Here is a 56,302-nt window from a genome sequence, read left to right on the forward strand (position 1 = left end):
GAGGATTTAAAACAGCGCAAGCGCTTTTTTAAAAAAACTTTAAAAAAAAGACCGTTCGATGAATAAAGCAACAAAAAGACTAAAAAGAGGGCATTTTTGCCCTCTTTGACTGATTTACTACGATTTATACATTAGATAAAAGCGTACGCATCTGCGAACATTCGTTCTCTACTCGCATGTTTCTTCTGCGTAAATAGTTCACGTGCTGCGCCCGCCATTTCAAAACGGCCCGCGATATAAATATCGAAATCTGCCAGTGAATCGAAATCTTGGTCAATCGCCTGAAGTACATTCCCCACTTTACCTGTCCAGCGCTCACTGGCATTTTCTACTACGGGAATAAAGTGGATATTCTCATTTTGGGCAGAAATAGCCTCCAACTCTGCTTTTGCATACAGTTGGTCTTCATCACGTCCACCCCAGTAGAGATAAATAGCATGAGGCATCTGTTGAGCCACGCAATGATCCAAAATTGAGCGGACATAACTGAAGCCCGTCCCACCAGCAATCAATAATAACGAACGTTCGCTGTCTTCTTGCACCCATGCATCACCATGCGGTGCATCGATGATGATATTACTGCCCTGCTCGAGCGCTTGGCGCATAGCCTGTACCACTTCCAGTGCGTAAGCGTTGTGTTCCGCCGCGCCGATGTGCAGCTCCAACTCGCCTTCATGGCGACATGGGCTGCTGGCAATGGAAAAAGGACGTTTATCTTTTTCGCCCATTACGACCATCAGATACTGACCGGCTTTAAAGGCAACCGGCTGTTCCGGGTGCAGCAGGATCTGAAATGTATTGCTGGCTAATGGCTGAATGGACTTTACTTTACAATTAATGGTCATGAGCTTCCTTCTTACTTACTCTTCAAAAGTAAGTACTAAATGACTTTCTGCGAAGGCTTGGCAGGGAAAGATCCATCCTTGAGCTTGCTCTTTCTCTGTGAGCATAGGTTCAAGCTGGTAACTGACCTTACCTTCGACTTTGCGGCACAGGCACGCGGCACACGCACCGACTTGGCAACGATGAGGAAATGAAATCTGCTGGTTGAGCGCAGCATCCAGCACCGTTTGCCCTTCTTCGACTTCAAACTGAATATTGCTCGGAAGCAAACGTACAGTGTAAATCATAGAATACTTAACTCGTCCCAAATCGCATCGATTTTCGCGACCAGTTGAGGATCTTTCTTAATCGGCGTCCCCCACTCTCGTTGGACTTCACTTTCAAGCTTGTTGGTGGCATCCAGAACAAGTTTTGACACTCGTCCGTTTTGAGCAGGTATACGCACAGTATCACGGGCCGGATCCATTCGGGTAGTGATGGCCCAGATAATGTCATGCCAGTCGCGGATATTGACATCACCGTCACACAGCACCACAAATTTCACATCAGCATACGGCTCAAGGAAGGCCAATACTGACGCCATCACCGCTTGCGTTTCACCAACTTGTGTTTTGTTTATGTCAATCAATGCAAAACGGTTATTCGCGGCACAAGGTAGATACACCTCACGCACCAGTGGTTGCTGCAATTTAAACGCGTCAATCTCAGCGCCAGTGATCGCGACATGCGCGCGCTGTTGTTCAGCATCCGACATCGCCAGCTCTGCTGGCCATTTGCGGGTTGCATCCATGCCCATTTTTGAGCCCAGCCCAGCCACTGGCGAAGCGAAGTCCAGCGAATCTATGGGCGTATGTTCAATCATCAAGGTATCACGCATCGGCTCCATATGCTCCGTCATGGCCGCAATAACACTGTTCCAATCGCGAGCATTGACGGATTCATCGCACACAATCACGTATTTGGTGTACATGAACTGACGCAAGAACGACCACACGCCCATCATGACGCGCTTCGCGTGCCCGGGGTATTGTTTCTTCATGGTCACAACCGCCATTCGATAGGAACACCCCTCGGGTGGCAGATAGAAATCAGTAATTTCAGGAAATTGTTTTTGTAGAATCGGGACAAAGACTTCGTTGAGTGCCACACCGAGCACCGCCGGTTCATCAGGCGGACGCCCAGTATATGTGCTGTGATAAATCGGTTGATTGCGCATCGTCACATGCGTCACGGTAAACACATGATGGCGTTCGACTTCATTGTAGTAGCCGGTGTGATCGCCATACGGCCCTTCGTCTGCGTACTCGTTCGGGTCGATGTACCCTTCCAACACAATTTCAGCACTGGCGGGGACTTCCAAATCATTGCTGATGGACTTCACCACTTCGGTTTTACTGCCACGCAGCAACCCAGCAAAAGCGTATTCTGACAACGTGTCCGGCACCGGCGTCACCGCCCCCAAAATGGTGGCTGGATCAGCGCCAAACGCAACAGAAACTGGGAAAGGTTCGCCCGGATGCGTTTCCATCCAGTCACGGAAATCAAGTGCACCACCACGATGCGCCAACCAACGCATGATGATTTTATTCTTGCCAATTTTTTGCTGGCGGTAGATCCCTAAGTTTTGGCGTTTCTTATTGGGGCCACGCGTCACGGTCAATCCCCAAGTTAATAGTGGGGCGACATCGTCCGGCCAGCAGCTCATCACAGGCACTTTATCGAGATCGACTGCGTCGCCTTGCCACACGATATCTTGGCACGGCGCGCGGCGTAGTCGCTTCGCCGGCATATTGAGAACTTGCTTAAATACCGGCAGTTTGTCGAGCGCATCTTTAAAACCGCGCGGTGGCTCGGGCTCTTTCAGGTAAGCCAATAATTTGCCGACCTCACGCAAGTCTTGCACCTGTTCACGCCCCATGCCCATGGCGACACGTTCAGGTGTACCAAACAAGTTAGTCAATACCGGAATCTCAGATCCAATCGGATTTTCAAACAACAAAGCAGGGCCGCCCGCGCGTAACGTACGGTCGCTAATCTCCGTCATTTCATAATGTGGGTCGATCGGGTGAGTAATGCGTTTCAGCTGACCATGCTTGTCCAGATGATCAAGAAAATCGCGTAAATCCTTAAAACTCATAGGGCTTCTGCTCATTGATTAATCTGCGCGCAGTATAACAAAAAGAGGAACTCTCGGTTCCTCTTTTACGGTTTTGCTTGAGTGATGCGCGCTTATTGTGTGAGGACCTGCAAAATGGCATGGCTTTTCACTTGTCGATTGTTGAGCAGAATTTCTTTCAACCACGACTGATACCCCTGATCGGCCAGCGCTTGGGCGACTATCGGTGCCTCGTCCGAATTTCCGAGTCGATCGACCAGAAACGTTTTCACCTCATCAGTCATCGGTTTGGTGCGCGTCAGTTCTTTGAGCGCTTTCGTTTTCAAACGAGGGTTATCGACGGCCGCCATGATTTGTTGCAAGGCAAACGTATCACCCTGCTTTGCCAGACGATCCAACTCTTGTTCGACATGGAAGTCGGCGCGCATGAGCCACAACAACTTATACACTTGAGGATCTTCACTGACTTGCGCCATGCGTACCATCACCGCCGAAGAAGGCAACCAACTGGTGACTGCAGCCTGCGTCAGTTGATCGGTTAACGCTTTGACGGCCTCTGGAGAGAGGCTGTTGAATTCGCGCATCAATAGCGCTTCTCGCGCTTGCACTTGATGTTCATTGCCCGACAACCATTGGCGCAAGTTCAGTTCGTAGCGCTCGGCTTTCAACACAAAGTCGAGCACGCTCTGATCTTGATTCCAGCGTTTAATCAAGCGATTCGCAATCCCCGGATAATCAAACGCCGGGACAGAAAATTCATAGCCTTCGCCTTTTTCCAGCACTTGATACACCGGTGCGACATGGCGCTGAGCGTCGACGAAATTCACCATCCGGGGGGACAAAATCAGTCGACTTTGCTCGAGATGTTGCAGCAACAGATAGCGCACGGCTTCTTGCTGTGGCAAAGCCAGCCGTTGCAAGGCAAAGCTTAACGCATCGGTATCGTCTTTCACGGCCATTTCGACCAGTTCCGCCACTTTTTGTTGCAACTGATGATCGTGCAACAATTGTTGACGCGCTGTCGGCACCATTTCTACCGCCGACACGGGCACCACCCAGAGTGAAAGAGAGAGGAGAAGTGTAAACAACATTCCGTGTTGCATATTAACCTCCTGTTAACATTCTTAGCCATTGTGGGCGGTTCGTGGCGAGAATGCAAACAAAAACACCACCCAATGGGTGGTGTTTTTTTATTCGTTGAACTCTTACTGACGACGCATGGCGTCAAAGAATTCGTCGTTGGTTTTGGTCATCGCCAATTTATCGATGAGGAATTCCATCGCGTCGGTCTCGCCCATTGGGTGAACGATCTTACGCAGAATCCACATCTTCTGAAGCTCGTCGGTCTTCGTCAACAACTCTTCACGACGCGTACCACTGCGGTTGAAATCGATCGCAGGGAAAACACGTTTTTCAGCAATCTTACGGTTCAAGTGCAGTTCCATGTTACCTGTACCTTTGAACTCTTCGTAGATCACTTCGTCCATCTTCGAACCGGTATCCACCAGCGCAGTAGCGATGATGGTTAGGCTACCGCCTTCCTCAACATTACGCGCCGCACCGAAGAAACGTTTTGGACGATGCAATGCGTTTGCATCCACACCACCGGTCAATACTTTACCTGATGAAGGCACAACGGTGTTGTATGCACGCGCCAAACGGGTGATCGAATCCAGCAGAATCACAACGTCTTTCTTGTGTTCAACCAGACGTTTTGCTTTCTCAATCACCATTTCTGCCACTTGTACGTGACGTGATGCTGGCTCATCGAAAGTTGAAGCAACCACTTCACCTTTCACCAAACGTTGCATCTCGGTCACTTCTTCTGGACGTTCGTCGATCAGAAGAACCATCAGGACACATTCTGGATGATTGCTGGCAATGCTTTGGGCAATGTTTTGCAGCAGCATGGTTTTACCCGCTTTTGGCGGAGCAACGATCAGACCACGCTGACCTTTACCAATTGGTGCTGCCAGATCGAGAACTCGCGCTGTAATGTCTTCTGTCGAGCCATTACCACGTTCCATCACCATACGTTCGTTAGCATGTAGAGGCGTTAAGTTTTCGAAAAGGATTTTGTTGCGGGCGTTGTCAGGTTTGTCGTCGTTAACTGTGTTCACTTTTAACAGTGCAAAGTAACGTTCACCTTCTTTAGGCGGACGGATTTTCCCGGCAATCGAGTCACCCGTGCGCAGGTTAAAGCGACGAATTTGGCTCGGTGACACGTAGATGTCGTCAGGACCGGCCAAGTATGAACTGTCTGCACTGCGTAGGAAACCAAAACCGTCTTGAAGAATTTCCAAGACCCCGTCACCAAATATGTCTTCACCACTTTTCGCATGTGCTTTGAGGATGGAGAAGATAATGTCTTGTTTTCTCAGACGCGCAAGGTTTTCAAGGCCCAGGCTCTCACCAAGCTTCACAAGATCAGACACAGGTCTGTTCTTCAATTCTGTTAGATTCATTGTGGTGGATACTTGTTTAGTCAAAATAGGATCTGTTTTCTAGTTAAGATGGATTTGGTCGCAGGATTGACCAAGAAGTGAACATTTGTCTAATTAACGTGCGATAAACTAGCACTAAATATTAGCCTAGTCTAGAAAATGTTTTTTACCAAAAACAAAACCGCACATATTGCTATGTACGGTTTCAAGGCGTTCCCTTATAGGTTCGCGTCTAAGAATTCTTTCAGTTGAGTCTTAGATAGCGCACCAACTTTGGTTGCTGCAACGCTACCATCTTTAAACAGAAGAAGCGTTGGAATGCCACGAATACCAAACTTAGGCGGTGTTCCCGCATTGTGGTCGATATTCAGTTTACCGATAGTGAGTTTGCCTTCGTACTCGTCTGCGATTTCATCAAGAATTGGCGCAATCATTTTACAAGGACCACACCATTCTGCCCAAAAATCAACAAGAACTGGGCCTGCAGCTTTGATCACATCGTTCTCAAAACCTTCATCAGAAAGCTGCAAAATTTTATCACTCATCTTCCACTCCAATGTGTTTTTCTGAACTGGTTGCATACTAACCAGTAAATAGATGCTCTATTGGAATGTATTTACTTCCGTATTGCAAGCCTAAGCTGATATTCTATACCTATGAAAAAGACGCATATCACAGAGCAAAAGTTCGCCGACTTCGGTTTACATCCGCAAGTTGTTGAAGGATTGGAGAAAAAAGGGTTCGAATACTGCACCCCTATCCAAGCCTTGGCGTTGCCGGTACTGCTCACCGGCCAAGACATCGCAGGCCAGGCCCAAACGGGGACTGGTAAAACGCTCGCGTTTCTTACTGCTACTTTCCACCATTTATTGACTACGCCAGAAATTGAAGGTCGTCAGCCAACGCAACCTCGTGCGATCATTATGGCGCCGACCCGTGAATTGGCGATTCAGATCTATAACGATGCCGAACCTCTGATTGCCAGCACCGGTATTAAAGCAGCCCTTGCCTACGGCGGTGAAAGCTACGACAAACAGTTGGCAAAACTGCAAGACGGCGTGGATGTGCTGATCGGCACAACTGGGCGCATTATCGATTTCTACAAACAGCGCGTCTTTAACCTCAACAACATTCAAGCCGTGGTGCTGGATGAAGCCGACCGTATGTTCGATCTTGGCTTTATTAAAGACATCCGCTTCTTGTTCCGTCGTATGCCGGAGCCGAAAGACCGTCTCAACATGCTGTTCTCAGCAACGCTGTCTTACCGCGTGCAAGAGCTGGCGTTCGAACACATGCACAATCCTGAGCACGTGGTGGTCGAGCCAACCCAAAAAACCGGTCACCGTATTAAAGAAGAGCTGTTCTACCCATCGAACGAACACAAGATGGCATTGCTGCAAACGCTGCTTGAAGAAGAATGGCCGGATCGCGCGATCGTCTTTGCCAACACCAAGCACCGTTGTGAGCAAATCTGGGGCCACTTGGCTGCCGATGGTCACCGCGTGGGTCTGCTGAACGGTGACGTGCCGCAGAAAAAACGTGAACGCATTCTTGAGCAATTTACCAAAGGTGAGCTAGACGTATTGGTTGCCACCGACGTAGCCGCGCGCGGACTGCACATTCCTCAGGTCACGCACGTGTTTAACTACGATTTGCCAGACGATTGTGAAGACTACGTTCACCGTATCGGCCGAACCGGTCGTGCTGGTGCCAGCGGTCATTCGATCAGCTTTGCGTGTGAAGAGTACGCGATCAACCTGCCGGGCATCGAAGAGTACATCGAACATGCAATCCCGACATCTGAATATGACCCATCCGCTCTGCTGACGGATCTGCCAAAAGCGCTGACCATGCGTTCATCGCAACAACGCCGTACCAATACCGGCGGCCAACGCAACAACGGCAACCGTAAATCTCAACGCCGCCCGCGCGCACCTCGTCCGCGTCAGAACAAGGATTCGTAAGCCGTCTATGAGTCAAGCCGTTTCTTCACCGCTGTATGCTGCGATCGACCTGGGGTCGAACAGCTTTCACATGTTGGTTGTGCGCCATATTGATGGCAGCGTTCAAACCATGGCGAAAATCAAACGCAAAGTGCGTTTAGCTGCCGGTTTGGATGAACACAATGCGTTAAGTTTAGAAGCGATGCAACGAGGCTGGGATTGTCTCAGCCTGTTTGCCGAACGCCTGCAAGATATTCCTGATGAGAATATTCGTATTGTGGGCACCGCAACGCTGCGTACCGCCACGAATGTCGAGGTGTTTCTGGCCAAAGCCAACGCCATTCTCGGTCATCCCATTGAGGTGATCTCCGGCGAAGAAGAAGCGGCCACGATCTACAAAGGGGTCGCACACACGTCTGGTGGCATGGGGCGCCGACTGGTGGTGGATATCGGTGGTGCCAGTACCGAAATGATCATCGGAGAAGGGTTTGAAGCCAAAGCACTGACCAGCCTGAAAATGGGCTGCGTGACGTGGTTGGAGCGCCACTTTAAAGATCGTCAGTTGAACGCCACCAACTTCAACAATGCCATTCACGCCGCCAAGCAGATGCTGAATCCGATTTTGGAACAGTACACGCAATTGGGGTGGAATGTGTGTGTCGGTGCCAGCGGCACCGTGCAAGCGCTGCAAGAAATCATGTTGGCGCAAGGCATGGATGAAGTGATTACGCTGGCTAAACTCAAACGCCTGCAAAAGCAAGCGATGCTGGCTGATCACTTGGAAGAACTGGACATTGAAGGCTTAACGCTGGAACGTGCGCTGGTATTTCCAAGCGGCTTATCCATTTTGATCGCGATTTTCGAATCACTCGACATCGATGCGATGACACTGGCTGGCGGCGCCCTGCGCGAAGGCTTGGTGTACGAAATGGTTGAAGGTCTGCGTCAGGACGATATTCGTGCCCGCACCATCGCCAGCATTCAACATCGTTACCAAATTGACACCGCCTACGGGGAACAGGTGGCGACGTTAGCCAGTAAGTTGCTGATGCAATGCGGTGGCGAAGCGTGGATCACCGAACCACAAGCCGAAATGCTGCTACGCAGCGTGGCACAGTTGCACGAAATCGGGCTGTCGATCGATTATAAAAAAGGTGGCGAGCACAGCGCCTATCTACTTCATCACCTTGAATTACCGGGTTACACGCGCGCGCAAAAGCATTTTCTGGCAGAGCTGGCACGCCGCTACCGCGAGCAGTTGACCTCGCTGCCAGAGCAATATGCGCTCTCCGGCACCAGTGGCAAACGTGTGTTGCGCTTGTTCCGTCTTGCCGTACTGCTTAGCCATCGCCGCAATGTGGCGCTCGAGCCGCAAGTGACCTTGCACGCCGATGGCGACAAACTAACGGTCAATCTCGATGCAACGTGGCTGGCGCAAAATCCACTCACGCACGCAGAGCTCGAATTGGAAGCCAACCGCCAAACCGACATCGGCTGGCCACTGACGATTCAAACCCTGTAAAAAAACGCCCGTTCAAGGGCGTTTTTTATTGCCAACGGGGAATACCACTCACCCCACCCGATTGAGCATGGCGCGCAGTTTAATGGGCTTCACCGGTTTAGCAATAAAACCAAAACCATTAGATTTAATGCCATCGAGAATATCTGCGCTGCGATCCGCGCTGATGATGATACCTTCAAAACAGTCGCCCAAACGCAAGCGGCATTGCTGCAACACCTCTAACCCGGTACGGCCATTGTCGAGTCGATAGTCCGATAGAATCACATCCGGAATCCACTGATTGTCGAGCGCTTTCAAACTGCTCACGAGATCTGTTGCCGTTTTAACTTCACACCCCCAGCGTTCGAGCAGATCGCGCATGCCAACCAAAATGTCCTCTTCGTTGTCGACACATAGCACCCGCAAATAACTGAGGTCAGACACCGCCTCCGTCGTCACAATCGGTGCATCGTGCACCACCGGCTGTGCTTGTTCCAACGTCAGCGAAAACACGCTGCCGCGTCCCGGCCAAGAGCGCATGGCGATCTCATGTCCCAGCACATGCGCAATCCCTTTGGAGATCGCCAGTCCAAGTCCCAGACCTTGGTCAGAACGCACTTGTCCCCCACGGTTAAACTCTTCAAAAATTTCCTGCTGTTTATCTTCCTCAATGCCAATGCCATTGTCCCACACATCAATTCGCACTTTGCCTTGTAAGTGACGCACGCCAAGCAGCACTTTGCCTTTGGGATTGTAGCGAAACGCGTTGGTCAAAAAGTTCTGCACCACGCGGCGCAGCAATTTGGGATCTGAGCGGACAAATAATGACGACGGCACCATACTGAAATCCACCCCTTGCTGGCGCGCCAGCGCGCTGAATTCCGCATTGAGGTTGGTCAGAACATCTTTGATCGCAAAACTCTGCGGATGGATTTCAAGTTTGCCGGACTCCAAACGCGAGATATCCAGCAAATCACCAATTAAGTCTTCCGCCGCACTCAAGGCACTTTCGATATGGTGCGACAGGCGCTTGACTTCATCCTCTTGCGCCACTTCCGCCAAAGACGACGCAAACAGACGCGCGGCATTGAGCGGTTGCATCAAGTCATGGCTGACCGCGGCCAGAAAACGGGATTTAGATTGCGATTCACGTTCTGAACGCTGCGTGGCGGCAACCAACTGTTTGTTGAGTTTTTCCAGTTCACGAGTGCGCTCAAGGACGCGCTCTTCCAGATTCTCGTTGGCTTCTTTGAGCGTCTGCTCGGCATCGCGGAACACGGTGATGTCGGTAAAGCTCATCACAAACCCGCCGCCGGGCATCGGATTGCCCTGCACTTCAATCACGCGGCCATCCGGGCGAACCCGCGAAGACGTATGACGCGTTCCTTGTTCCAAGTGATACACGCGGCGGCGCACATGATCTTCCGGTTCACCGGGGCCACATAACCCTTGCTCGGCGTTGTGACGAATCACATCAGCAATCGGTCGCCCGACCTGAATCAAGCCCGGCGGAAAATCAAACAGCTCCAAATAGCGCTGGTTCCATGCCACCAGACGCAACTGCTTGTCCACCACAGCAATGCCTTGACCAATGTGTTCGATGGCACCTTGCAGCAGACCGCGACTAAAGTCGTATAGCTCCGAGGCTTCATCGACAATGGTCGCCACCTCTTCAAGCTGCATGTTGCGCCCTTGCAACGCCGAGGTCAGCACCAACTTGGCCGACGAGGCGCCAAACACCCCCGCCAGCACCCGCTCGGTGTGGCGAATTAAGGTCGATGGCGCTTGTTGGTTGGGCATCAACATTTCGCGTTGCTGGCCCCAATACTGCGTAAACGCTGCGCGTACTCGCGTGCGACCGACAAAGCGCGATGCCAACATCTCCAACTCACCCACTGTCACTCGGCTTTGATACAGGCTCATGTTTTCGTTTTCAGGCAGCGGCGTACCGACAAACGCGGCCGATTGCAACCGTTCGCTTAAACTTGAACGCGTCCCCCACGACACCAGCACATAACACAGCGCATTGAGTGACACGCTGAGGATCATGCCCCAGTCGGAATTTTTTAGCCCCCAGTTGGCCAGCACATCCGGCGGCGTGATGAGCCACAGCAAGACGTTGCTTTGCTCATCGCCAGCCAACATGTTGGTGGTAGTCATCAAGGTGATCAGCCACAGCGTAAACCCCACCGCGAGTCCCACATACACCCCTTTGCGGTTTCCTTCGCGCCAATACATGCCACCGATCAGCGCCGGAGCAAACTGTGTGATGGCCGAAAACGAGAGAAACCCAATCGCCGACAGCGACGGAATGGTATCAAGGGCGAGATAAAATCCCCACGCCCCCAGTAACAGCAACAAAATCAGCGTGCGGCGAATGATCACCAAAAGCCCAGAGAAATGACGATGGTTGCGCTGCGACAAACGCATACGGCGCAGCAGCAAGGGCATCACCAAGTCATTCGACACCATGATCGCCAGCGCAATGGTGGAGACAATCACCATGCCTGACGCGGCCGAGGTGCCACCAAGAAAAGCCAGCAACGCGATGTCTTCGGCGCCAACCGACATCGGCACACTGATGACAAACGTATCAGGCGATGTGCCACTCAGCAGGCTTTGCCCGACCCAAGCGATCGGCAGTACGAACAGCCCCATCAAAATCAGGTACATCGGGAACAGCCAACGCGCGGTATGCAGATCCTGCGCGCGTTCGTTCTCCACCACCATGGTATGAAACTGACGTGGCAGACAGATGATGGCAATCATCGTCAGCACCGTGTGTACAAACAGCGTCGGCCAATTAGGCGCCTCATAAGTGGCGCGAACAGTTTCCATCAGATTCACACTGTCGTGACTCAACGCGAGAAACAGAATAAACAGCCCGACCACCAAAAACGCCACCAGCTTGACGATGGACTCAAACGCAATCGCCATCATCATGCCGCGGTGATGTTCGGTGTTATCAATGTGCCGCGTACCAAACAGCATGGTAAACAGTGCCAACGCCAGCACCACAAACCACGACACGTGATCGTCCTGATAGCCGAACTGCTCACGCAGATCCGGCGCGACGATGTTCAGCCCCATGGTAATACCGCGTAGCTGCAAAGCGATGTAAGGCAGAATCCCCGCAACCGCGATCAGCGTGACCGCCACCGCCAAGCCTTGCGACTTGCCATAGCGCGCCCCGATAAAATCAGCAATCGATGTGATGTGTTCGCGTTTGGCGATGAGAATCAAACGCGCAAGGATGCGCCAGCCAAAGGCAAAGACCAGAATCGGCGCAATATAAATCGGTAGGAACGACCACGGGTTGGCACTCGCTTGTCCCACCGTGCCGTAAAAGGTCCACGACGTGCAATACACCGCAATCGACAAGCTGTAGATCCACGGTCGCCATTTCGCCAACCAACGCGTCTGCCGATCGCCATACCAAGCAATTAAAAACAATACGCCCAGATACACGAGCGACACCGGTATCACTAACCATCCTTGCATGACTTATCCTTGTGGCTGCTCCGCAGTAATAAAAAAGTCCCTTCCTCGCCTAAGGCGCCGTGAAGAGACTTTTATTAAACAGAGGATGAGCGGATTGCTCAATCAAGCAGCATTAAATCTGTGCTTCAGGCTCCGCTTTCGGCAGAGCCACGTTCGATTCGGGCTCATCCACTTTCACCAACAGCGCCAGTAGACCCATGGCGGCCATCGCCCAAAACACGTACGCGCCCCAATGTTCGTAGCCCCAACCGCTCAATGTGGTCATCAAAGCAATCACCGCGCCCAGTGGAATGGCGTTGTACAACGCCTGCAACGCCACCATCTTATTCTGCGGCGCATGCTGAATGTACTGAATTGCGGCAATGTGAGACATCGCAAAGGTCACGCCGTGCAGCAGTTGAATCGCCACCAACGCCACAATCGCAGTGGTCGATGCCGTCAATCCCCAACGCGCCATCACGCCCAGTGACGCGATGACAAACAGAGTGCGCAGGCTCCAACCGGAGAACAGACGTTTGCTCAGTGCAAACACCAGCACTTCAGCTACCACCCCCAAGCTCCACAAATAGCCGATCACATCTTCCGAGTGGCCGGATTCTTTCCAATAAATCGAGCTAAAGCTGTAGTACGCGGCATGGCTGCCCTGAATCAGTGCCATCAACAGCAGAAATTTCACCACTGGCCATTCACGCAGCAAGGCCGTCAGTTTCAAGCGTTCTGCCGCTTCATGGTGCTCAGTCACCGGCATCGGCTTGGTGTTTCGCAAGCTGATAAGCCAGCACACCAGCAGGCCAAACAGCGCGGTGTAGAGAATCATGCTCGCGCCGTACTGCGCGACAAGAAATCCCACCACGGTTGAGCCGCCAATGAAGGCGACCGAGCCCCACAAACGCGCACGACCATAATCAAGCATGTTGCGCTTGGCGTAATAGTTGGCCGTCGCATCTGACAGCGGAATGATGGGACCACAGCAGAGGTTAAATAGAATGGTCGCTAACGCCATCAGCCAGAAACTGCCGCCGGTAAAGAAGTGGAACGCAACAAACAGCAGCCCGGCGAGGGTCAGCCAGCGCAAGGCCGGCAACAGATGCTCGGCTTTGTGCACTCGTGGCGTAATCACGATATTGGCCACACAACGCGTGGCAAAACCAATGCCCACCAACAAACCAATGTCCGTTGCTGAGACGCCTTGATCCGCAAACCACAGCGACCAAAACGGCAAATACACACCGTAGGCAAAGAAGAAACCGATGAAATACTGGGAGATCCAGCCAAAAGGAGAAGGGTTTAGCATTTGTGATCCTACAATGAAACCGTCAAAAAAACGCGGGTATTATGCAATGAGTTCCTTGGTTTAAAAAGGGGGCTTTGCGCAACACAAAGTTTCCATATTCGCATGCATCCCGTTGAGCGCGCCGCCATTAGACCAAAGTCGTCTGGAGGCGCGAAAGAAATTTGTCACACTTACCTGAGGTCATTCCCTAAGGTGAGCTCGCGCCATGCCGGATAAATTCAACATGCAGTCCCCGCCGTTCGACCGTCTGACGGCCAGTCAACAACAGTCTCTACGCGCCGCGTTAGACGTGGCTTATTTTCGTGAACGTGAAGTGATTCTGCACAGCGGTCAACCCTGCACACATCTGCATGTGCTCATCAAAGGCACCGTGGAAGAGCGCGCGGCCGACGGCAAAGAGATTTACGCCCATTACGCCAATGATGACCTATTTGATGTTCGAGCCATCTTTGAAGGCAGCACCAAGCACCATTACGTGGCTTTGGAAGATACGCTGAGTTACCTGCTTCCCCAAAGTGTATTTATGACGCTGTACCATGAAAATGGTCAATTTGCGGCGTACTTCGATAATAACCTCGCGAAACGCCAAGCGCTGATTGAAGCGGCTCAGCAGCAAAAGAACATCGCCGAATTCATTCTGACCAAAGTTGACCATTCAATTTATCTCGCGCCGATGCTGCTGACACCCGAGCAGCCGCTGCAAGCGGTCACGCAACTGATGAAAGACCATGGAGTCGATGCCGCTTTGGTGCAACTCGACGCAAACGACCCGCGGCTGCAAGACAGCCCTGCCCATCCGTATGCCATCGTCACGCGCACCAACATGCTGCACGCGGTGATGCTCGACGGCGTGGCACTCGATGCCCCCGTCGGCGACATTGCCACCTTTCCCGTGCTGCACGTCGATGAAGGAGATTTTCTGTTCAATGCCATGGTGATGATGACTCGCCAGCGGGTCAAACGCCTGATGGTGTGCGAAGGCCATCAAGCGGTCGGTATGCTGGACATGATTCAAATCCTCAGTGCGTTTTCAACCCATTCACACGTGCTGACCTTGGCGATAGCCCGCGCGTCCAGCATCGAGGAGCTGGCGCTGGCCTCCAATAAACAGCGCCAACTGGTGGAAAGCCTGCTCAGCCGCGGCGTACGCACCCGCTTTGTGATGGAGCTGATTTCGGCAGTCAACGAACAAATCATCGAAAAAGCGTTTGAATTGGTGGTTCCGCCCGCGCTGCACGATCACTGCTGCCTCATTGTGCTGGGCTCGGAAGGGCGCGGCGAACAAATTCTCAAAACCGATCAGGACAATGCCTTGATCATCAAAGATGGGTTGGAGTGGCATCAATGCCAGCCCGTCATGAACCAGTTGTCGCATACGTTATTGCAGTTGGGTTATCCACTTTGCCCGGGCAAAGTGATGGTCAACAATCCGAAATGGGTCAAGTCGCAAACCGCTTGGAAACACACACTGACGGAATGGGTGAAAGCCGCCAGCCCCGAACGCGTGATGGATATTGCCATCATGGCCGACGCCCACGCGGTGGCGGGCAACACAGACCTGCTTGCCCCGGTGAAAGCGCACCTGCATCAATTGATGGCCGATCAGGAACTGATTTTGACCGAATTTACGCGACCTGCACTCAACTTCTCAGTACCGCTGACGCTATTGGGAAATGTCAAACACTCCAAATCCGGCCTCGATATCAAACAAGGGGGCATCTTCCCGCTGGTGCACGGCATTCGCGCCTTGAGCCTCGAACACCACATTGCCGTCAACAACACCTTTGAACGCATTGAAGCCTTGGTTAAACAGAAGGTGTTGGAGCAAGAGACCGGTGACAACCTGAGTGAAGCATTGAAGCAGTTCTTCAAATTGCGCCTCGCGCAGCAGCTCAGCAACCAGCACAGTGCCAACACGCTGGATTTAAAACAACTCGACCGAGCCGAACGCGATTTGCTGCGCCACAGCCTGCATGTGGTCAAAAAGTTCAAGCAATGGCTGGGCTACCATTATCAAATTCGGGACTAAGCCATGAATTGGATTACCCGCCGATACTGGCACTACAAGCTGCGCGGCTCCCGTTACCAAACGCTGTTTGAAGCACCGACCGAGCAAGAATTTGTCTCGCTGGATTGTGAAACCACCAGCTTGGATCCAAATCGGGCCGAGTTGGTGACCATCGCCGCGACGAAAATCATCGGCAACCGCATTCTGACCAGCCAGCCGTTTGAAGTGCGGCTACGTGCGCCACAATCGCTTGATTCCTGCTCGGTGCGCATTCATCGCATTCGCCATCAAGATTTAGTCGATGGCATCAGTGAACAAGACGCCTTAACGCGCTTGATTGCGTTTATCGGCAATCGCCCACTGGTCGGCTACCACATTCGCTACGACAAAAAGATTCTCGACATCGCGTGCCGTCGCCACTTGGGGTTTCCGCTGCCCAACAGCTTGATTGAAGTCAGTCATATCTATCACGACAAACTGGAAAAACATCTGCCCAACGCCTATTTCGACCTGAGCTTGGATGCGATCTGCCGTCATCTTGATTTGCCGCTGCAAGACAAACACGACGCCTTGCAAGATGCCATCACCGCGGCGTTGGTTTACGTGCGTTTAACCAAGGGGGAATTGCCCGCGTTTACTTCCTCGGCTCACCATTCCTCGTAACACGTGGGCAAACCTCACCGTGCACAAGCTTAGATCCACTTCTCAAAAACCGGCTTAACTGCCTATTTTCTCGAAACAAATCGACCATTCATCCTAAAGTCTAATTGTGTAAAAACCGCCGCTGACTAAGAGTTATAGGCATATCGAATTTCCGCCCGCGTGTTTGAAACGCTGTGTGAAAAGGAAATTTGCTGTATTCACAAGGAGAACATGCAATGAGTGAAGCCCACATTTATCCAGTCAAAGAAAACATCAAAGCGCACACCCATGCCGACGACGAAACCTATTTAGCGATGTACCAACAGTCGGTCTCCGATCCGGAAGGTTTCTGGAGCGAGCACGGGAAGATTGTGGATTGGATGAAGCCATTCACCCAAGTGAAGCACACCTCGTTTGATACTGGCCACGTGGATATCCGCTGGTTTGAAGATGGCACGCTCAACGTCTCCGCCAACTGCATTGACCGCCACTTGGCGGAACGCGGCGACGACGTGGCCATCATTTGGGAAGGCGATGATCCAGCCGATGATAAGACCCTAACATTTAACGAACTGCACCGCGACGTGTGCCGTTTCTCCAATGCATTGAAAGCCCAAGGCGTTCGTAAAGGCGACGTGGTGTGTTTGTACATGCCGATGGTGCCGGAAGCTGCCGTGGCGATGCTGGCGTGTACTCGCATTGGCGCGGTACACACCGTGGTATTTGGCGGCTTCTCTCCCGAAGCGCTGGCCGGACGCATTATCGATTCCGACTCCAAAGTCGTGATCACTGCCGATGAAGGCGTTCGAGGCGGCCGCGCTGTACCATTGAAGAAAAACGTCGATGAAGCGCTGACCAACCCAGAAGTGAAAACCATCAGCAAAGTGATCGTATTCAAACGCACTGGCGGTGAGGTTGCGTGGCACGAACACCGCGATGTGTGGTGGCACGATGCGGTCGCAGCGGCTTCCGATGTATGTCCGCCAGAAGAGATGAACGCAGAAGATCCACTATTCATTCTCTACACCTCAGGCTCAACCGGTAAACCCAAAGGCGTCCTGCACACCACAGGCGGTTACTTGGTTTACGCGACCATGACCTTCAAATACGTCTTTGATTACCAGCCGGGAGAAACGTTCTGGTGTACTGCTGATGTGGGCTGGATCACCGGCCACACCTATCTGATTTACGGGCCGCTGTCGAACGGCGCGAAAACCATTTTGTTTGAAGGCGTTCCTAACTACCCAAGCACCGCGCGCATGAGTGAAGTGGTCGACAAACACCAAGTCAACATTCTGTACACGGCCCCCACTGCGATTCGTGCTCTGATGGCGAAAGGCGATGAAGCGGTGAAAGGCACCTCGCGCAGTAGCCTGCGCATCATGGGCTCAGTGGGTGAACCAATTAACCCAGAAGCGTGGGAGTGGTACTACAAAACCATCGGCAATGAAAAATCGCCGATTGTTGATACTTGGTGGCAAACCGAAACGGGCGGTATTTTGATCACGCCACTGCCTGGCGCAACGGCACTGAAACCAGGTTCTGCGACCCGCCCATTCTTTGGCGTGCAACCGGCATTGGTCGACAACATGGGTGAAGTGATTGACGGCGCTACAGAAGGAAACCTCGTGATCCTCGATTCATGGCCCGGTCAGATGCGTACCGTGTATGGCGACCATGAACGCTTCGAGCAAACCTACTTCTCCACCTTTAAAGGCATGTACTTTACCGGTGACGGCGCGCGCCGTGATGAAGATGGCTACTACTGGATCACCGGCCGCGTGGATGACGTCCTCAACGTGTCCGGGCACCGCATGGGCACCGCTGAAATTGAATCGGCATTGGTGGCCTTCGATAAGATCGCTGAAGCCGCCGTGGTGGGCGTGCCGCACGACATTAAAGGTCAAGCGATATACGCCTACATCACACTCAACGATGGTGTTTACCCCAGCGCGGAGCTGCACAAAGAAGTCAAAGATTGGGTGCGCAAAGAAATTGGCCCGATCGCCACACCGGATGTGCTGCACTGGACGGATGCACTGCCAAAAACACGTTCAGGCAAGATCATGCGCCGCATTCTGCGCAAGATTGCCACGGGCGATACCGGAAACTTGGGTGACACATCGACCCTCGCCGATCCAAGTGTGGTCGATAAACTGATCGCCGAAAAAGCACAATTGGTGTAACCCTCGCGCGAATTTGCACACACGCCAAGCACCTTCCCATGGAAGGTGCTTTGGTTTTTACGTGCGATAAGCCACTCATTAGTAAGCATTTCATCAGTATCCTTCCCCGCACAAAACCGCGCCCCTCCCAGTACAGACGGCCCGCGCGCCCTGATCCATTCACATTCGTTAACAAAAAGTCGATGCGATGCTGCAAAAGGTCAATCAAAGTGATAAGACCAGTAAATTGCTGCCATTTGCGATGAATTAGCTATAATCTTGGTCAATTTAATAAAAAGCGCGAACTTTTGACAAAAAAGTTGTGTCGAATAAGCGATAATATGGGAATATTCGCAATAACTACATAATAAAGGGAGATAGCAACACAATGGCAGCAAAATTACGCATTCTGGTTTTAAATGGTCCAAACTTAAACTTATTAGGTTTACGTGAACCGGCACACTACGGCTCACAAACTTTGGAGCAAATTGTAGCGAACCTACAAGAACAAGCAGAAAGCGCTGGCATTGAGTTGGACCATCTTCAGTCAAATCGCGAATACGAACTGATCGAAGCCATCCACCAGTCATACGGCAAAGTGGACTTCATTATTATTAATCCGGCCGCATTCACTCACACCAGCGTGGCGTTGCGTGATGCATTGCTGGGGGTTGCTATTCCATTTATCGAAGTACATCTATCGAATGTACATGCTCGTGAACCGTTCCGTCATCACTCCTACCTGTCTGATAAGGCACACGGGGTGATTTGCGGTCTTGGGGCACAAGGCTATGAATTCGCTTTGTCGGCAGCCGTTCGCGCGCTGCAAGCAAAGTAAACCCAAACACTCTGCAGCTCAATTGAGCTGTCTTATTCACAAGATAAAAGAGAAAGAAACAATGGATATTCGTAAAATCAAGAAGCTTATCGAATTGGTTGAAGAGTCAGGCATTGCTGAGCTAGAAATTTCTGAAGGTGAAGAATCGGTACGCATCAGTCGTCACGGTGTCGCCCCAGTTGCACCTATCCAGTATGCTGCACCTGCACCAATGGCAGCGCCAGTAGCAGCCCCTGCAGCAGCGCCCGTCGCTGAAGCACCAGCAGCAGCCAAAACGCCTGCGGGCCACATGGTTCTTTCTCCAATGGTGGGTACGTTCTACCGTTCACCAAGTCCAGATGCAAAATCATTCATCGAAGTGGGTCAAACTGTGAAAGCGGGTGACACATTGTGCATCGTTGAAGCGATGAAAATGATGAACCAAATCGAAGCAGACAAGTCTGGTGTAGTGACCGAGATCCTTGTTGAAGACGGTCAGGCCGTAGAATTCGACCAGCCACTTGTTGTCATCGAATAATCGAGGCGCGTAGTTATGCTAGATAAGTTAGTCATCGCGAACCGAGGCGAAATTGCGCTTCGTATTCTTCGTGCATGTAAAGAGTTGGGCATCAAAACTGTTGCCGTTCACTCCACAGCAGACCGCGATCTAAAACACGTCCTGCTGGCGGATGAAACCGTATGTATCGGCCCTGCAAAAGGCATCGATAGCTACTTGAACATTCCACGCATCATTTCAGCCGCTGAAGTGACCGGCGCAGTGGCCATCCACCCGGGTTACGGCTTCCTGTCTGAAAATGCGGACTTTGCTGAACAAGTTGAGCGCAGCGGCTTTATCTTCGTGGGCCCAAAAGCCGACACCATCCGCCTGATGGGCGATAAAGTGTCAGCCATCACCGCGATGAAGAAAGCAGGCGTTCCTTGTGTACCGGGTTCTGACGGTCCTCTGGACAACGATGATGTGAAAAACCGTGCACACGCGAAACGCATTGGTTACCCAGTGATCATCAAAGCCTCTGGTGGCGGCGGCGGTCGCGGTATGCGTGTGGTTCGCAGCGAAGCGGAACTGGTCAATGCCATCAGCATGACCCGTGCAGAAGCGAAAGCGGCGTTCAACAACGACATGGTTTACATGGAGAAATACCTCGAAAACCCACGTCACGTTGAAGTCCAAGTTCTGGCCGATGGTCAGGGCAGCGCGATCCACTTGGGTGAACGCGACTGTTCCATGCAGCGTCGTCACCAGAAAGTAGTGGAAGAAGCGCCAGCACCAGGCATTACTGAAGAGATGCGTAAGTACATCGGTGAACGCTGTACCCGTGCGTGTATCGAAATCGGTTACCGCGGCGCAGGTACGTTTGAGTTCCTGTACGAAAACGGCGAATTCTACTTCATCGAAATGAACACACGTATTCAGGTTGAACACCCCGTGACTGAAATGGTCACAGGCGTTGATTTGATCAAAGAACAGCTGCGCATCGCAGCAGGCCAACCGCTGTCGTTCACACAAGACGACATCAAAATTCGTGGCCATGCGATGGAATGCCGTATCAACGCGGAAGACCCAGAACGCTTCCTACCTTGCCCAGGCAAGATCACCCGTTTCCACTCACCAGGTGGCATGGGCGTGCGTTGGGAATCACACATCTACTCAGGCTACACCGTACCGGCGTACTACGACTCGATGATCGGCAAACTGATCACCTTTGGTGAGAACCGTGACGTCGCGATTGCACGGATGCGTAACGCGCTCGATGAGATGATTGTGGAAGGTATCAAAACCAACATTCCACTGCAGCAAGTGATCATGAAAGATGAGAACTTCCAGCACGGTGGCACCAACATCCACTATCTGGAGAAAAAGCTGGGTCTGCAATAACCCGCTTTTTGGCCTTGCAAATGCCCACTTCGGTGGGCATTTTTGTGGGCGGCGCTGAGTGAATGGACTGCCTCTATAAAAACGGGCCAAATCTGCTACACTTTGCGCCAATTGAACGAACTGAAGAGAGCAAGAGCAATGCCTTGGATTCAAATTAAACTGAACGCGACCAACGAAAACGCCGAGCGCATCAGCGATATGTTGATGGACGACACGGGCGCGTTATCGATCACTTTCCTAGATGCGAAGGATACGCCCGTGTTTGAACCCCTGCCGGGAGAAACACGTTTATGGGGCGATACCGATGTTCTTGCCCTCTACGATGCCGAAGCCGATACCTCATGGGTGCTGAGCCAAATTCGCGCCAGTCACCTACTGGCGGACGATTTTGCCTACAAAGTTGAGCAAATTGAAGACAAAGACTGGGAACGCGAATGGATGGATAACTTCCACCCAATGCAGTTTGGCAAACGCTTGTGGATCTGCCCAAGCTGGCGTGACGTGCCAGACCCAGACGCCGTCAACGTCATGCTCGACCCTGGCCTGGCCTTTGGTACTGGCACACACCCAACCACCGCGCTGTGCTTGGAATGGCTTGACTCACTCGATCTGTCCGGCAAAACCGTGATCGACTTTGGGTGTGGCTCGGGCATTTTGGCCATTGCCGCCATCAAACTGGGCGCTGCAAAAGTGATTGGTATCGACATCGACCCACAAGCGCTGCTGGCATCCAAAGACAACGCGTCCCGCAACGGCGTTGAAGATCTGATTGAAGTTTACCTACCAAAAGACCAGCCCGAAGGCCTCGTGGCTGACGTCGTGGTCGCCAACATTCTCGCTGGCCCACTGCGCGAACTCTCCCCTGTCATCAAGAGCTTGATGAAGCCGAATGGTCTGCTGGCCATGTCCGGCGTACTCAACACTCAAGCCGAAGACGTCGCCAATTATTACCGTGACGAACTGCACGTTGATCCGATCGTTGAGAAGGAAGAATGGTGCCGCATCACGGGTCGCAAACAAGGCTAGATAAGACTTTGCGCGCTAATTGACTGAAAAATAGGCCATTTACAAAATGTTTTTGTAAATGCTCAAATATTAGTCTTTTCACGCATCGAAAAAATGCGTAAAATGCGCGCCCTTGCTGGTATGAAGCTGTGAAGACGTTTTGAAAATCGGAAATTATCAACTTAAGAACAATCTCATCGTTGCACCGATGGCTGGTGTCACCGACAGACCGTTTCGAGAGTTGTGCCTCCGCTATGGCGCGGGAATGGCCGTCAGTGAAATGATGTCCTCGAACCCAGCGCTGTGGAAAACAGACAAGTCCAGAAACCGCATGGTGCATGAAGGCGAATCGGGCATTCGCTCTGTACAAATTGCGGGTTCCGATCCACAGCTGATGGCCGATGCGGCCCAGTTCAGCGTTGAAAACGGTGCGCAAATCATCGACATCAACATGGGCTGCCCAGCGAAAAAAGTGAATAAGAAGCTGGCCGGTTCTGCGCTACTACGCTATCCGAATGTCATTGAAGACATCCTGAAAGCCGTAGTGAATGCAGTGAATGTTCCTGTAACACTCAAAACCCGAACTGGCTGGGACACAGACAATAAAAACTGCGTCCAAATCGCTAAACTTGCCGAAGACTGCGGCATTCAGGCACTGGCGCTCCATGGGCGAACCCGGACCTGCATGTACAAAGGTGAGGCGGAATATGACAGCATTAAAGCGGTCAAAGCGGCTATTCAGATTCCGGTTATCGCTAACGGTGATATCGATTCTCCGGAGAAAGCCAAACATGTGCTGGAGTACACCGGCGCTGACGCTTTAATGATTGGACGACCGGCCCAAGGACGTCCGTGGATTTTTCAGGAAATCCAACACTATTTGGAAAACGGCACCACGATGCCTGAGCTTCCGATTTCGGAAGTGAAAGACATCCTGCTTGGTCATGTGAACGCTCTGCATCAATTTTATGGAGCGTATTTAGGCCCTCGCATCGTGCGCAAGCACGTTGGGTGGTATCTCAAAGAACATGAACAGGCGAGTGAGTTTCGCCGTACCTTCAATGCCATAGAGGCAGCCCCGCTGCAACTCGAAGCATTAGAAGGTTATTTTGATAACGTTGCATCATAATTAAGAGAAGAGCTAGACCGAATATGTTCGAACAAAATCTGACTTCAGAAGCTTTAACAGTAACTACCGTAACTTCACAAGATCAAATCACGCAAAAACCACTACGTGATTCAGTTAAAGCGTCTCTTAAAAACTACTTGGCACAACTGAACGGTCAGGAAGTGACAGAACTATACGAATTAGTTCTCGCTGAAGTTGAACAACCACTACTAGACACCATCATGCAGTACACTCGCGGTAACCAAACTCGCGCAGCAACCATGATGGGTATCAACCGCGGTACTCTTCGCAAAAAACTGAAAAAATACGGCATGAATTAATTAGAATTCTTAACCGATTGAATTTAAAGGGCTTATTTTAAATAAAATAGGCTCTTTCTTATTTAACCCCCACAATAACCCCCACTTTCGGAAAACCACTCCACACCCCCACATGAAAAAACATCATGTAACCCCAGCTTTTTATTTTTGCAAACAAAAAACACATAGGACACTTGGGAACTTAGGACAAAGCCTTATCTGGTAAGAGCTGCGATTGTCCTAAATGAAAAAGCACTTAGGACAGGTAAACCAACAAGTAAGGCAGTATCAGTAGCTTTTAACAATCGACAATGTGACTACTATCAATAATTACCAGTTCAACTTGTGACTTACAGATAATGAAAACGTACACTCTTCAACTCGATTACTAAATAATATGCATATTATGAAAATCACTATATTTATGGTCTTGTCTTTGTTGTTATCTGGTTGCGCGTACAACAACCTTTCAGAAAAGGCAAAAGACAATATCGCTTACCAGCACTTTACTACAACGCAATCCAATAGCATTTCAGAGGCACTCGCTACGGTATCGTCCCCATCCTCAATAGGTGACGTTATGTTCTACGTAACAAAGGTAGAAACAACCGATACTAACAGTGAAAGCTATGCGTATGTATCTACCATTAGAAACAACCGTTTCTTTCCTGAAAACGCGCGTTGGTCATCCGGCTATATTTATAAAGATGAAATTAACAACAAATACTATCGGATATATACGACACCTAGATACTTTGGTGGTGCTATCGGTGTCGTTTTGGATGAAAACTTCAAACCTGCGACTGAAAAACCGCTAGTTCAAGTTCAAGGAGCTAAGAAAGGAAGATCTTGGGAACTTGAACCTATTGCTGACACCAACCAGCCATTTTTTAGAGTTGTAGAGAAACAGAGCACCAGAATTGTACCGCCTGTGTGGGGGTTGCGTTATGGGGGTTTTTTCTCTGGTAAGTACACTTTTGAAATTGTTAACAAATCAGAGTCAAGCTCTATTGAAGTGCTTCAATCAATTAAAATGCCACCAAAAGATTTTATGGACGGTTTTACGATAAGAGGGGTTAGAGTAAAAGGAATTACACCAGATTCACAAGGTGTCATTACTTTTGATGCAAAACTTATCGACTAAGTGTAAATACGCTTTCAATTAAAGGGGATGAAGAAAGCGATCCCCTTTAATCCAATGACTTCCAAATATTCAAACTTTTGCCGTGCCCGTGATGTCCGAAAACTCCCCCCTCCCTCCTACATGACTTCCGAAAATTAGCCCATACGTGACCTCAAAAAATTATTGGCAATGTCTCATTGAGTCGTATTGCTTGAGTCCATAAAAGAGAGCATTTTCGGGAGTCCATAAAAAGAGCGCATAAGCGCCCCTGTTGAATGGTTGCTGTTACTGGTGGGAATGTTTGACCAATCAGCTAAACGATCTTACAAGCCATTTTAGACGGCCTCACGCTGGCGATTGCTTTGCGCTTTGCGTGTCGGTAAATGCTGCTCTTTCGTGCTATGGGAATATGCTCCAAATTAGGGTAAATCTGTTCCCAAAATTCAGCCAACGCCGTTTCTACGTATGCCATCGGTTCTATTGAGTCTTGCTTATCCGCCATAATTTTCCGCCTTTTTGTTCGCCTAGTGACTTCCAAAAACTCATAAATGCCAAAGTCCGCACGCTGGCGGACTCTCGTTTATTGCTGGTACTGGTAATGCTGTTCAAAGATGCTTTGCATTTCCTCTAACGGTTTGGTCTTGTAACAGTTAACCCTTCGGTCTCTTAATCCGCCTAACTTGCCGCCATCACTCACAACGCCCAATGTTTGTTTTAGATACTTGCCCAGTGCTTTAGGGGTTTTACGTTCATAACCACTAACTTTCATATCATCACAAAAGAAAATGTAACTATTAAAAAAACTTTCCCGCGGAATAATCTCTGTTTTCTCTAGGCTATACGTCTTGCCACCATCAGATAACGCGCCATCGTCTAACACCTTTTGCAACCATTCCGCTTCACTTGGTAATGACTCCATGATCTGCGCCTGTAGCGCCTCTGTCATAGGTGCCTTGTGCAAATTGAACGGGCTACTATCGTAGTGTTTTAGAAAGTTAAACAGTTGTCCGATGGTTTCCGGTGCGTCAATATCGGCGTAGAGATTGCGGAAATATTCCTTATCTTGCTTTTTACAGTCGGATACCTCCAACACAAAAAAGCGTCTTTCTTGCTGGTGGGCTGGCACCGCCCAATCGTTATTAGTGCACATCAAAAAACGGTGATAGCTGTCTATCTCTATCGCATCTTTGCCTTTGGCCTCGATGGTGATGGTGCTATCGGTGATCAAGGTGCGGAACTTACCTGCATCTTTAGGGCTGCCACTCCAGAACGCTTCCTCAATAGTGACAAATAGCTTGTTCGCTAAGTGGCTATTGAATGCCCCTAGCAAATGCTTGCTGTCTTGAACCCTCATCGCGTACTGCCCCAGGAGCTTTTCCATCAGCACAGAAACGGTGCTTTTTCCGGTTCCTCTCGCTTCCGATTTGAGCACAACACAAACACCGCTTTTTCTTTCCGGCTTTTGGATAATTTGTGCCATCCACGCCAGCAAATAATGAAAATGCTCTTGATTGCCGTTACAGATAACATGGAGTAAATGCCACATGATGCGATCTAGTTTGTCGTCACCATCCACGGCTTCAACTTCAAATCCTGACCACATGTTAAGAAAACGGCTTCCAGTTTTATTGGATGGATCGAACACCACCCCCTGAAAAGTGTTGCGCTTTTTAGCTTTCATCCACATATCAAAGCAGTTGGCTGTCTTAGCTTGGTTTCTCCCATCAATGTATGAAAAGTTTAGGTTTGCGTATAACTGGCGTTTCTGTGGTACGGCTGAAAAGGTGTACCCCGTATTGCCTTTGTGGTCTGTTTCGCGCTCGCATACCCACACTTTACCGCCTTGTTGTACTATCGAGTGAGTAAGGTTGAAAGAATCAGTAACATGCAGCTCACTATCATTTAGCGGCAACGTGTCTACTGTTTCGCAGAATGTCTTTAACTGATCATATGGGGGCAAGTTCTTTACCAGCTCTAAAAGAAAGCTGTCTTCCTTTGGTGAAAATTTTGCGTTCATCGTTTATACTCCTTTAGCTGGCGGCTCTAGTTTGGCGACAGGAAGCCACCAGCCTCTATAGGTTAAAGTTATGCGCCTTGCTTTTGCTGGCGCGTTTCTTTTTGGCTATAACCTTTTACCTCGTTCACTTTCCACCAGTAAGCATTTGCAGACGCTCGCAATAATCCAGTGTTCAGAAAGTCCAAGGCTACACACCTTTCCCAAATAGCCCTTACAGCGTCCTCCGAACCAGCCGTTGCGACGCCATTCACAAACATTGTCACCCCGTATTCACTCGTTTTATTAAAGGTAAACTGGTTCATTTCTATGACTTGGTTGATATTGTCGCGGCTTGGTATCGGTCGCCCGTTACGATTGCATTCAAGCATTGTCACCTCCGTTTAATATGCGGTTCGCTGTATTAAGAAAACGGACTTTAGTGATAATGCGCTGTAAAGTTTGCTCAGCCTTGTAACTGAGCATTGGCTTAAGTGGTGGCAGAATTGAGTTAGGCATTGGTGTAGCTCCCATCTATCCATGATTGAACATCATCAGGACGCCAGCCGATACAGATACCTGCTGGGGATTTGATCGGGCTTGGGAACACTCCCTTTTTGCACCAGCTCCAGATCGTGCGGCGGTCGCGGTTTAGCATCGCGCACAAATCTGAGTAAGTGAGTAGGCGTGTTGTTACTTGTTGCTGGCAGGGTTGTTGATGTTGGTTATTTTGTTGCATATCGTCCATCTCCTTAATGTTATGTCTCGATATGCTCTAACTGTAGCGCGATCCACGTCACAAAAAAGGGCAAAAATATACGTTCAATTAACTTTAAAAACCTAATACACCGCAAATTTGCTCAAAAAATTACCCTAGTTTTTATTTCTCTTTATACGTGTAAACTCTTTCCCTTCCTCGAGCAAATAGCTGTAAGTCTGCTTACAGAAAGCTTCCCCGTTAGTTATTGAACGCTCTATATCTTCGTTGCTCATGTTTGGGTAAGCAATTTCTTTGTAAAGTTCCAAATTACTAGTAAGTTCATCGTACTTATCTGTGCGTTTAAAATTTGTATAAAGTTGTCTAATCCTGCCTGCACCAATTTTTTTGAACCATGTCGCTGCCCTATTTTTATCATTAATACAAGCGGCGTAAAAACACGCTGACAACTCATAGAAACCACATATTTTTACCAAGACAAACACATTCTGTACTGCTGGTTCATTTATAAAATACTTGTTGCGGCCATTTTTCGTTTCAAGCTGCTTGATAATTGGTTCTGCAAACTTTTCAGCTTGTTTTCTGCGATATTTTATTTGTTTATTTCTAGCCCCTGAGCTTCCCTCTACCTCCCTACTCAATCGAGCCTCAGCCAGTTTGCCCACTTCATCAAATAGTCGTCCTTTAATTGGCACTTTGTTAGCGTATAGCAATGACACGGCAGCATCTAAATAGTCGGTATCGCCTGAATCGATCCAACCTATGAACTCTCTACAAAGTCTATCTAAAACCGTACTAGGCAACTCTCCCTCATAGTCCTGCCTTAATGCATTCTTCGCTTCTATCTGATTTTTATATTTCGAGATGTCGATGCTCATCTTATCGCCCTCACATTGGCACCTGTTGCGATGTCGTTTAGTTTGGCCAGCCACAACTCGAGTGCTACCTTTTTCTTTTCAATATGTTGTGAACGGTTATATATCTTCATCACACCGCCCAGTGAATGGCCTAGTAGTTGCTCGACCACATACGGCTCTATTTGCATGTCATTTAGCAATGTCGCAAACGTGCGCCTTAAATCGTGAAGCGTCCATGCTTCTTTGTGATCTAGCTTCTGCCACAACTTGCCACCGAACCCAGATACTGCTTCTGGCTTTTTAAGCTCCCCTAGCAAGTATTCAGAACGGGCTTGAACAATCACCGATTGAAGATAATCTTTGAGCTGCTCCGGTATTGGGCGTTTTATCTCACTTCCGGTTTTGCTGTGCTCCTTGGGTACTGTCCAGATCATGACGTCCAAATCCCATTCAGCGACTTTGGATAGCCTTAACTCTTGAGTCCGACAACCAAACACCACCAGCAACAAAACAAGATTTCGGTAGTACCATTTGTTTTTGATGTCATGTGCCCATAGCCAAACGTCCATTAATTCCGGCCATGATAAAACTCTATCTTTCTTTCCTTGGTGCTCGCCTATATCGGGAATATTCAAATCTTCCAACGCTGTTGAGTGGGCATATTGACGTGTACGACAATACTTAAGCGCTTGCTTTGAGTTTTGTAGTATGTAACCACTCGCAACTGGAGCGGCTCGATGATGAGTTCCGTTGGTTATATCATCAAACACCTGCACCCAATGGCGTGTCTCGCATTGCTCTAGTGGCAAATGACCAATATACGGATAAACATGCTTTTGGAATTGTGCACGGTGCTTTTCGTGATTAGCTCTGTTTTTTGCTGCGAAATTGTCTAGCCAGTATTCGAGCGCATCTTTGACCGTTACCGCTTTGAGCTTCTGATCTAGTTTTAGCTGTCGCTCAATCTTGGGGTTTAGTCCATCAGTAAGGTATTTTTTACACTCTGCCGCCTGCTTTCTTGCCTGTAGCAGGGTTAATTCTGGATAGTTGCCCAGCGTCAAATCTTGCGCTTTGTTGGCATAACGATAGCGAAAAACAAAAGACAGCTTCCCACTCTTGAAGTGAAAAACACTTAACCCGTCTCTATCGGCCAATTTTAACGGCTTGCTGTTGTCGTGCTTTTTCCCCAGCAATGCCTTTAGTTTTGAATCGGTGATCGCCATTGTTACCCGTCCTGCTGGTGTCCTGAGTAGTCCTAAGTGATTTTTTGACTTAAGACAGCAAGAAGCCTTGCTGTATATGGTTTTGTCCTGAGTGGCTAAGTGTCCTAAGTAAATTCTTAGTTTATTTTATTTTTAAACCAAGCGATTTAACCCCCACACTAACCCCCACATTTTGCAATATACCTACCAAGATAGCGCGAGACAAAGAGAGACACAACAAAACACTAATTCATTGTAAATAAAGACATTAGGTAAACTAATTAAGATTTATCGAGACGTAGTGAAATGGTAAAAATGATAATACGGCATGAACTAATTCGTTCTGACCCTTTTTGAAAAAACCGAGCTGAGGCTCGGTTTTTTATTGCCCGAAAACCGCACGCCTTTAACTGCAAACACCCCACAATTTCGTTGAAAACTAGAGCTCAGTTGCAAGTTATTGAGGATTCGTCCTTCGTCGCATTTACGCTCATTTCCTGCATTTGTTACAGTGCCAAGTGCGATTCACAATTCATCAAAACAATATCGCCTCTGTTCAACAGCCCGCATTACAAGGAGTGATGCTTATGAATTTTTCTAGTCTGCGTCAGATGAGCATTCGTGCCCGCCTCTATTTACTCGGCGGCACCATCACATTGCTTCTGCTGATCCCCCTCACGTTATTGGTTCAGGACTATCAGGATGACCTGATGCTGGCCAAACAAAATCAAACCCGTCATCTGGTTGAAAGCACCACCTCTTTGCTCAATTACTTTTATCAGCAACAAACCAGCGGTGCACTCACCGAGCAACAAGCCCAACAGCAAGCCAAACAAGCCATCGCCGCCGCCCGCTACGGTGACGAAGACTACTTTTGGATTCACGATCTGACGCCCACCATGGTGATGCACCCATTTAAGCCACAGCTCGACGGCAAAGCCCTGTCGGAAGTTAAAGATCCGAACGGCAAGGCATTATTTGTCGAGATGGCCCATCGTGCACGAGACCAAGGTGAAGGCGTAGTCTATTACTTATGGCCGAAACCGGGCGCACAAGAAGCGGTCGAGAAAGTCTCCTACGTCAAACTGTTCAAGCCTTGGGGATGGATCGTCGGCTCGGGCGTGTACATTGATGATGTGCAAGCGCTGGTCGCAACACGCCTGCAAACCGTGTTGCTACAACTGGCGATCGCGATTGCGGTGATGTTTGCCCTCGCCTACACCATCGGTCGCAGCATCACAAAACCCTGTCTGGCCACCCTATATGCGATGGAAGACATTGCCAAAGGCGAAGGTGACCTTACGCGCCAGCTCGATACCAGCGGCAATGACGAACTGTCGCGCATCGCACGCGCCTTCAACCAGTTTACTGGCAAGATTCGCCACATCGTGCAGGACATCGCACCAATCACCGAAAGCGTCACGGGCAGCGCGCAAGAGCTGACCCAAGTGGCACAAAGCGCCTCCGGCAAAGCCATGGAGCAGCAACAATCGGTCGATACCGTCGCCTCAGCCATGAACCAATTGCACGCCAGTAACCAAGAAGTGGCCAATGCTGCGCAGGAAGCTGCCGTCGCCGCACACACCGCCAGCACCAAAGGTCAGGAAGGCAGCAATGTCATCGCCAAAGCATCGGGCTACATGAGTTCACTGTCGGAGCTATTGAGTAAAACCGATCGCGACACGCAAGCGCTGGCCAAAGAAACCGAAGATGTCGGCGCAGTTTTAGAAGTGATTCGTGGCGTCGCTGAGCAAACCAACTTACTGGCACTCAATGCTGCGATTGAAGCCGCGCGCGCCGGAGAGCAAGGACGCGGCTTTGCCGTGGTCGCCGATGAAGTACGCACACTCGCAACACGCACGCAAAGCAGCACCAATGAAATCGAACAGATCATTGCCAGCCTGCAGCAACGCACTCGCGATGTCAGCGCATCGATGGAACAAACACAGCAGCAATCCAAAGCCACGCAAGAGCAGGCCGACTTAGCGCAGCAGGTGCTCAATGCGATTGATCAGCAGGTCAGCACGATTTTGACCCTCAACCAGCACATTGCAGAGGCGAGTAACCAACAATCACTCGCGACCGATGAAATCAGTCGCAACCTGACGCAGATTGCCGATCACAGCACCCAATCCGCCGCACAAGCCCAACAAGTCGCCGCCGCCAGCGAGCTCTTGATGGAAAACGGCCAGCAGCTGATCCACAGCTTCTCAACGTTTAAGGTGTAACCCCATTCCAAAATCAATCGAGGGCTTCGGCCCTCTTGTTGATGTAAGTCCGTTCAGCCAACGAAGGCTTAATGTTATAGTACGTGCGTACGCTCAACGAGCCCAATTCTGGTCATCGCCGACATCAATAAGGAACATTTAGAGTGAAAATCGTCGCTGTCACGGCCTGCCCAACAGGTATCGCCCACACCTACATGGCTGCAGATGTGCTCAGAAAAGAAGCGCACAAGCGCAACATCAGCATTCAGGTGGAAACACAAGGCGCGATGGGAATCGAGAACGCATTAACGGGAGCTGACATCCTGTCAGCCGACATTCGTCTGATTGTGTCTGACATCGACATCGAAGAAAAAGAGCGCTTTCGCGGCTATAAAACCTTCACCTTCAGCATTGAAGCGGTTCTGGTCAATGTGCATCAAGTCCTCGACCAATGCTTATCTGACTGATGATCACATCGCGTATCACCTTCGTCCTTGAGCACGATGGCCTCGCAGGTTGGCAATTGCAGGAACTCAAGCAGCTAACCGACTATTTTCATTCCCTTTTTGTGTTCTACAATATCACTCGGAGTAAGCAAGCGACTCTCAACGAATCACTGCGTATCATGAGTTTAGGTAGCTGTCGGCACGATCTCTGCCAGCTTGCCATCGAAGGGCTCGACGCCGAACTCGCTTGTATCGTATTCACTGAATATTTGCGAGAACACGCGACGCTAGTCTCCACCTCACATAAACCCAATCATCACGCGAAGCGCCTGTTGACTGAACATCCCGCGTTTCAACTGCCTTTTGTTTACGACTGGCACTATCAGCGCTCGCAAAACCTGCCAGACAAGCGCTCAGCGCTAACACACATTGCGGCGCTCGCAAACCCAAATGCTACATCCGACCTACTGACACAATTACTAGCGCGTGAATGCATCTCTTCAACGGCCATGGCAGGTGGCATCGCACTCCCTCATGTGGTCAGCGAGCACATCCAGCGTCCCTGTTTCATTGTATTTTCATTGGACGAGGGGCTGGATTGGCAATCGGCTCATGAGCCCGTTCATTTGGTATGCGCAGTTCTTCTACCCGCCGCGTTGCATCGGGAATGGCTGATTGCCGTCACTCGGCTGACACGCTGGTTCATTGCCGATACCAGCACACATCTATTACGGTCGGCTCGGCGAGAGGAGACCATTGAGAGTATCGTGTTGCACGTCATGGCGCATTATCAACCGAGCTAAACCGCCCTACTGCACCTGAACTCGGTACTGGGACGGCGTCATCCCCGTGCGCTGCTTAAACACGCGAAAGAAATAATTCACATCCTGAAACCCGCAACGTGTGGCCACTTCAGCCAATCGAAAACGATATTTTTTCAGCATAAACTTGGCTCGCTCCATCCTGACCCAAGTAATGTAATCCGCCAGCGTCATATGCCCCTGTTGACGAAACAGACGCGATAAATGATTCGCAGAAATGTTGAAACGGTGCGCAATGCTATCGCGCGTAATCGCACGATGAAAATTCTCCTGAATGTAAATACAGATCCCTTGATACAAATCTTCACTGCGTTTTTTTGAGGACTGTGTGGGTTGTTCCAAGATCATCAATGTGTAGTTAAGCAGCGCACACAGCAGGTGCTCATCCATTGGTGTTTTGCGCGGTTCACGCGCCAACGCACTCAAGCTCTCCAGAATGTTGTCGATCGCATACCCCGTACGCGTTTGAATACTGTGCTTTTGCACGTCGTAAAACCCGACCTCACCTTTTCGCTTGGCGACAAAACTAAACCCCAATTGACGACGGCCAAACAACAAGCTCAGTACCGAGCAATCCCCCTCCCAATCCGGCTTATTCCAGCAGTTCGGTGGAATGTACAATGCATCCCCCGCCATGATGTCAATCGTCTGTACACCGTGCTCATCATCCTCCATTTGATTGCGATAGCACCCTTTAAGCACGAGCTCTAAACGGGGGAAGTTGACCTGATAGCTGAACGGTGGGGGCGTATGCTTGTCACCCGCAAACCAAATCCGATGGCAACGGTCTCGCTCATCCACTAACGCTTCAATAATGTGAGTAAAAACTTGGCTCATCACGCCTCCAAACTACGCACCAATAGTCCAATTCTATGGATTATCGCCACATAGAACCAGATGAAGCCATCAAGAAAATAGCCATCAATTTAAACATAACAACATGTTTTTATTGTTATTTTATTTAAACCTCTAGATATAAATCCGAATTCATCAAAAGAGAGCAAGATCACGTTTAAGTACAGAGGTTACAATAATCCAGTAAATGCATTGTTTGTACACTACCCCCTACTGGCCTTCACGCTCACAATGAAAGCATTAGAAAACAAGACACCAAGGGAACGACAATGATCACCGAACTGATTAATGAGCGATTAATTCGGCTCAATCTAAGTGCACAGGACAAAGACGGCGTGCTGTCTGAACTGGTTGATGTATTGGATCAGGAAGGCCGCCTTCACGACAAACAACAATTTTTGGCAGACATTTATGCACGTGAAGAATTAGGCAATACCGGCTTTGAAGACGGCGTGGCCATTCCACACGCGAAGAGTCGCGCGGTGAAAGCACCAGCCGTGGTCATCGGTATCAGCCGCAACGGGATCGAATACGGCGCAGAAGATGGGTTGCCATCTCAATTATTTTTCATGATTGCGTCACCTGACGGCGGCGCGAATCATCATATCGAAGTGTTGGCCGAACTCTCTTCCAAACTCATCGAAGAGGGCTTTATTGCCCAATTTCTTGCCGCACAAAACGAACACCAAGCGCTGGAATTACTGCTGGCCCAATCAGAAACTCGCACAGAAAGTCGTGGTGAAAACGGCTTTTTGATCGGCGTAACAGGTTGCCCAACGGGAGTTGCGCATACTTACCTGGCGGCGGAAGCACTAGAAAAAGGCGCGGCAGAGCTGGGGTATCGCATCAAAGTCGAAACCAATGGCTCAATCGGAGTAAAAAACTCCCCAAGCGCAGCAGAGATTGCCGAAGCGGCCGCCATTATGGTCACCAGTGACAAACAAGTGGATATGGCGCGATTTGCCGGTAAACGACTGATTGAAACAGGGGTGAAAGAACCGATCCGTGACGCAAAAGGCCTAATTCAACGAGCGCTGCAAGCACCGATCTATCACCCGGATGCTCGCACACAAGCGAGTGCCGACGCGAAAGGAAAAGCTTCGCAAACCCGTTCTGATCTATATCGCTACTTGATGAATGGCGTCTCGCACATGATTCCGTTTGTTGTGACGGGCGGTCTATTGATTGCCTTGGCACTGGCGATTGGCGGACAACCGACGGAAGCCGGCATGGCCATTCCTCCAGGCAGCATGTGGAATAAAGTGCTGGATGTCGGTGTGGTCGCGTTCACACTGATGATTCCAATTCTGGCAGGCTACATTGCATATGCGATTGCTGATCGGCCTGCACTTACTCCGGGCTTAATTGGCGGCTGGATTGCTAACAACGGGTCATTCTACGGCGCCGATGCGGGGACAGGCTTTATCGGTGCCATCATCGCCGGGTTGTTAGTCGGTTACTTTGTCAAATGGCTCACCAGCATTCACTACCATAAATTTATCCAACCGTTGGTGCCCATCATGATCGCACCGATTGTCGGTTCACTGTTCATTTCGAGCTTGTTTATCTTTGTCATCGGGGCACCGATTGCCAGTTTGATGGATAACATGACCGCACTGCTGACTTCGATGAGTTCAGGTAACTTGGTGCTACTGGGGATTGTGCTAGGTGGGATGGCCGGCTTTGATATGGGCGGCCCCTTCAATAAAGTCGCTTTCTTGTTCTCGGTCGGTATGATTGCCAGCGGTCAAACTCAATTTATGGGTGCAATGGCGTGTGCCATTCCCGTTGCACCACTAGGCATGGGCCTTGCCACCATTCTTGGCCGCAAACTGAACCTGTTTGAAGCGTCAGAAATTGAAGCGGGTAAAGCGGCGGGTGCCATGGGCTTGGTGGGCATTTCTGAAGGCGCCATTCCATTTGCGGCGCAAGATCCAATGTCTGTGATTCCTGCAAACGTGGTGGGTTCCATGGTGGCGGCCGTGATGGCATTCTCCTTTGGCATCACCAACAGCGTGGCACATGGCGGACCCGTTGTGGCTCTGCTCGGAGCGATGAACAAACCCTTGCTTGCAATTGTGTGTATGATTGCAGGTTCAGTGGTCACTGCGCTATTGTGTGTGACATTGAAGAAGATGCGTCAGGCGAAACAGCAACACGTCGCCGCTTAACTGCACAATTCACCCTCCTCCGTCCGACGATTCGGACGGAGTTTGACAACAATCATGCTCCTAATTGTTAGGTTTTGTTGTACTCCTGCTTGTCGCAGGAGTTTTTTGCCATCAAGGCGATGTAATTTTTCGGGGATCAAGAATGAATACCATCACTACGCCGTTCTTTGTCATGAAGAACCAAATCCAAAACTACGCTTGGGGGAGCATTGACTCCATCAGTCAGTTATTTGGCATTGCCAATCCTGAGCAACAACCGCAGGCTGAAATTTGGATGGGGGCACACCCAAATGGATGTTCCGAAGTTGAACTGAACGGTCAACCTTGCTTGCTGAGCGAACTCATCGCGCAAGACAAAGCACGTTTTTTATCCCAACAAACCGCAGCTCAGTTTGGCGAACTGCCTTATCTGTTTAAAGTGCTGGCCGCAGCTCAAGCACTGTCGATTCAAGTGCATCCCAGCAAAGAAGAAGCCCAAGCAGGTTATGCCGCAGAAAACGCAGCGGGCATCGACCGCGCTGCCGCGCATCGTAATTACAAAGACCCAAACCATAAACCCGAACTGGTTTACGCCCTCACCGCGTATCAAGCCATGAATGGCTTCCGTGGCATCCCAGCGATTGTGGCGCACTTTGAGCCGCTGAATATCGCACCGATCCAACCTTTGGTCGATGCACTGCGCCACCAGCAGACTGAACAAGGCCTGCAGCAATTCTTCACCCAGTTGCTCTCTTTCACCGGAGACCTCAAACAACAAGCCGTCGCCGCGCTGCTTGTGTATGCGCAGTCGCATCAATCTCAAGACGTCTTCGCTTTAATCCTTGAATTGGCAACGCAGTACCCAAATGACATTGGCTTATTTGCGCCACTGATGCTCAACGTGCTGACCTTGCAACCGGGTGAAGCGATGTACTTGGACGCGCGGACACCACACGCCTATTTAAAAGGCACTGGGCTAGAAATTATGGCGAACTCAGACAACGTACTGAGAGCAGGCCTCACCCCGAAACACATGGACGTCGAGGAATTGGCAAAGTGCACTCGCTTTGCGGAAAAACCAGCCAACACACTGCTGCTGGAACCTATCGAGCAAGATGGCGCCTTGCTGTTCCCCGTCCCAGTCGACGATTTCAAGTTCGCGTTATACACCGCGCCACAACAAAGCGACGTCACCATGAACAGTGCCGAAATTATTTTCCCAATTGATAGCGATGCCACGCTCATCAGTGACGAAGGTATCGAAGTCACCATTCACAAAGGGCAATCCGTGTTTATTCCGGCTTATACTGCTCATTACCAGCTCAGCTCGGCTGGTCGCGTGGCGCGCGCTTATAACTGATCACCGCCACATGCCCATGGCAGTCCCTGTAGACACGAACGAAGACGGCCTGACTTGGCCGTCTGTTCAGAGAAGGATGAAAGATGAGAATTGGTTTTGACATCGGCGGCACAAAAACAGAAATCTGCGTACTCAGCTCATCCGGTGACTTGATTTGGAATCATCGAATTTCAACCCCGAAACGCTACGAAGATTTCGTCACTGCGATCCTAGAGCTCGTCAACCTTGCCGAGCAACACCATGGTCAAGCCGACGCCATTGGGCTGGGGTTGCCCGGAGCGATCAGCCCGGCCACCGGCCTCATCAAAAATGCCAATTGCGCATTTTTAAACGGACGCGATCTACAACACGACTTAACCAGTCAACTCGGTAGAGCGGTGAACTTGGCCAATGATGCCAACTGTTTTGCTTTGTCTGAAGCCATCGATGGTGCGGGCAAAGATGCCCCCGTGGTGTTTGGCGCCATCCTTGGTACTGGATGCGGTGGTGGTCTCGTCATTCACCAGCAGTTGCTGGTTGGCCCCAACGCCGTGTGTGGGGAGTGGGGACACAATCCGTTGCCGGGATACCATGAGCCGCAAGACGGCCCAGCTCGCGCATGTTATTGCGGACGCCATAATTGCATTGAAAGTTATATTTCAGGAACAGGGTTACAACACAGCTACCAGTTAAAAACCGGCCAAACCCTGAGCGCAGAACAAATCATTCAAGCGTATGAACAAGCACAACCGGCGGCCGTCGACTGCTATCATCAGCTCATTGATCACATGGCGCGCAGCTTTGCCGCGCTAGTCAACATCCTTGATCCCGATGTCATCGTCTTGGGCGGCGGCTTATCCAACGTGCGCCAGTTATATCGCGATTTACCAGACGCCACAGCCCGCTACGTGTTTTCGGATGCTGCACAGGTACGCTTTGCACAAGCGAAATATGGCGACAGCAGCGGCATCCGTGGCGCGGCTTGGCTCGGCCTATAAACTTTCCAGCGCCGCCAAAATGGAGCAATGGCTGGCGTCATCATCCCGATGGCCGCAGCAGGCGTCATTGATTTTTTTCAGGGCGCTGCGAATCCGCATCAGGTCGGCAATTTTCTCATCGATCAACATCAGCTTGGCCGAGGTAATGGATTTGACCTCTGCACAGCTGTGCTCGGTCGCTTCCAAACGAATCTCAAGGAGTTCCTTAATTTCTTCCAGACTCAACCCCAGCTCTTTGGCTTTGAGGATAAAACTTACCTGTTTCTGATTCTCTTCATCATACAAACGGTAACCCGAATCGCTGCGACCGGCTGGCGAGATCAGCGCATTTTTCTCGTAAAAACGCAGCGTATCGGTGGAAACTCCACACCGTTTCGCCAATTCACCTATCTGAAACATAACTGCACCTATTTACTCTTTGGTTACTTTTTTCGCTTGAAAAACCTGTTTTTAGCTATTATTTTCCCAATGCCAAACGATTGCGCGAGATCTTTTGTAATAAATTGGTTAGAATACGCGCCATCCGAACTCTTGGAGAAAAAGGTCTTTACCAAAACTGACCAAGGGGTGATGCAGCGCTATCCCTCATGAACAATTTTGGCAAACATCTTTCGTCATTAACTCCGTGAATTTAAGGAAAATGGAAGCATGAATAACGCTCGTCCAATTCGCCGTGCACTCATCAGCGTATCAGATAAAACTGGCATTGTTGAGTTTGCAAAAGCGCTCTCTGAGCGCGGTGTCGACATCCTGTCTACTGGTGGTACCGCTCGCCTACTTGCCGAGCAAGGCATTGCAGTAACTGAAGTCTCTGACTACACCGGTTTCCCAGAAATGATGGACGGGCGCGTGAAAACGCTGCACCCGAAAGTTCATGGTGGCATTCTTGGCCGTCGTGGTCAGGACGACGAGGTCATGAACACGCACGCCATTAACCCAATCGACATGGTGGTAGTGAACCTTTACCCATTCGCGCAAACTGTAGCGAACCCGAACTGCACACTGGCTGACGCGGTGGAAAACATCGATATCGGCGGCCCGACCATGGTGCGCTCTGCGGCGAAAAACCACAAAGATGTGACCATCATCGTGAACGCGAGCGATTACGACCGCGTGATCACCGAAATGGATGCAAACGAAAAATCACTGACGCTGGACACGCGTTTTGACCTCGCCATTGCTGCGTTTGAACACACCGCGGCTTACGACGGCATGATTGCCAACTACTTCGGCACCATGGTTCCGAGCTACGGCGAGAACAAAGAAGGCGATGAGGCATCAAAATTCCCACGCACCTTCAACCAACAGTTCATCAAGAAACAAGACATGCGTTACGGCGAAAACAGCCATCAAGACGCCGCGTTCTACGTCGAAGCAAACCCAGAAGAAGCGTCGGTGTCTACCGCACGTCAGATTCAGGGGAAAGCCCTGTCTTACAACAACATCGCCGATACTGATGCGGCGCTGGAATGTGTCAAAGAGTTCGCAGAACCAGCATGTGTGATCGTCAAACACGCCAACCCATGTGGTGTGGCACTGGGCGGCGACATTCTGGAAGCGTACAACCGCGCCTACCAAACCGATCCAACCTCCGCATTCGGCGGCATCATCGCGTTTAACCGCGAACTCGATGCAGCAACGGCCACAGCCATTGTCGAACGCCAGTTTGTTGAAGTGATCATCGCCCCAAGCGTCTCTGCTGAAGCGATTGACGTAGTGGCTGCGAAGAAAAACGTGCGCCTGCTGGAATGTGGCGAATGGCACAGCAAGACCACTGGTTTTGATGTGAAACGCGTCAATGGTGGCCTGCTGGTTCAAGACCGCGATCAAGGCATGGTGACACTGAGCGACCTGAAAGTGGTTTCTCAACGTCAACCGACCGAAGAAGAGCTGAAAGATGCGCTGTTCTGCTGGAAAGTCGCGAAATACGTCAAATCAAACGCGATTGTGTACGCCAAAGGCGATATGACCATCGGTGTTGGCGCAGGCCAAATGAGCCGCGTCTACTCCGCCAAAATTGCGGGTATTAAAGCGGCCGACGAAGATCTGGAAGTGGCTGGCAGCGTGATGGCATCCGATGCATTCTTCCCATTCCGCGATGGCATTGATGCTGCCGCCGAAGCGGGCATCAAATGCGTGATTCAACCGGGTGGTTCCATGCGTGATGAAGAAGTCATTGCCGCTGCGGACGAGCACGGCATGGCGATGATCTTCACCGGTATGCGTCACTTCCGTCACTAAAGCTTCGAGCCGTCACAGGGGAGCCAGCCAGCGTGGTCGCGCTCCCCATGATGCAAAGATCCGAATTTAAAATTAAGGAATTCATTTATGCGAGTTTTAATTATTGGTTCTGGCGGTCGCGAGCACGCGCTAGGCTGGAAAGTCGCGCAAAACCCTGCGGTTGAAACCGTATTTATCGCTCCGGGGAACGCGGGCACCGCGCTGGAAGCGAAGCTGCAAAACGTCGATATCGCAGTTGAAGATGTCGCGGGCCTAGTTGCCTTTGCACAGAACAACGCGATTGAGCTGACGATCGTTGGCCCTGAAGCGCCGCTGGTCATTGGCGTGGTGGATGCATTCCGCGCCGCTGGCCTGCCAATCTTTGGCCCAACGCAAGCTGCCGCGCAATTAGAAGGCTCAAAAGCGTTCACCAAAGATTTTCTGGCGCGCCATAACATTCCAACCGCCGCTTATGCCAACTTCACTGAAATTGAGCCAGCGCTGGCTTATGTGCGTGAACAAGGTGCGCCGATCGTCGTCAAAGCCGACGGCCTCGCTGCGGGCAAAGGCGTGATTGTCGCCATGACGCTGGAAGAAGCGGAAGACGCTATCAAAGACATGCTGGCGGGCAACGCGTTTGGTGATGCGGGCAGCCGTGTTGTGGTGGAAGAGTTCCTCGATGGCGAAGAAGCCAGCTTCATCGTGATGGTCGATGGCGAAAACGTGCTGCCAATGGCCACCAGCCAAGACCACAAACGTGTCGGCGACCAAGATACTGGCCCGAACACCGGCGGCATGGGCGCTTACTCACCAGCACCTGTGGTGACCCAAGCCATCCACGATCGCGTGATGCAGGAAGTGATTTACCCAACCGTGCGTGGCATGGCGGCCGAAGGCAATCCATACACAGGTTTCTTGTATGCCGGCCTGATGATCGACAGCACTGGCGCGCCTAAAGTGATTGAATACAACTGCCGCTTTGGTGACCCAGAAACCCAGCCGATCATGATGCGTATGCAATCTGATCTGGTGGAACTGTGTCTGGCAGCGATTGATGGCAAACTGGACCAAGTGGAATCGAAATGGGATCCACGCGCGTCCATCGGTATCGTGCTGGCTGCGGGTGGCTACCCGGGTGATTACGCCAAAGGCGACATCATTTCCGGCCTGCCAACCACGGAAGTGGAAGGTCAGAAAGTGTTCCACGCGGGCACCACCGACAAAGATGGCCACGTCGTCACAAACGGCGGCCGCGTGCTGTGTGCGACCGCGCTCGGCAATACCGTGTCAGAAGCGCAGCAACGTGCGTACGAACTGGCAAAACAGATCAGCTGGCATGGCATGTTCCACCGCAACGACATCGGTTACCGCGCGATTGCTCGCGAGCAGGAAAACCAATAACGTCCATCGTTGATTCGCAAAAAGGCGCCGTAAGGCGCCTTTTTTCTATTCGGGGTGTCTGCTCAAATGAGCACGCGATTAATCGCTAATCAGATTCGGACGCCGAATGCAGTCGTGGTTATCATCCGCCAGCATCAGCAGCTCTTCGACATACACTTTGTCGTTGCGGATTTTACCCAGAAACGCGACATAGCTGTCGAGCGATGACAGTCGGTTGACCACAAAATTGGGCAGCGTCTGATTAAATTCAATTCGGCGATATTCTCGCCCGGTACAGGTTTCAAACACCTCACCATCCCACACACCTTGGATCAATTCCAACCCTTGTGCATCCTGAGATTTAGTCATCTCGGCGAGTGCGTTTGCCTGCTGCTGATAATGCGATAACTGATCTTGGTTGAGGGGCAACACTTTGCCGTCGACACGGTATTGCTGATACACCGCTTCACCGTCTTTGTTGAAACGCAGTTGCACACGATAAGGTACCAAGACCTTATTTTTCGGTTGAACGCCTTCGCGCACGACTTCACGCACTTGGCCTTCATCCCAACGATAACTGGACGTGTACCAACCAAAACGCTCAGACGACACATAATCTGCCGCACTGCTGGGTTGGTTTTGACGTTCGGTATACCAATAGAAACTGGTCGCGTCCCCCATACTTTGTCCCCCGGTGTAGTCACTGATTTGTTCGAGGTTAGGTGTTGGGAGAGAAGAGGAGCATCCGGCCAATACGCCCAATGCCAATAAAGGAAACAGAATTTTTTTCATAGAGGGAAAAACGCCGAGACAGACATCTCGGCGTTACATCAATTACTTCACTGAATCTTTCAGTGCTTTACCTGCAACGAATGCAGGTACGTTTGCTGCTGCGATTTTGATCTCTTCGCCAGTTTTTGGGTTACGACCTGTACGCGCTGCACGGTGATTTACTTTGAATGTACCAAAACCAATTAGTTGAACTTGGTCACCCTCTTTCAGTGCGCCTTCAACCGCGCCAAGAGTAGCTTCAAGAGCAGCTTTAGCCTGAGCTTTAGATAGGTCTGCTTTCTCTGCGATAAAGTCGATTAATTGGGTCTTGTTCATTAGGTTTCCCTTCTCATAGGTTATCGAATTCAGTTCACTCTAAAGCATAAATGCCCCGTCTGGCAAAGGTTTGTCGCGTAACTTGTGCCTCTCTGACGTACTTTTAACCATAATATGAGTAATAACTCACAATTTGTTACGGATTGTGCCAAGCGCCTGACGGAATTATCACGCAAAATGGCATCCCAGATTGTTGGCGAAGCCCCGCTACGCCTGATGTATCAAGGTGTTTCGGAATTAAGAAACGTCACAATCAATACGGACACTTAACATCAACAGCACGTTTTTTTGCTGTTAAAATGCAGCCCATCAGCGTGGCAGTTTTGCAAACACGACCACGCTGCTCCCCCGAATGTCACACATCCCCATTCGGGGGCCATGATAGGTATAACCATTAAGGAACCCGCATGCTTTTGCTTACGATATACGTCACTGTGGCGATTAGCGTATCGTTTATTTGTTCTGTGCTTGAAGCCGTTTTACTCAGCCTAACGCCCAGCTATCTGGCGCAGTTGCGCCAACAAGCGCATCCGTCCGCTGAAAAACTGGCTCGACTCAAAGGCGACATTGACCGCCCGCTGGCGTCGATCCTCACCTTAAATACCATCGCCCACACCATTGGTGCGGCGAGCGCAGGCGCACAAGCCGCCGTTGTCTTTGGCAGCCAATGGCTCGGCGTGTTCTCAGCCGTGTTGACGCTGGGCATTCTGGTGCTATCTGAAATTGTGCCCAAAACCATTGGCGCGGCATACTGGCGCCAACTGGCACCAGCCAGTGCGGTGATCCTCGATTGGATGGTGTGGTGTCTGACGCCGTTTGTCTGGTTCTCGCAGCAAATCACCAAACGCTTGGCGCGCAACATTGAAGTGCCACGCATGCGCGATGAACTGTCGGCCATGGCGCTGCTCGCCAACGAAAGCGGAGAACTGGCAGAAGGAGAATCAAAGATTCTCAACAACCTGCTGAGCATCAGCGATGTGCCGGTCACGCAAGTGATGACGCCGCGTACCGTGCTGTTTCGCGTCAATGCCGCGTTAACCATCAACGAATTTCTCTCCCAGCACAGCGACACACCGTTCTCGCGCCCGCTGGTGTACAGCGAAGACATCGACGACATCATCGGCTTTGTCCATCGCCTTGAACTATTTAAGTTGCAACAAAGCGGCTTTGGTGACAAACAACTGGGCATGGTGATGCGCCCGATTCACGTGTTGCTCAACACCCAAACGCTCCCCAAAGCTTTTGCTCAGATGATGAAAAACCGCCTGCAGCTGTCCTTAGTGGTGGATGAATACGGCACCGTGCAAGGATTGTTGACGCTAGAAGATGTGTTTGAACATCTGCTTGGCGAAGAGATCATCGACGAAGCGGACCGCACCACCGACATGCAAAAGCTCGCGACCGAACGCTGGGAAAGCTGGAAACGCGAGCACGGCGTGATTGAAAGCCGCGACGAAGAAGAGGACGCGCCGCTCGACAGCCGCAAATAACCCACTGCCAAAAAAACGCCCCGAAAAATAAGGGGCGTTGTTGTATTTACGACGTGACGTGCAAATGGCGGAAATCATGCCCGGTTGGCGCTTGCGCCGCCCGTAACCCAAAGTCCGGCAACACCGCATACAGATGATCAAAAATGTCCGACTGAATGCGCTCATAATCCACCCACGCGGTGGTGTTGGTAAAACAGTACAACTCCAGTGAAATGCCTTCATGCGTCGGCGCTAACTGTCGCACCATCAACGTCATGCCTTGATGAATATCAGGATGCGCACGCAGGTAGCGTTCCAGATAAGCGCGGAAGCTGCCCAAATTGGTCAGGCGACGCCCATTGATTAAGCATTCCTCGTCAAACTGCTGACTGTGGTTGTGCTGCGTGATCTCTTCCAACTTGGTTTTGATGTACGGCTCCAACAGTTTCGCGCGCGTCAAATACTCAATATCCTGCTGCGATAAAAAGTGCACACTGGTGGCGTCAATCAACACACTGCGTTTGATGCGGCGGCCGCCCGAATCCTGCATGCCTTTCCAGTTCTTAAACGAATCGGAAATCAGCGCGTAAGTTGGAATCGTGGTGATGGTTTTGTCCCAGTTTTGTACTTTCACGGTGGTCAAACTGATGTCAATCACATCACCATCGGCGCCATATTTGGGCATTTCCAACCAATCGCCCACGCTGAGCATTTTATTGGCTGACAACTGAATCCCAGCCACCAACCCAAGGATGGGATCTTTAAACACCAACATGATGACCGCGGTCAGTGCGCCAAGTCCGCTGAGCAGAATAACCGGCGATTTACCCACTAAAATCGACGTGGTCAGCAGCGCCGCGATGACAAAGAAGACGATTTTCAAGCTCTGTACAATGCCGCGAATCGGCATGTTGCGGCCCAATGGCGTGCGCGAGAGCAGTGTGTCCGCCACATCCAGCAGCGAATACAAGGCGAGCAACGCAAACAGCACAATCCACAGTGCTACCAGCGTCAGAATCCAATCGCGAATCACGCTCTCCGGTGCCAGCCATAGGTTGGTTTGCACACCAATCAAGAGACCCTGAATCACCAGTGCGATGCGGCTAAACAATTTGCCCGCAAACAGCGCGTGACGCCAAACTGCATCGGATTTTTCTGCGCGACGTTTCAGCCACGCGACCACGCCTCGATGGAGTACAATGTGCACCGCCACCGCGATCAGCACGATCAAACCTAACGCTTCTGACAACTTAATAAACTGAGACATTTCGATGCCAAACTGGCCCAGCCAAGTCTCCAAAGACTGCAACATCCTTTACTCCTGCATTTTGGACTACGTGATACGCATCCTAACGCATTATGGGGTATCGTGCTGTGGCAGCTAACAATTTATAACAATATTGGCCGCAGGCAGGCCGAGAGGGGAAAAACAGACAGGTCGTCGCAGGCAGGAGGCGTGCTCCCACCCGCATCCATCAATTACAGTGACACACCAATGTTGCTGATGCAGTCGTCACGTAGCTCTTGACGCAAATCTTTGATCAAGTCGATATCGCGCTCAATCGCTTCACGCAGTGGTCGGTAGATGGCCCATTGTACATCCCACTCTTCGCACACGGCTTCGTTCTCTTTCTGATTGTCATTGGTGATGGTTTCACCGGTTTGCGCTTCTTCCAATTGCGCGACGGTTTGTACCGAAATCTGGCTGACTTTCTGCATCGATTCGTACAAATCATCGCGATCCAACAGGCCATGCAGCGCTGTCGCGAGCGCTTCACACGCATCAATCGCCGGATAAACCGCGTACAAGTCAAACTCGTCTGAGGTCGGGATCAGCTCTTCCAGTTTTTCCAATTGACGCTCAAAGTTAATCTTGGCGTTTTTCACCGTCATCAATTCCCAAATGCTGTCGAGAATTTCACGGTAACTGCGTGGCTCAGCGAATTGGGTATGTTCACAGAACATGGCGTAATTCGGATACATGCGTTCACATAGACACGCCATAAAGGTAATCTGTTGCCAAGGTTCAAACTTCTCAAGGCGAAGTTGCAAAGGGTTCTGTAACCCATTTGATGTCTGTAACATGGTCACTCAATTCGTTGCGGAAAAAGACAGCGGAAGTGTACTGGATAACCAGCGGGGAAAAAAGGCGCATCTATGAACAATTTCACTCATCAGCTGTACATTTTAACGGAGCACAACGCCTGCTATCGCGAAGCCATTGAAGCCCTGCACCTGCCTGAGCTTGCAATCACCGACGATCGCAGCCAAGCCACCTTGCTGCTGGCCGCGCCTCCGCTGGCGGCGCAATGCTTGGATGAGTTTCCTCACTTGGAATGGCTGCAATCGGCCTATGCCGGGGTTGATGCGCTGATCGCCCCTGGCTTGCGACAAGATTATGAACTGACCAACGTCAAAGGTATTTTTGGCCAACAGATTGCCGAATACGTGCTCGGTTACACCATCAGTCACTATCGCCATTTCACGCGCTATCAACAGCAGCAACACCACCTGCAGTGGCAGCCACATCAATATCAATCCTTGAACGGCCAAGTGATGACGATTCTCGGCACAGGCTCCATCGGTGCTCATTTGGCGAACGTGGCGACGGCGTTTGGCTTCACGGTGATTGGCGTCAACAGCTCCGGCATTCCGCCCAAGCACGGCGCGTTCAGCCAGACGTATCACATCAATGAGTTGCCTGCGGCACTTGCTCAGGCAAATATCGTGGTCAACACCTTGCCCAATACGCCAAGTACGCTGGGATTACTGGGTAAAACCACCTTGAGTCACTGTCAGCAAGCCCTGCTGTTTAACGTCGGCCGCGGCAAAACCTTGGTCGAAGACGAACTGATTCCACTGATTGAAGCGGGCCATATTCAACATGCATTTTTGGATGTATTTGCCAACGAGCCACTCAGCGATACACATCCGTTTTGGGCACATCCAGCCATCACCGTCACGCCGCACATTGCAGCGTTGAGTTTTCCGCAGCAAGTGGTGGACATATTCTCTGCCAACTACGCGCTGTGGCGCGACGGCTTTCAGCTCAATCACCGCATTGATTTTAGCAAGGGGTACTGATGCTTCACGATCTGCTACGCGACATTCGCCAGTGCCGCGTGTGTGAACCGGCCCTGCCCTTGGGTGCCAATCCCGTGATTCAAGCGCACGAAGCGGCGCGGATTTTGATCATTGGTCAGGCACCCGGGATTCGCGTGCACCAAAGCTCAATACCGTGGAACGATCCGAGCGGCGATCGCTTGCGGCGCTGGCTCGACATCGACAAAGAGACCTTTTACGACCCCAAACAAATCGCCATCATGCCGATGGGGCTGTGTTATCCGGGCAAAGGCAAAAGTGGCGATCTGCCGCCGCGTCGAGAGTGCGCGCCGCTGTGGCATCAATCCGTCTTGGCCCAGTTGCCGAACATCCAAATGACACTGCTGATCGGTCAATATGCACAAAACTATTATCTGAAAGACAAACCCGCCACCCTGACCGAAACCGTGCGTCAATGGCAACGCTGGGCACCGCATTACCTGCCGCTCCCCCACCCATCGCCACGTAACACATTGTGGCTCAAGAAGAATCCTTGGTTTGAACAAGACGTGGTCGCCTACATTGCGAGGCATGTCAAAACGCACATTAATTAAGCAAAATGTAATTTACACGGATGCATAAGCATTCAAAAATCTGATCACCTTCATATAAATGTGATCTTCTCCCAAAAAACGCATTTATCTTAAATAGATAACTATATAGTATGCAAATTCATACTTACGTTTAGTTGCGCTTATCAAATAACACCATGCTATCAATAAATAACAAAGTCATCATCGCCTTATGCAGTGTGGCTTTATGGGCTTGTCAGTCAACCACACCACCCGATTGGTACAGCACGCCGCCAACCAATCAACCGGAATACATCACTGCTGTCGGTGAAGGACGCAGTTTAGATCAGGCCAAACAAGCTGCGCTCAGCCAAATCAACGCCCAACTTTGGACCCAAATTGATTCATCGTTCGCATCACGCGATGTCTATCAAAGTCGAAATGAGCTTTCGTCCACCAGCTCGCTTGTGGATAACAAAATCAATAGCAAAACATCGACGATCACGTTCACCGGGATTGAGTACCCACAAGTCGAACACAACGACATCGCCTACTACGTTCAGGCCAAAGTCAGCCGCGACACCATCATCCGCCAATTGCAATCCGATATTGAGCAAAGCAACCGCAACGCTCAGCGTCAACTCGACCAACGCCAACATCAAGACCCGCTGGTGTGGTGGTTGAATAACCGACAGCGCACCTCGGAAGGCAATGCGGTTGCCGTGCGTCAAGCCATGCTGCGTGCGCTCGATCAGGACCTCATACCTAAGGCACCAGCCGTTGATACGCTGCTCAGCACCATTGCCGAAGTTCAGTCGACGATCGTGATTCGCTTTGCCGCTTCAGCCAAAAACAAGAAGAGCGCTGAACTGCTGGCCGATAAATTCTCTCATGAACGTTTGAAAACCACCTTCAAACGCACCGCTGCCGCCACACATACACTCAAGTTGACCTCAGAGTTACGGCAAAGCACGGTGGGGGAAGCCTATATCTCAACTCAAATTACGATCCTCAAACTCCAAGGTCGAAAAGGAAATATCCTCGCGAGTAACGAAATTATTTCTAGCGGGAATTCTGTGTCCAATTACTCCCTGTCCAAGGAGGGAGCCGAGCGTCATTTCGCGGAAATCGTCGACGCTCAAGGGCTATGGAACTCCCTCGGAATTAAATAAAAAAACAATATGGAGTTGTCTATTATGCTAAAACAAACCGCAGTGGCGCTGGGTGTGTCCGTTATCCTTTCCGGCTGTGTCTCAACCATTGATCCCGTCTGTATGCCTGATTCGACAGTCCCGATGGCAAAAGCGGATGTCATGGCGAAGTCGAGTGAAGACCGCAAAGTGATCGTGTTACCTGTCGATATGGACTTTAAGGATAGCGCTCAGAAAAAGATGCAAGCAACAATGCGTCACGCGCTGGAAAGCCAAGTTGTAGAAACAGGCACGCAATTAGTGGATCGCAAGTTAGCGAACAAACTGAAGAGTGAAATTAAACTGGCAGAACAAAGCGGTCGTTACAACACCAAGGGTGTGCCGATTGCAGACTATGCCGTATTGACAGAAATTACTGGGGCAGATTTATCTTCTTCATTTCGTGAATCCTATTCCTACAAAACTAAGAAAGGGAAGACGAAGCACGTGCCGGCTAAATGCAGCTTTGAGGTCGATGTAAACGCTATTGTTAAAGTGGTGTCACTCCCAGACATGACTGTAGTCAAACGCATCGACATTCACGGAGACAAAACCTCTTCCTCAGAAATGAATAATTCCAAATGTCCAATTTCGCATGCGGGATATCAAAGTTTGGCCAGTCAAGCCGCAGCCGAAGCCGTCGAGTACAACAATGACATAAAAATGCTTCTTGCTGCGAAAGCGCCAACACTTGAACTGCGTCAATGTGAGTCAGGCTCAATGGTTAAAATCGGCGTGGGTTCAAATAAAAACGTCCAACCCAACAGTGTGGTTAAGTTCTCAACCATCATCAAAAATGCCCAAGGCGAGTTAGAAACCTTCACACTGGGTCAGGGAGAAGTCCTCAACAACCCGGCTGACGGCATTAAACCGAAATATTCATGGGTCAATGTCGACGAAGAAATGGCGCTAAAACTTCATGAAGGGGATGCGGCACAAATCGTCCCCGACGACGCTTGTAGCTGGCTGAACCCAGAATGCCTACTGCAGAACTAAAGGTAATACATAATGAAAAAAACTCTCCTGATGAGCGTGATGGCGCTCTCTCTGGCCGCTTGTAACAGCACACAAACCGTTGAACAGGCGCAGCAATTTGCGCAGTGTACTTTCCCGGATGCCCCAACGACCGAAGCTCCAGCGTGGATCTGTGATGTGATGCCAACGGATCTGGAAGCTGGCGCAATGGGCTATGCCAAGAAAAGTGCCGCAGGCATGGGCGTGATGCGTAAAGTGGCGATCAACGAAGCACGCGTGCAATTGGCCGCGCAATTTCAAACCGACGTCAACAACCTGTTTAAACAAGCGGTTCAAAGCTCGGTGAACACCACCAATGACGTCGCCGTTGAAAACGTGGTGGAAACATTCGAAAACGTCACCAAAAACGTGGTTACCCGCAGCCTGTCGAACAGCAAACTGATCGTCAGCCAAGTGAGCCCAACGGGTGGCCTGTACGTCCTGGTGGGCATGGACAAAGCCACGTTCCAAGCCAACGTCGATCAAGTTGTGGATGCCGCATCTAAAGACGCGAAATTATGGAATCAATTCAACAACGAGAAAGCCGCGGAAGACTTGACTAACGCGCTGAACTCACTGAAATCCATGTAACTCAGACAAGGCAGGGCTACCGATTGCCCTGCCTTTATTTCGGCTAGGAATTGTTCATGCGCAGACTCAAAAAAACGCTCATTGCCCTTTCTCTCTCCTCTTTCTATTGCACCAGCTTTGCCGCCACACACGATGCCTTTGCCGAGCTGGATCAAGCCACGGCCAACGCCAAACGTTCTCCAGAAGAAATCAAACAAGAATTTCACGACTACGTGAATCGACGCTTCGACGAGTACGAAGCATGGCGAGAAAACTACACCCGCGAATTAGATCAACAGCGCCAAGCCTTAATTAATCAATGGGGCAGCGCGCAAATCTCCGACCAAACCACCGACGTGCAATACAGCGCGGATGATTCGGTGAGACAAGTGGTCGATTATGAAAACAACACGGCCACGGTGTCGGTGTTGGTGGATGCCTCCGTCAGCAATGCCACCGCGCAGCAGTTGGCCGCCCAGCAGCTCAACCTGCCTGAAGGCGCTGTCGCCGACCTTAATCAAGCGCAAGTCTCCGAGCACGCCGTGAATTATTCACGCGAGCAAGAAAACCAAGAAAAAGACTTCGTGCTGGCCCAAACGCGCGCGCAGATGAATGAATACGACATTCAGGCCGAGCGCTTGATCGCCGCCGATACTGGCGCGCCGGATGACTTTATTTATCAACGGGCCTACCAGAAAAAAATGGCGCTGATCGATGAAGCAAAACAGCGCATTGAGCTAATCAGCAATCAATACCGCCAGCAGCGCAAAGCATTGGGCATACCCGAACCGCTGCCGGCAGACACAATCCACGCAGCGCAGCCCGTCGACCAGACACCAGCCAGCAACGAAGTCGCGACTGTCACCGAGCGCCAAGCGGAACCCACCCCGGCTGTCGTACCGTCCAAGGCAAAACCTGCACCTGTCGAACCGGTCGTGGCCAAGGTGCCTGTAACCACCGCGCCAACTGCCGAGCATCAAGCGGCGCAACCGGTGGCATCGTCCACCAGCAGCGACCAACCGGCGGCGACTGTGACTGAGCCAGTGGCAACGCCAGCGGCCGAAAAAGCGACCACACACACGGCCGCCGCACCGAAAAAAGTCATCAGCTACAAGATCAGCCTGCCCAACAACAGCTTGGCAAAACGTGCCAGCCATTACCAACCGCTCGCCCTAGAAGAAAGCGAGAAATGGTCGGTGGATCCAGCGCTGGTGATGGCCATCATGCACAGTGAATCGGCCTTTCGTCCGGAAGCGAAATCTTATGTACCTGCGTTTGGTTTGATGCAGATCGTCCCGACGACCGCTGGACATGACGTGAACCGTCAGATGAGAAAAATTGACGCGCCAATGAAGGAGTCGGAGCTCTACCAGCCGCCCGTCAACGTCGAAACCGGTACGGCTTATCTGCATATTTTGCAAAGCAAGTACCTGAAACGTATTGAAGACAAGCAAAGCCGTTTGTACTGCACCATCGCCGCCTACAACACTGGCGCGGGGAATGTGGCACGGGCCTTCAACGCCGACCGTTCGACCAATATTCGTAAAGCAGCCAGTGAAATCAATCAGCTCACGCCCGACCAAGTGTATCAGACGCTGATGAACAACCTGCCGTACGATGAAACCAAAACTTACCTGAAAAAAGTGTCATCACGTTTGGCGCTTTATCAGCCTGAAACCACACAGTGAGCATCGATATGTTGCGTTTAATTCCGCTGTTGTTGATCGTCGTTGGCGTGTACATCGGCGTTCAATACAAAGACACCATCACCGACTGGCTCGGTCAGGACGCCCTCGACCAGATTGAACAAGCCGTCAGTGACGGCACCGATCGGGTGAAAGACAAATTGGAAGAGTTGAAAGAATAATCATGTCAGACATCGAACACACTTTAGAACCCGCAGCGCCATCTCGTTCGCTCAAAGAACGTTCTCTCAAAGAACAATGGGGACGATTGATTGCGCTGGTGTCTTTGGTTGCCATTGCGCTGGGCAGCTTTAACGACAGCACTGATGCGCTGGAAAAAATCTATGATTTTTCGCTGGCGCAGTTCACGGATATTCCCTCGCAGGACAAACTGAACTCGGTTTATGTTCGCGCCTCGGCCGGCGTGTTGGATAAACATCTCGGCGCGCCGGTTTACATCAAACGCTCTGGCGCGGGCGATGTGATCAAGTATTATCAGGACAGCCGCTTTGTGCTCTCTGCGGTGATTCAAGATGAGGCCATTGCTGCGTATCTGGTGTTCCCGACGCAAGGCTTTGTGCCCGATACGTCGAAATCGGCCGGTGGACTGGACTTACTCAGCACCCCGTTTAGCGCGCAAGAAGGTGTGACCGATTTGCGCGCGGCGCTGTCGCGTATGATCACCTACTATATCGAGGAAAACACCGCTGGCGATTTCAGTAATCTGTACACGTCAGTGAGTGGTTACTCCGAATTCGAGACCAGCCTGACCGAGCAACAGCGCGCTCAGTTCACCACGTTAACGGACGAACTGATGATGGGCGAAGACGTCACGCAATCGGCGCAAGCGCTGCGCCGGATCTTAACGCCCAACTTCTACGGTTACAGCACGCTGGGCTTATCGGCGCTGGAAGACGCCATTTTGACTAAATCTGAATTTCGTTTAATTCAGCCTTAACCCGTCCATCGGTGCTGAGTCAGCATTAAAAAAGCCGCCCATCGACAGCTCGGGGCGGCTTTTTTCTCGGGTCAATTATTCAACGACGGTGTAGCCTTTACCTCGCAGTAATTCGGCAAAAGCTTGCTTGGCTTGTGGCTCACCATGAATCAAATGCACTTGTTTCGGCTTTTCATCGATGCCTTCCACAAAGGCCAGCAGATCATCCTGATCGGCGTGCGCGGAATACCCCGACATCACATGAATTTGGGCGTTCACGTCGATCGCTTCGCCCTCAATCATGACCACTTTCTCACCCTGCTGAATCGCGCGCCCTAACGTACCTTCTGCCTGAAAACCCGCAAAGATGATGTCCGTGCGGGCATCCGGCAACAGCGCTTTGAGGTAATCCACAATCCGCCCGCCTTCGCACATGCCGGAGGCCGCGACCACAATCGCCGCTTCGCCGGTTGACGAGAGGCGATTAACCAATGCTTGGTGCGAACGGTAATCCTGAACCAACACACATTGCTCAAACGCCAGCGGATGGCGGTTCATCGCCAAACGTTCTTTCGCTTCGTCACCCCACAGCTGTTTATAGCGACGATACGATTCCGTCACCTTTTGTGCCATCGGAGAATCGAGCAAAATCGGTAAATCGACGTTGATTTGATGCTCATACACCAACTGCTCGATATCAAACAACACTTCTTGCGTGCGGCCGACGCTGAAGGCCGGGATCAAAATCGTGCCGCCATCGGCCAGCGACCGATCGATGATTTCACGCAGTTTACTGGCGCGCACGTCCACGCCATCGTGGTGTGTATCGCCATAGGTTGTTTCGATCACTAGGTAATCAGCATGCATTGGCGGCACCGGGTCTGGCAACAGCGGCGTGCAACTCGGCCCCAAGTCCCCGGAAAAGACGATCACTTCTTGGTTAGGCATTTGGATTTCAACATAGGCCGAACCGAGAATGTGCCCCGCAGGCACAAACTGACACTGCAACATCACGCCGGAGTCAGATTCAATTCGAAAAGGCTGTTCGTAATCGATGGGTTCAATCAGATGGTCAATCTTGTCTAACACCACCTCTCGCTGCGCACGCGAGAAGCCCGATTGCAGCTTCATGGCGTCATCCAACATCAGCGGCACAAGCTCCGCGGTTGCCGGCGTGCAATAAATCGGCGCAGTGAAACCTGAAGCAATCAACCACGGCAAGCGGCCAATATGGTCGATATGGGCATGAGTGAGAATGAGCGCTTGAATGTGCTCAATGGGAAAATCTGGCTCGACATCTTGAGTATCTTGGCCTTGGAACATGCCACAATCGATAAAAATCGCCAGATCATCCACCACCAGTTCATGACACGAACCAGTGACCGTCTGTTTTCCACCATGATGAATGAGTTGCATGAGGTGTTCCTTTTGTTTCGAAGAGCGACACGACTAGCATATCGTCAATCGAAATCAGAAAACCGGAGTACCAAAGCAGTTTGAGACGCTGTTCCCTGATTGACCGCAACAAATGCACATAAGTGAATATAAAAATAAGAACTAGGACATACAATGACATTCATGGTGAAAATATTTTTATCTTGAACGAAAAAAACGATGCATGTTCACTGTTTTATTCATTGAAAGTATAAACTCGGCTAGGACAATTCTCATCATGAAAAACGTTGTGCTAAAATGCGCTTTCAAAGATAATGCTCCAGCTAGACTGGACACTTCATTAAGCGACATTTTGCTTTTCAAAGTTAACTGGGCTTAGATACCCAAGAACACTGTGCCTTCTCGCCCGATTATAATCAACCTCAATGTATTCGAAGATCGTTTAACGCATTTCTTCTCTTGTCATGATTGGTTCATATTGTATCACTTCCAGCTTCATGGAATGGAAGAAGCTCTCGACACAGGCATTGTCCCTTGTCCCAGCAGTTTCCTTTCTTACTCATACATTGCCTTAATTTATAGGCGCTTATCAGTTCTCCATAGTCTTTAGAGCAGTACTGACTACCACAGTCACTCTGAACAATCACTTGCTCAGTGAAGCTACGGCGAAATAAAGCCATCGAAAGAGCATCGCTGACCAACGTAGCTGTCATCTTCGTGTCCATCGACCAGCCCACGACTTGCCGTGAGTAAAGGTAAATGATTACCGCCAAGTACAACCAGCCCTCACTGGTCGCTAAATAGGTGATATCTCCCGCCCACTTCTGGTTCGGGGCTGTTGTAGTAAAGTCCTGCTCTAACGAGTTAGGAGCAACAGGTAACCTATGATTACTGTCCGTTGTACATTTAAACTTGCGAGCAGCTTTGGCAACTAGGCTTTGGCGCTTCATGCTACTAGCTATAGTCTTCACATTATGATTATCAGCTAATTCTGCTTGAATACGCCTATCCCTACCTTTGTTGTTGTCGAACGCTTCTTTAACCTATCCGTCTAAGGCTTGACGAGCTTGCTCCCGCAGGCAATATTTATGACGATTTTAAATCCAGTAATAAAACCCACTCCGCGATATGCCGAACACTTTAGCCATCCGTGAAACACGGAAAAGCAGTAGATGTTCAAGCATAATTCATAGAGATTTACTTTAGATTCTTCGCAAAGCAGGTGGCGACCTTTTTACTATTTCTAGCTCTTCTGATTGTTCCGCCAACTGCCTTGTGAGTTTTGCGACTTCTGCTTCTAATTCTTTTTCCCGTTCAGTAGTGCTGGAGTTCTTATTTGCAAATTTACGCCAGCCAAAAATCTGATATTCATGCAGAGATAGCTGTCTAGCGGCAGCAGCAACACCCA

At 50.6% G+C, this 56,302-nt stretch carries 50 protein-coding genes and 1 pseudogene; 30 read left to right on the forward strand and 21 right to left on the reverse strand.

Annotation, left to right across the window (positions count from 1 at the left end):
* Positions 1-131: 131 nt before the first annotated feature.
* The 6 genes from fre to trxA all read right to left on the reverse strand — a co-directional run bounded on the left by fre (position 132) and on the right by trxA (position 5,948).
* Positions 132-845, reverse strand: coding sequence for an NAD(P)H-flavin reductase (fre, locus tag ACF8PK_RS09880; protein ID WP_143680566.1), 714 nt, complete (start codon positions 843-845; stop codon positions 132-134).
* Positions 846-860: 15 nt separating this feature from the next.
* Positions 861-1,130 (reverse strand): 2Fe-2S iron-sulfur cluster-binding protein, encoded by a 270-nt coding sequence (locus ACF8PK_RS09885; RefSeq protein WP_004728349.1) that lies wholly within the window; start codon positions 1,128-1,130, stop codon positions 861-863.
* The gene (gene ubiD, locus ACF8PK_RS09890) at positions 1,127-2,980 is read right to left on the reverse strand and encodes a 4-hydroxy-3-polyprenylbenzoate decarboxylase (RefSeq protein ID WP_143680569.1); all 1,854 of its coding nucleotides are present in this window, start codon (positions 2,978-2,980) and stop codon (positions 1,127-1,129) included. Before ubiD ends, ACF8PK_RS09885 begins: the two co-directional genes overlap by 4 nt.
* A 92-nt stretch (positions 2,981-3,072) precedes the next feature.
* The gene (locus tag ACF8PK_RS09895; protein ID WP_158107981.1) at positions 3,073-4,062 is read right to left on the reverse strand and encodes a hypothetical protein; all 990 of its coding nucleotides are present in this window, start codon (positions 4,060-4,062) and stop codon (positions 3,073-3,075) included.
* A gap of 102 nt (positions 4,063-4,164) precedes the next feature.
* Positions 4,165-5,424 (reverse strand): transcription termination factor Rho, encoded by a 1,260-nt coding sequence (rho, locus tag ACF8PK_RS09900; protein ID WP_038152528.1) that lies wholly within the window; start codon positions 5,422-5,424, stop codon positions 4,165-4,167.
* Between the two features lie 197 nt (positions 5,425-5,621).
* Positions 5,622-5,948, reverse strand: coding sequence for a thioredoxin TrxA (trxA, locus tag ACF8PK_RS09905; protein ID WP_004728344.1), 327 nt, complete (start codon positions 5,946-5,948; stop codon positions 5,622-5,624).
* Between the two features lie 111 nt (positions 5,949-6,059).
* On the opposite strand from trxA, the gene rhlB reads away from it, so the two are divergent.
* On the forward strand, positions 6,060-7,367 hold the full coding sequence (gene rhlB, locus ACF8PK_RS09910) for an ATP-dependent RNA helicase RhlB (protein ID WP_004728343.1): 1,308 nt from the start codon (positions 6,060-6,062) through the stop codon (positions 7,365-7,367).
* Between the two features lie 7 nt (positions 7,368-7,374).
* Complete coding sequence (gppA, locus tag ACF8PK_RS09915) at positions 7,375-8,868, forward strand: guanosine-5'-triphosphate,3'-diphosphate diphosphatase (RefSeq protein ID WP_014203989.1); 1,494 nt, start codon at positions 7,375-7,377, stop codon at positions 8,866-8,868.
* A 48-nt stretch (positions 8,869-8,916) separates the two neighbouring features.
* Here the strand turns inward: gppA and ACF8PK_RS09920 are convergent, their stop codons facing one another.
* Together ACF8PK_RS09920 and ACF8PK_RS09925 are read right to left on the reverse strand one after the other, a co-directional pair.
* Positions 8,917-12,348: a PAS domain-containing hybrid sensor histidine kinase/response regulator gene (locus tag ACF8PK_RS09920; protein ID WP_172561847.1), complete on the reverse strand. Its 3,432-nt coding sequence runs from the start codon at positions 12,346-12,348 to the stop codon at positions 8,917-8,919.
* A gap of 112 nt (positions 12,349-12,460) precedes the next feature.
* Positions 12,461-13,642 (reverse strand): 3-phenylpropionate MFS transporter, encoded by a 1,182-nt coding sequence (locus ACF8PK_RS09925; protein WP_055466812.1) that lies wholly within the window; start codon positions 13,640-13,642, stop codon positions 12,461-12,463.
* A gap of 205 nt (positions 13,643-13,847) precedes the next feature.
* Here ACF8PK_RS09925 and ACF8PK_RS09930 point away from each other — a divergent pair, with 205 nt between their 5' ends.
* The 10 genes from ACF8PK_RS09930 (at position 13,848) to ACF8PK_RS09975 (ending at position 24,748) form a co-directional block, all read left to right on the forward strand.
* The gene (locus tag ACF8PK_RS09930) at positions 13,848-15,671 is read left to right on the forward strand and encodes a DUF294 nucleotidyltransferase-like domain-containing protein (protein ID WP_392441089.1); all 1,824 of its coding nucleotides are present in this window, start codon (positions 13,848-13,850) and stop codon (positions 15,669-15,671) included.
* A 3-nt stretch (positions 15,672-15,674) separates the two neighbouring features.
* Positions 15,675-16,313 carry a 3'-5' exonuclease gene (locus tag ACF8PK_RS09935; protein ID WP_392441092.1) on the forward strand — a complete coding sequence of 213 codons (639 nt, stop codon included), beginning with the start codon at positions 15,675-15,677 and terminating at the stop codon, positions 16,311-16,313.
* A gap of 215 nt (positions 16,314-16,528) precedes the next feature.
* Positions 16,529-18,478, forward strand: coding sequence for an acetate--CoA ligase (gene acs, locus ACF8PK_RS09940; protein ID WP_154180638.1), 1,950 nt, complete (start codon positions 16,529-16,531; stop codon positions 18,476-18,478).
* A gap of 367 nt (positions 18,479-18,845) precedes the next feature.
* Positions 18,846-19,295, forward strand: a complete 450-nt coding sequence (gene aroQ / locus ACF8PK_RS09945; RefSeq protein ID WP_004728334.1) for a type II 3-dehydroquinate dehydratase — start codon at positions 18,846-18,848, stop codon at positions 19,293-19,295.
* 61 nt (positions 19,296-19,356) lie between these two features.
* On the forward strand, positions 19,357-19,812 hold the full coding sequence (gene accB, locus ACF8PK_RS09950) for an acetyl-CoA carboxylase biotin carboxyl carrier protein (protein ID WP_004728333.1): 456 nt from the start codon (positions 19,357-19,359) through the stop codon (positions 19,810-19,812).
* A 15-nt stretch (positions 19,813-19,827) separates the two neighbouring features.
* The gene (gene accC / locus ACF8PK_RS09955; protein WP_158166136.1) at positions 19,828-21,171 is read left to right on the forward strand and encodes an acetyl-CoA carboxylase biotin carboxylase subunit; all 1,344 of its coding nucleotides are present in this window, start codon (positions 19,828-19,830) and stop codon (positions 21,169-21,171) included.
* Between the two features lie 138 nt (positions 21,172-21,309).
* Positions 21,310-22,197, forward strand: a complete 888-nt coding sequence (gene prmA / locus ACF8PK_RS09960; RefSeq protein WP_014203994.1) for a 50S ribosomal protein L11 methyltransferase — start codon at positions 21,310-21,312, stop codon at positions 22,195-22,197.
* Positions 22,198-22,336: 139 nt separating this feature from the next.
* A complete protein-coding gene (gene dusB, locus ACF8PK_RS09965; protein WP_038152525.1) occupies positions 22,337-23,305 on the forward strand; it encodes a tRNA dihydrouridine synthase DusB in 969 nt (322 codons plus the stop codon).
* A gap of 23 nt (positions 23,306-23,328) precedes the next feature.
* Positions 23,329-23,625: a DNA-binding transcriptional regulator Fis gene (fis, locus tag ACF8PK_RS09970; protein WP_000462885.1), complete on the forward strand. Its 297-nt coding sequence runs from the start codon at positions 23,329-23,331 to the stop codon at positions 23,623-23,625.
* 385 nt (positions 23,626-24,010) lie between these two features.
* On the forward strand, positions 24,011-24,748 hold the full coding sequence (locus ACF8PK_RS09975) for a hypothetical protein (protein WP_392441099.1): 738 nt from the start codon (positions 24,011-24,013) through the stop codon (positions 24,746-24,748).
* Positions 24,749-25,307: 559 nt separating this feature from the next.
* Here the strand turns inward: ACF8PK_RS09975 and ACF8PK_RS09980 are convergent.
* From ACF8PK_RS09980 to ACF8PK_RS10000, 5 genes are all read right to left on the reverse strand, one after another.
* Positions 25,308-26,744 carry a primase-helicase family protein gene (locus tag ACF8PK_RS09980; RefSeq protein WP_222734481.1) on the reverse strand — a complete coding sequence of 479 codons (1,437 nt, stop codon included), beginning with the start codon at positions 26,742-26,744 and terminating at the stop codon, positions 25,308-25,310.
* 68 nt (positions 26,745-26,812) lie between these two features.
* A complete protein-coding gene (locus tag ACF8PK_RS09985; protein ID WP_222737275.1) occupies positions 26,813-27,112 on the reverse strand; it encodes a hypothetical protein in 300 nt (99 codons plus the stop codon).
* A 119-nt stretch (positions 27,113-27,231) separates the two neighbouring features.
* Positions 27,232-27,459, reverse strand: coding sequence for a helix-turn-helix domain-containing protein (locus ACF8PK_RS09990; RefSeq protein ID WP_222737274.1), 228 nt, complete (start codon positions 27,457-27,459; stop codon positions 27,232-27,234).
* Positions 27,460-27,593: 134 nt separating this feature from the next.
* A complete protein-coding gene (locus ACF8PK_RS09995; RefSeq protein ID WP_222737273.1) occupies positions 27,594-28,316 on the reverse strand; it encodes a hypothetical protein in 723 nt (240 codons plus the stop codon).
* Positions 28,313-29,518 carry a site-specific integrase gene (locus ACF8PK_RS10000; RefSeq protein WP_222737272.1) on the reverse strand — a complete coding sequence of 402 codons (1,206 nt, stop codon included), beginning with the start codon at positions 29,516-29,518 and terminating at the stop codon, positions 28,313-28,315. The genes ACF8PK_RS09995 and ACF8PK_RS10000 overlap by 4 nt, the downstream gene beginning before the upstream one ends.
* Before the next feature lie 566 nt (positions 29,519-30,084).
* Here ACF8PK_RS10000 and ACF8PK_RS10005 point away from each other — a divergent pair.
* From ACF8PK_RS10005 to ACF8PK_RS10015, 3 genes are all read left to right on the forward strand, one after another.
* Entirely contained in the window at positions 30,085-31,725 is a 1,641-nt protein-coding gene (locus ACF8PK_RS10005) for a methyl-accepting chemotaxis protein (RefSeq protein ID WP_172561845.1), read from the forward strand.
* A 143-nt stretch (positions 31,726-31,868) separates the two neighbouring features.
* Complete coding sequence (locus ACF8PK_RS10010; RefSeq protein WP_014203997.1) at positions 31,869-32,171, forward strand: PTS fructose transporter subunit IIB; 303 nt, start codon at positions 31,869-31,871, stop codon at positions 32,169-32,171.
* Positions 32,171-32,953 (forward strand): PTS sugar transporter subunit IIA, encoded by a 783-nt coding sequence (locus ACF8PK_RS10015; protein WP_238795795.1) that lies wholly within the window; start codon positions 32,171-32,173, stop codon positions 32,951-32,953. Before ACF8PK_RS10010 ends, ACF8PK_RS10015 begins: the two co-directional genes overlap by 1 nt.
* Positions 32,954-32,959: 6 nt before the next feature.
* Here the strand turns inward: ACF8PK_RS10015 and ACF8PK_RS10020 are convergent, their stop codons facing one another.
* A complete protein-coding gene (locus tag ACF8PK_RS10020; RefSeq protein WP_014203999.1) occupies positions 32,960-33,808 on the reverse strand; it encodes an AraC family transcriptional regulator in 849 nt (282 codons plus the stop codon).
* Between the two features lie 287 nt (positions 33,809-34,095).
* Here ACF8PK_RS10020 and ACF8PK_RS10025 point away from each other — a divergent pair, with 287 nt between their 5' ends.
* The 3 genes from ACF8PK_RS10025 to ACF8PK_RS10035 all read left to right on the forward strand — a co-directional run bounded on the left by ACF8PK_RS10025 (position 34,096) and on the right by ACF8PK_RS10035 (position 38,313).
* Entirely contained in the window at positions 34,096-35,997 is a 1,902-nt protein-coding gene (locus ACF8PK_RS10025) for a fructose-specific PTS transporter subunit EIIC (protein ID WP_392441106.1), read from the forward strand.
* 142 nt (positions 35,998-36,139) lie between these two features.
* Entirely contained in the window at positions 36,140-37,336 is a 1,197-nt protein-coding gene (gene manA / locus ACF8PK_RS10030; RefSeq protein WP_392441109.1) for a mannose-6-phosphate isomerase, class I, read from the forward strand.
* Between the two features lie 83 nt (positions 37,337-37,419).
* Complete coding sequence (locus tag ACF8PK_RS10035) at positions 37,420-38,313, forward strand: ROK family protein (protein ID WP_392441111.1); 894 nt, start codon at positions 37,420-37,422, stop codon at positions 38,311-38,313.
* Here ACF8PK_RS10035 and zntR read toward each other — a convergent pair.
* Positions 38,308-38,712 carry a Zn(2+)-responsive transcriptional regulator gene (gene zntR, locus ACF8PK_RS10040; RefSeq protein ID WP_014204003.1) on the reverse strand — a complete coding sequence of 135 codons (405 nt, stop codon included), beginning with the start codon at positions 38,710-38,712 and terminating at the stop codon, positions 38,308-38,310. The genes ACF8PK_RS10035 and zntR overlap by 6 nt on opposite strands.
* A gap of 2 nt (positions 38,713-38,714) precedes the next feature.
* Between zntR and ACF8PK_RS10045 the strand changes: the two genes are divergently transcribed.
* The 3 genes from ACF8PK_RS10045 (at position 38,715) to purD (ending at position 41,934) form a co-directional block, all read left to right on the forward strand.
* Positions 38,715-38,873, forward strand: coding sequence for a phosphoribosylamine--glycine ligase (locus tag ACF8PK_RS10045; RefSeq protein WP_081454175.1), 159 nt, complete (start codon positions 38,715-38,717; stop codon positions 38,871-38,873).
* A gap of 88 nt (positions 38,874-38,961) precedes the next feature.
* A complete protein-coding gene (gene purH / locus ACF8PK_RS10050; RefSeq protein ID WP_392441114.1) occupies positions 38,962-40,554 on the forward strand; it encodes a bifunctional phosphoribosylaminoimidazolecarboxamide formyltransferase/IMP cyclohydrolase in 1,593 nt (530 codons plus the stop codon).
* An 87-nt stretch (positions 40,555-40,641) separates the two neighbouring features.
* Entirely contained in the window at positions 40,642-41,934 is a 1,293-nt protein-coding gene (gene purD, locus ACF8PK_RS10055; protein ID WP_004728326.1) for a phosphoribosylamine--glycine ligase, read from the forward strand.
* Positions 41,935-42,012: 78 nt separating this feature from the next.
* Here the strand turns inward: purD and ACF8PK_RS10060 are convergent, their stop codons facing one another.
* Positions 42,013-42,705 carry a DUF1481 domain-containing protein gene (locus ACF8PK_RS10060; RefSeq protein WP_038152523.1) on the reverse strand — a complete coding sequence of 231 codons (693 nt, stop codon included), beginning with the start codon at positions 42,703-42,705 and terminating at the stop codon, positions 42,013-42,015.
* 42 nt (positions 42,706-42,747) lie between these two features.
* Complete coding sequence (gene hupA, locus ACF8PK_RS10065; protein ID WP_004728324.1) at positions 42,748-43,020, reverse strand: nucleoid-associated protein HU-alpha; 273 nt, start codon at positions 43,018-43,020, stop codon at positions 42,748-42,750.
* A gap of 407 nt (positions 43,021-43,427) precedes the next feature.
* Here hupA and ACF8PK_RS10070 point away from each other — a divergent pair, with 407 nt between their 5' ends.
* Entirely contained in the window at positions 43,428-44,510 is a 1,083-nt protein-coding gene (locus tag ACF8PK_RS10070; RefSeq protein WP_004728323.1) for a CNNM domain-containing protein, read from the forward strand.
* A 46-nt stretch (positions 44,511-44,556) separates the two neighbouring features.
* Here ACF8PK_RS10070 and ACF8PK_RS10075 read toward each other — a convergent pair whose 3' ends face one another.
* Positions 44,557-45,801 carry a mechanosensitive ion channel family protein gene (locus tag ACF8PK_RS10075; RefSeq protein ID WP_004728322.1) on the reverse strand — a complete coding sequence of 415 codons (1,245 nt, stop codon included), beginning with the start codon at positions 45,799-45,801 and terminating at the stop codon, positions 44,557-44,559.
* A 167-nt stretch (positions 45,802-45,968) separates the two neighbouring features.
* Positions 45,969-46,574 (reverse strand): YjaG family protein, encoded by a 606-nt coding sequence (locus tag ACF8PK_RS10080; RefSeq protein ID WP_038152521.1) that lies wholly within the window; start codon positions 46,572-46,574, stop codon positions 45,969-45,971.
* Between the two features lie 72 nt (positions 46,575-46,646).
* Between ACF8PK_RS10080 and ACF8PK_RS10085 the strand changes: the two genes are divergently transcribed.
* The 8 genes from ACF8PK_RS10085 (at position 46,647) to ACF8PK_RS10120 (ending at position 53,520) form a co-directional block, all read left to right on the forward strand.
* Positions 46,647-47,573 (forward strand): D-2-hydroxyacid dehydrogenase, encoded by a 927-nt coding sequence (locus ACF8PK_RS10085; RefSeq protein ID WP_392441119.1) that lies wholly within the window; start codon positions 46,647-46,649, stop codon positions 47,571-47,573.
* The gene (locus ACF8PK_RS10090; RefSeq protein WP_014204007.1) at positions 47,573-48,145 is read left to right on the forward strand and encodes a uracil-DNA glycosylase family protein; all 573 of its coding nucleotides are present in this window, start codon (positions 47,573-47,575) and stop codon (positions 48,143-48,145) included. Before ACF8PK_RS10085 ends, ACF8PK_RS10090 begins: the two co-directional genes overlap by 1 nt.
* 155 nt (positions 48,146-48,300) lie before the next feature.
* A complete protein-coding gene (locus ACF8PK_RS10095; protein WP_222783577.1) occupies positions 48,301-49,275 on the forward strand; it encodes an LPP20 family lipoprotein in 975 nt (324 codons plus the stop codon).
* Positions 49,276-49,299: 24 nt separating this feature from the next.
* A complete protein-coding gene (locus ACF8PK_RS10100) occupies positions 49,300-50,289 on the forward strand; it encodes a hypothetical protein (protein WP_014204009.1) in 990 nt (329 codons plus the stop codon).
* A gap of 12 nt (positions 50,290-50,301) precedes the next feature.
* Positions 50,302-50,898, forward strand: coding sequence for an LPP20 family lipoprotein (locus ACF8PK_RS10105; RefSeq protein ID WP_004728316.1), 597 nt, complete (start codon positions 50,302-50,304; stop codon positions 50,896-50,898).
* Between the two features lie 56 nt (positions 50,899-50,954).
* Positions 50,955-52,565 carry a transglycosylase SLT domain-containing protein gene (locus ACF8PK_RS10110; RefSeq protein ID WP_392441123.1) on the forward strand — a complete coding sequence of 537 codons (1,611 nt, stop codon included), beginning with the start codon at positions 50,955-50,957 and terminating at the stop codon, positions 52,563-52,565.
* 8 nt (positions 52,566-52,573) lie between these two features.
* Positions 52,574-52,744: a hypothetical protein gene (locus ACF8PK_RS10115; RefSeq protein WP_014204012.1), complete on the forward strand. Its 171-nt coding sequence runs from the start codon at positions 52,574-52,576 to the stop codon at positions 52,742-52,744.
* A gap of 2 nt (positions 52,745-52,746) precedes the next feature.
* Positions 52,747-53,520, forward strand: a complete 774-nt coding sequence (locus tag ACF8PK_RS10120) for an ETEC_3214 domain-containing protein (RefSeq protein WP_392441126.1) — start codon at positions 52,747-52,749, stop codon at positions 53,518-53,520.
* Positions 53,521-53,595: 75 nt separating this feature from the next.
* Here the strand turns inward: ACF8PK_RS10120 and ACF8PK_RS10125 are convergent, their stop codons facing one another.
* Together ACF8PK_RS10125 and ACF8PK_RS10130 are read right to left on the reverse strand one after the other, a co-directional pair.
* Positions 53,596-54,915 carry an MBL fold metallo-hydrolase RNA specificity domain-containing protein gene (locus ACF8PK_RS10125; RefSeq protein ID WP_014204014.1) on the reverse strand — a complete coding sequence of 440 codons (1,320 nt, stop codon included), beginning with the start codon at positions 54,913-54,915 and terminating at the stop codon, positions 53,596-53,598.
* 319 nt (positions 54,916-55,234) lie between these two features.
* Positions 55,235-56,302 (reverse strand): annotated as a pseudogene (locus ACF8PK_RS10130) (IS3 family transposase); the annotation flags it as partial.

Origin of the sequence: Vibrio sp. CJQ_6, from assembly GCF_043106745.1 — a bacterium.
Classification (GTDB): Bacteria; Pseudomonadota; Gammaproteobacteria; order Enterobacterales; family Vibrionaceae; genus Vibrio; species Vibrio furnissii.

Coding starts and splice junctions, on each gene's coding strand:
- fre (WP_143680566.1), bottom strand. CDS start 845: ATGACCATTAATTGTAAAGTAAAGTCCATTCAGCCATTAGCCAGCAAT.
- ACF8PK_RS09885 (WP_004728349.1), bottom strand. CDS start 1,130: ATGATTTACACTGTACGTTTGCTTCCGAGCAATATTCAGTTTGAAGTC.
- ubiD (WP_143680569.1), bottom strand. CDS start 2,980: ATGAGTTTTAAGGATTTACGCGATTTTCTTGATCATCTGGACAAGCAT.
- ACF8PK_RS09895 (WP_158107981.1), bottom strand. CDS start 4,062: ATGCAACACGGAATGTTGTTTACACTTCTCCTCTCTCTTTCACTCTGG.
- rho (WP_038152528.1), bottom strand. CDS start 5,424: ATGAATCTAACAGAATTGAAGAACAGACCTGTGTCTGATCTTGTGAAG.
- trxA (WP_004728344.1), bottom strand. CDS start 5,948: ATGAGTGATAAAATTTTGCAGCTTTCTGATGAAGGTTTTGAGAACGAT.
- rhlB (WP_004728343.1), top strand. CDS start 6,060: ATGAAAAAGACGCATATCACAGAGCAAAAGTTCGCCGACTTCGGTTTA.
- gppA (WP_014203989.1), top strand. CDS start 7,375: ATGAGTCAAGCCGTTTCTTCACCGCTGTATGCTGCGATCGACCTGGGG.
- ACF8PK_RS09920 (WP_172561847.1), bottom strand. CDS start 12,348: ATGCAAGGATGGTTAGTGATACCGGTGTCGCTCGTGTATCTGGGCGTA.
- ACF8PK_RS09925 (WP_055466812.1), bottom strand. CDS start 13,642: ATGCTAAACCCTTCTCCTTTTGGCTGGATCTCCCAGTATTTCATCGGT.
- ACF8PK_RS09930 (WP_392441089.1), top strand. CDS start 13,848: ATGCCGGATAAATTCAACATGCAGTCCCCGCCGTTCGACCGTCTGACG.
- ACF8PK_RS09935 (WP_392441092.1), top strand. CDS start 15,675: ATGAATTGGATTACCCGCCGATACTGGCACTACAAGCTGCGCGGCTCC.
- acs (WP_154180638.1), top strand. CDS start 16,529: ATGAGTGAAGCCCACATTTATCCAGTCAAAGAAAACATCAAAGCGCAC.
- aroQ (WP_004728334.1), top strand. CDS start 18,846: ATGGCAGCAAAATTACGCATTCTGGTTTTAAATGGTCCAAACTTAAAC.
- accB (WP_004728333.1), top strand. CDS start 19,357: ATGGATATTCGTAAAATCAAGAAGCTTATCGAATTGGTTGAAGAGTCA.
- accC (WP_158166136.1), top strand. CDS start 19,828: ATGCTAGATAAGTTAGTCATCGCGAACCGAGGCGAAATTGCGCTTCGT.
- prmA (WP_014203994.1), top strand. CDS start 21,310: ATGCCTTGGATTCAAATTAAACTGAACGCGACCAACGAAAACGCCGAG.
- fis (WP_000462885.1), top strand. CDS start 23,329: ATGTTCGAACAAAATCTGACTTCAGAAGCTTTAACAGTAACTACCGTA.
- ACF8PK_RS09975 (WP_392441099.1), top strand. CDS start 24,011: ATGAAAATCACTATATTTATGGTCTTGTCTTTGTTGTTATCTGGTTGC.
- ACF8PK_RS09980 (WP_222734481.1), bottom strand. CDS start 26,744: ATGAACGCAAAATTTTCACCAAAGGAAGACAGCTTTCTTTTAGAGCTG.
- ACF8PK_RS09985 (WP_222737275.1), bottom strand. CDS start 27,112: ATGCTTGAATGCAATCGTAACGGGCGACCGATACCAAGCCGCGACAAT.
- ACF8PK_RS09990 (WP_222737274.1), bottom strand. CDS start 27,459: ATGCAACAAAATAACCAACATCAACAACCCTGCCAGCAACAAGTAACA.
- ACF8PK_RS09995 (WP_222737273.1), bottom strand. CDS start 28,316: ATGAGCATCGACATCTCGAAATATAAAAATCAGATAGAAGCGAAGAAT.
- ACF8PK_RS10000 (WP_222737272.1), bottom strand. CDS start 29,518: ATGGCGATCACCGATTCAAAACTAAAGGCATTGCTGGGGAAAAAGCAC.
- ACF8PK_RS10005 (WP_172561845.1), top strand. CDS start 30,085: ATGAATTTTTCTAGTCTGCGTCAGATGAGCATTCGTGCCCGCCTCTAT.
- ACF8PK_RS10015 (WP_238795795.1), top strand. CDS start 32,171: ATGATCACATCGCGTATCACCTTCGTCCTTGAGCACGATGGCCTCGCA.
- ACF8PK_RS10020 (WP_014203999.1), bottom strand. CDS start 33,808: ATGAGCCAAGTTTTTACTCACATTATTGAAGCGTTAGTGGATGAGCGA.
- ACF8PK_RS10025 (WP_392441106.1), top strand. CDS start 34,096: ATGATCACCGAACTGATTAATGAGCGATTAATTCGGCTCAATCTAAGT.
- manA (WP_392441109.1), top strand. CDS start 36,140: ATGAATACCATCACTACGCCGTTCTTTGTCATGAAGAACCAAATCCAA.
- ACF8PK_RS10035 (WP_392441111.1), top strand. CDS start 37,420: ATGAGAATTGGTTTTGACATCGGCGGCACAAAAACAGAAATCTGCGTA.
- zntR (WP_014204003.1), bottom strand. CDS start 38,712: ATGTTTCAGATAGGTGAATTGGCGAAACGGTGTGGAGTTTCCACCGAT.
- purH (WP_392441114.1), top strand. CDS start 38,962: ATGAATAACGCTCGTCCAATTCGCCGTGCACTCATCAGCGTATCAGAT.
- purD (WP_004728326.1), top strand. CDS start 40,642: ATGCGAGTTTTAATTATTGGTTCTGGCGGTCGCGAGCACGCGCTAGGC.
- ACF8PK_RS10060 (WP_038152523.1), bottom strand. CDS start 42,705: ATGAAAAAAATTCTGTTTCCTTTATTGGCATTGGGCGTATTGGCCGGA.
- hupA (WP_004728324.1), bottom strand. CDS start 43,020: ATGAACAAGACCCAATTAATCGACTTTATCGCAGAGAAAGCAGACCTA.
- ACF8PK_RS10070 (WP_004728323.1), top strand. CDS start 43,428: ATGCTTTTGCTTACGATATACGTCACTGTGGCGATTAGCGTATCGTTT.
- ACF8PK_RS10075 (WP_004728322.1), bottom strand. CDS start 45,801: ATGTTGCAGTCTTTGGAGACTTGGCTGGGCCAGTTTGGCATCGAAATG.
- ACF8PK_RS10080 (WP_038152521.1), bottom strand. CDS start 46,574: ATGTTACAGACATCAAATGGGTTACAGAACCCTTTGCAACTTCGCCTT.
- ACF8PK_RS10085 (WP_392441119.1), top strand. CDS start 46,647: ATGAACAATTTCACTCATCAGCTGTACATTTTAACGGAGCACAACGCC.
- ACF8PK_RS10090 (WP_014204007.1), top strand. CDS start 47,573: ATGCTTCACGATCTGCTACGCGACATTCGCCAGTGCCGCGTGTGTGAA.
- ACF8PK_RS10095 (WP_222783577.1), top strand. CDS start 48,301: ATGCTATCAATAAATAACAAAGTCATCATCGCCTTATGCAGTGTGGCT.
- ACF8PK_RS10100 (WP_014204009.1), top strand. CDS start 49,300: ATGCTAAAACAAACCGCAGTGGCGCTGGGTGTGTCCGTTATCCTTTCC.
- ACF8PK_RS10105 (WP_004728316.1), top strand. CDS start 50,302: ATGAAAAAAACTCTCCTGATGAGCGTGATGGCGCTCTCTCTGGCCGCT.
- ACF8PK_RS10110 (WP_392441123.1), top strand. CDS start 50,955: ATGCGCAGACTCAAAAAAACGCTCATTGCCCTTTCTCTCTCCTCTTTC.
- ACF8PK_RS10115 (WP_014204012.1), top strand. CDS start 52,574: ATGTTGCGTTTAATTCCGCTGTTGTTGATCGTCGTTGGCGTGTACATC.
- ACF8PK_RS10120 (WP_392441126.1), top strand. CDS start 52,747: ATGTCAGACATCGAACACACTTTAGAACCCGCAGCGCCATCTCGTTCG.
- ACF8PK_RS10125 (WP_014204014.1), bottom strand. CDS start 54,915: ATGCAACTCATTCATCATGGTGGAAAACAGACGGTCACTGGTTCGTGT.